53 protein-coding genes and 1 pseudogene (2 of these 54 only partly in view) are annotated in these 55,868 nt (G+C 69.6%); 23 read left to right on the top strand and 31 right to left on the bottom strand.

What is annotated here, in order from left to right; translation table 11 throughout:
• Positions 1–1,053, bottom strand: partial view of a sensor histidine kinase gene (locus tag ACYVLQ_RS16745; protein WP_460698405.1) — the 5' portion only. It extends 210 nt beyond the left edge of the window; only the first 1,053 of its 1,263 coding nucleotides appear in the window; it begins with the start codon at positions 1,051–1,053; its stop codon lies off the left edge, out of view.
• A 246-nt stretch (positions 1,054–1,299) separates the two neighbouring features.
• Here ACYVLQ_RS16745 and ACYVLQ_RS16740 point away from each other — a divergent pair, with 246 nt between their 5' ends.
• The 3 genes from ACYVLQ_RS16740 to ACYVLQ_RS16730 all read left to right on the top strand — a co-directional run bounded on the left by ACYVLQ_RS16740 (position 1,300) and on the right by ACYVLQ_RS16730 (position 4,489).
• Positions 1,300–2,091: a hypothetical protein gene (locus ACYVLQ_RS16740; protein ID WP_460698404.1), complete on the top strand. Its 792-nt coding sequence runs from the start codon at positions 1,300–1,302 to the stop codon at positions 2,089–2,091.
• A 281-nt stretch (positions 2,092–2,372) separates the two neighbouring features.
• Positions 2,373–3,815 carry an alpha/beta-hydrolase family protein gene (locus ACYVLQ_RS16735; protein WP_460698403.1) on the top strand — a complete coding sequence of 481 codons (1,443 nt, stop codon included), beginning with the start codon at positions 2,373–2,375 and terminating at the stop codon, positions 3,813–3,815.
• A gap of 224 nt (positions 3,816–4,039) precedes the next feature.
• Complete coding sequence (locus ACYVLQ_RS16730; RefSeq protein WP_460698402.1) at positions 4,040–4,489, top strand: MarR family winged helix-turn-helix transcriptional regulator; 450 nt, start codon at positions 4,040–4,042, stop codon at positions 4,487–4,489.
• A 175-nt stretch (positions 4,490–4,664) separates the two neighbouring features.
• On the opposite strand, the gene gatA is transcribed toward ACYVLQ_RS16730, so the two are convergent.
• Positions 4,665–6,134, bottom strand: coding sequence for an Asp-tRNA(Asn)/Glu-tRNA(Gln) amidotransferase subunit GatA (gene gatA / locus ACYVLQ_RS16725; RefSeq protein WP_460698401.1), 1,470 nt, complete (start codon positions 6,132–6,134; stop codon positions 4,665–4,667).
• Positions 6,131–6,427: an Asp-tRNA(Asn)/Glu-tRNA(Gln) amidotransferase subunit GatC gene (gene gatC / locus ACYVLQ_RS16720; protein WP_068014021.1), complete on the bottom strand. Its 297-nt coding sequence runs from the start codon at positions 6,425–6,427 to the stop codon at positions 6,131–6,133. Before gatC ends, gatA begins: the two co-directional genes overlap by 4 nt.
• A gap of 336 nt (positions 6,428–6,763) precedes the next feature.
• Here gatC and ACYVLQ_RS16715 point away from each other — a divergent pair, with 336 nt between their 5' ends.
• Entirely contained in the window at positions 6,764–7,414 is a 651-nt protein-coding gene (locus ACYVLQ_RS16715) for an ACT domain-containing protein (RefSeq protein WP_460698400.1), read from the top strand.
• Between the two features lies 1 nt (position 7,415).
• Here the strand turns inward: ACYVLQ_RS16715 and ACYVLQ_RS16710 are convergent, their stop codons facing one another.
• From ACYVLQ_RS16710 to ACYVLQ_RS16695, 4 genes are all read right to left on the bottom strand, one after another.
• On the bottom strand, positions 7,416–7,934 hold the full coding sequence (locus ACYVLQ_RS16710; RefSeq protein WP_460698573.1) for a GNAT family N-acetyltransferase: 519 nt from the start codon (positions 7,932–7,934) through the stop codon (positions 7,416–7,418).
• Between the two features lie 44 nt (positions 7,935–7,978).
• Positions 7,979–10,078: an NAD-dependent DNA ligase LigA gene (ligA, locus tag ACYVLQ_RS16705; protein WP_460698399.1), complete on the bottom strand. Its 2,100-nt coding sequence runs from the start codon at positions 10,076–10,078 to the stop codon at positions 7,979–7,981.
• Between the two features lie 79 nt (positions 10,079–10,157).
• Positions 10,158–11,567 carry a nucleobase:cation symporter-2 family protein gene (locus ACYVLQ_RS16700; protein ID WP_460698398.1) on the bottom strand — a complete coding sequence of 470 codons (1,410 nt, stop codon included), beginning with the start codon at positions 11,565–11,567 and terminating at the stop codon, positions 10,158–10,160.
• 485 nt (positions 11,568–12,052) lie between these two features.
• Positions 12,053–12,871 (bottom strand): ArsR/SmtB family transcription factor, encoded by an 819-nt coding sequence (locus ACYVLQ_RS16695; protein ID WP_460698397.1) that lies wholly within the window; start codon positions 12,869–12,871, stop codon positions 12,053–12,055.
• A gap of 146 nt (positions 12,872–13,017) precedes the next feature.
• Between ACYVLQ_RS16695 and ACYVLQ_RS16690 the strand changes: the two genes are divergently transcribed.
• The 3 genes from ACYVLQ_RS16690 (at position 13,018) to ACYVLQ_RS16680 (ending at position 17,242) form a co-directional block, all read left to right on the top strand.
• Positions 13,018–15,258, top strand: coding sequence for a GH92 family glycosyl hydrolase (locus tag ACYVLQ_RS16690; protein WP_460698396.1), 2,241 nt, complete (start codon positions 13,018–13,020; stop codon positions 15,256–15,258).
• Positions 15,259–15,358: 100 nt separating this feature from the next.
• On the top strand, positions 15,359–16,615 hold the full coding sequence (locus tag ACYVLQ_RS16685) for an AAA family ATPase (RefSeq protein WP_460698395.1): 1,257 nt from the start codon (positions 15,359–15,361) through the stop codon (positions 16,613–16,615).
• Positions 16,616–16,876: 261 nt separating this feature from the next.
• Entirely contained in the window at positions 16,877–17,242 is a 366-nt protein-coding gene (locus tag ACYVLQ_RS16680) for a hypothetical protein (protein ID WP_460698394.1), read from the top strand.
• A 155-nt stretch (positions 17,243–17,397) separates the two neighbouring features.
• On the opposite strand, the gene ACYVLQ_RS16675 is transcribed toward ACYVLQ_RS16680, so the two are convergent.
• The 3 genes from ACYVLQ_RS16675 to ACYVLQ_RS16665 all read right to left on the bottom strand — a co-directional run bounded on the left by ACYVLQ_RS16675 (position 17,398) and on the right by ACYVLQ_RS16665 (position 21,010).
• Positions 17,398–18,438, bottom strand: a complete 1,041-nt coding sequence (locus ACYVLQ_RS16675; protein ID WP_460698393.1) for a methionine synthase — start codon at positions 18,436–18,438, stop codon at positions 17,398–17,400.
• 224 nt (positions 18,439–18,662) lie between these two features.
• Positions 18,663–19,784 carry a tRNA 2-thiouridine(34) synthase MnmA gene (gene mnmA / locus ACYVLQ_RS16670; RefSeq protein WP_460698392.1) on the bottom strand — a complete coding sequence of 374 codons (1,122 nt, stop codon included), beginning with the start codon at positions 19,782–19,784 and terminating at the stop codon, positions 18,663–18,665.
• Positions 19,781–21,010, bottom strand: a complete 1,230-nt coding sequence (locus ACYVLQ_RS16665; RefSeq protein ID WP_460698391.1) for a cysteine desulfurase family protein — start codon at positions 21,008–21,010, stop codon at positions 19,781–19,783. The genes mnmA and ACYVLQ_RS16665 overlap by 4 nt, the downstream gene beginning before the upstream one ends.
• 382 nt (positions 21,011–21,392) lie before the next feature.
• Between ACYVLQ_RS16665 and ACYVLQ_RS16660 the strand changes: the two genes are divergently transcribed.
• Positions 21,393–21,614, top strand: coding sequence for a hypothetical protein (locus ACYVLQ_RS16660; protein WP_460698390.1), 222 nt, complete (start codon positions 21,393–21,395; stop codon positions 21,612–21,614).
• On the opposite strand, the gene ACYVLQ_RS16655 is transcribed toward ACYVLQ_RS16660, so the two are convergent.
• The 3 genes from ACYVLQ_RS16655 to ACYVLQ_RS16645 all read right to left on the bottom strand — a co-directional run bounded on the left by ACYVLQ_RS16655 (position 21,601) and on the right by ACYVLQ_RS16645 (position 24,058).
• On the bottom strand, positions 21,601–22,125 hold the full coding sequence (locus ACYVLQ_RS16655; protein ID WP_460698389.1) for a hypothetical protein: 525 nt from the start codon (positions 22,123–22,125) through the stop codon (positions 21,601–21,603). The two genes, ACYVLQ_RS16660 and ACYVLQ_RS16655, sit on opposite strands and share 14 nt — an antisense overlap.
• A 125-nt stretch (positions 22,126–22,250) precedes the next feature.
• On the bottom strand, positions 22,251–23,228 hold the full coding sequence (locus ACYVLQ_RS16650; RefSeq protein ID WP_460698388.1) for a lysophospholipid acyltransferase family protein: 978 nt from the start codon (positions 23,226–23,228) through the stop codon (positions 22,251–22,253).
• Positions 23,229–23,233: 5 nt separating this feature from the next.
• Positions 23,234–24,058, bottom strand: coding sequence for a GNAT family N-acetyltransferase (locus ACYVLQ_RS16645; RefSeq protein WP_460698387.1), 825 nt, complete (start codon positions 24,056–24,058; stop codon positions 23,234–23,236).
• Positions 24,059–24,372: 314 nt separating this feature from the next.
• Here ACYVLQ_RS16645 and ACYVLQ_RS16640 point away from each other — a divergent pair, with 314 nt between their 5' ends.
• Genes ACYVLQ_RS16640 through purD form a run of 4 tightly spaced genes read left to right on the top strand, consistent with a single transcriptional unit; the run spans position 24,373 to position 28,501 of the window.
• Positions 24,373–25,182 (top strand): hypothetical protein, encoded by an 810-nt coding sequence (locus ACYVLQ_RS16640; RefSeq protein WP_460698386.1) that lies wholly within the window; start codon positions 24,373–24,375, stop codon positions 25,180–25,182.
• Positions 25,166–25,645, top strand: coding sequence for a GNAT family N-acetyltransferase (locus tag ACYVLQ_RS16635; protein ID WP_460698385.1), 480 nt, complete (start codon positions 25,166–25,168; stop codon positions 25,643–25,645). The genes ACYVLQ_RS16640 and ACYVLQ_RS16635 overlap by 17 nt, the downstream gene beginning before the upstream one ends.
• Positions 25,646–25,676: 31 nt before the next feature.
• Positions 25,677–27,113, top strand: a complete 1,437-nt coding sequence (locus ACYVLQ_RS16630; RefSeq protein WP_460698384.1) for an NAD(P)/FAD-dependent oxidoreductase — start codon at positions 25,677–25,679, stop codon at positions 27,111–27,113.
• Positions 27,104–28,501, top strand: coding sequence for a phosphoribosylamine--glycine ligase (gene purD, locus ACYVLQ_RS16625; protein WP_460698383.1), 1,398 nt, complete (start codon positions 27,104–27,106; stop codon positions 28,499–28,501). The genes ACYVLQ_RS16630 and purD overlap by 10 nt, the downstream gene beginning before the upstream one ends.
• 28 nt (positions 28,502–28,529) lie before the next feature.
• Here purD and ACYVLQ_RS16620 read toward each other — a convergent pair whose 3' ends face one another.
• The 3 genes from ACYVLQ_RS16620 to ACYVLQ_RS16610 all read right to left on the bottom strand — a co-directional run bounded on the left by ACYVLQ_RS16620 (position 28,530) and on the right by ACYVLQ_RS16610 (position 32,409).
• Positions 28,530–29,792 carry a glycosyltransferase family 4 protein gene (locus ACYVLQ_RS16620; RefSeq protein ID WP_460698382.1) on the bottom strand — a complete coding sequence of 421 codons (1,263 nt, stop codon included), beginning with the start codon at positions 29,790–29,792 and terminating at the stop codon, positions 28,530–28,532.
• A complete protein-coding gene (locus ACYVLQ_RS16615) occupies positions 29,789–31,273 on the bottom strand; it encodes a 1,4-alpha-glucan branching protein domain-containing protein (RefSeq protein ID WP_460698381.1) in 1,485 nt (494 codons plus the stop codon). Before ACYVLQ_RS16615 ends, ACYVLQ_RS16620 begins: the two co-directional genes overlap by 4 nt.
• A gap of 326 nt (positions 31,274–31,599) precedes the next feature.
• Positions 31,600–32,409 (bottom strand): class I SAM-dependent methyltransferase, encoded by an 810-nt coding sequence (locus ACYVLQ_RS16610; RefSeq protein WP_460698380.1) that lies wholly within the window; start codon positions 32,407–32,409, stop codon positions 31,600–31,602.
• Between the two features lie 194 nt (positions 32,410–32,603).
• On the opposite strand from ACYVLQ_RS16610, the gene ACYVLQ_RS16605 reads away from it, so the two are divergent.
• A complete protein-coding gene (locus ACYVLQ_RS16605) occupies positions 32,604–33,389 on the top strand; it encodes an electron transfer flavoprotein subunit beta/FixA family protein (RefSeq protein ID WP_460698379.1) in 786 nt (261 codons plus the stop codon).
• Positions 33,390–33,426: 37 nt separating this feature from the next.
• Positions 33,427–34,386 (top strand): electron transfer flavoprotein subunit alpha/FixB family protein, encoded by a 960-nt coding sequence (locus ACYVLQ_RS16600; RefSeq protein WP_460698378.1) that lies wholly within the window; start codon positions 33,427–33,429, stop codon positions 34,384–34,386.
• A 249-nt stretch (positions 34,387–34,635) separates the two neighbouring features.
• Here ACYVLQ_RS16600 and ACYVLQ_RS16595 read toward each other — a convergent pair whose 3' ends face one another.
• Positions 34,636–34,953 carry a hypothetical protein gene (locus ACYVLQ_RS16595; protein WP_460698377.1) on the bottom strand — a complete coding sequence of 106 codons (318 nt, stop codon included), beginning with the start codon at positions 34,951–34,953 and terminating at the stop codon, positions 34,636–34,638.
• 19 nt (positions 34,954–34,972) lie between these two features.
• On the opposite strand from ACYVLQ_RS16595, the gene ACYVLQ_RS16590 reads away from it, so the two are divergent.
• From ACYVLQ_RS16590 to ACYVLQ_RS16565, 6 genes and pseudogenes are all read left to right on the top strand, one after another.
• Positions 34,973–35,917, top strand: coding sequence for an aminoglycoside phosphotransferase family protein (locus tag ACYVLQ_RS16590; RefSeq protein ID WP_460698376.1), 945 nt, complete (start codon positions 34,973–34,975; stop codon positions 35,915–35,917).
• 503 nt (positions 35,918–36,420) lie between these two features.
• Positions 36,421–38,148, top strand: coding sequence for an ATP-binding protein (locus ACYVLQ_RS16585; protein WP_460698375.1), 1,728 nt, complete (start codon positions 36,421–36,423; stop codon positions 38,146–38,148).
• Entirely contained in the window at positions 38,148–38,555 is a 408-nt protein-coding gene (locus ACYVLQ_RS16580; RefSeq protein ID WP_068014083.1) for a roadblock/LC7 domain-containing protein, read from the top strand. The genes ACYVLQ_RS16585 and ACYVLQ_RS16580 overlap by 1 nt, the downstream gene beginning before the upstream one ends.
• Positions 38,556–38,642: 87 nt before the next feature.
• On the top strand, positions 38,643–38,993 hold the full coding sequence (locus tag ACYVLQ_RS16575) for a DUF742 domain-containing protein (protein ID WP_460698374.1): 351 nt from the start codon (positions 38,643–38,645) through the stop codon (positions 38,991–38,993).
• The gene (locus ACYVLQ_RS16570; RefSeq protein ID WP_460698373.1) at positions 38,968–39,594 is read left to right on the top strand and encodes a GTP-binding protein; all 627 of its coding nucleotides are present in this window, start codon (positions 38,968–38,970) and stop codon (positions 39,592–39,594) included. The genes ACYVLQ_RS16575 and ACYVLQ_RS16570 overlap by 26 nt, the downstream gene beginning before the upstream one ends.
• An 83-nt stretch (positions 39,595–39,677) precedes the next feature.
• Positions 39,678–39,851 (top strand): annotated as a pseudogene (locus ACYVLQ_RS16565) (cytochrome P450); the annotation flags it as partial.
• Between the two features lie 204 nt (positions 39,852–40,055).
• On the opposite strand, the gene ACYVLQ_RS16560 reads toward ACYVLQ_RS16565, so the two are convergent.
• Complete coding sequence (locus tag ACYVLQ_RS16560; protein WP_460698372.1) at positions 40,056–40,913, bottom strand: LysR family transcriptional regulator; 858 nt, start codon at positions 40,911–40,913, stop codon at positions 40,056–40,058.
• Positions 40,914–41,024: 111 nt separating this feature from the next.
• On the opposite strand from ACYVLQ_RS16560, the gene ACYVLQ_RS16555 reads away from it, so the two are divergent.
• Together ACYVLQ_RS16555 and ACYVLQ_RS16550 are read left to right on the top strand one after the other, a co-directional pair.
• Positions 41,025–42,320 carry an NAD(P)/FAD-dependent oxidoreductase gene (locus ACYVLQ_RS16555; RefSeq protein ID WP_460698371.1) on the top strand — a complete coding sequence of 432 codons (1,296 nt, stop codon included), beginning with the start codon at positions 41,025–41,027 and terminating at the stop codon, positions 42,318–42,320.
• A 384-nt stretch (positions 42,321–42,704) separates the two neighbouring features.
• Positions 42,705–43,067: a hypothetical protein gene (locus tag ACYVLQ_RS16550; protein ID WP_460698370.1), complete on the top strand. Its 363-nt coding sequence runs from the start codon at positions 42,705–42,707 to the stop codon at positions 43,065–43,067.
• Positions 43,068–43,128: 61 nt separating this feature from the next.
• On the opposite strand, the gene ACYVLQ_RS16545 is transcribed toward ACYVLQ_RS16550, so the two are convergent.
• The 4 genes from ACYVLQ_RS16545 to ACYVLQ_RS16530 all read right to left on the bottom strand — a co-directional run bounded on the left by ACYVLQ_RS16545 (position 43,129) and on the right by ACYVLQ_RS16530 (position 46,526).
• Positions 43,129–43,272, bottom strand: a complete 144-nt coding sequence (locus tag ACYVLQ_RS16545; RefSeq protein ID WP_460698369.1) for a hypothetical protein — start codon at positions 43,270–43,272, stop codon at positions 43,129–43,131.
• 82 nt (positions 43,273–43,354) lie between these two features.
• Positions 43,355–44,986, bottom strand: coding sequence for a M4 family metallopeptidase (locus tag ACYVLQ_RS16540; protein WP_460698368.1), 1,632 nt, complete (start codon positions 44,984–44,986; stop codon positions 43,355–43,357).
• 202 nt (positions 44,987–45,188) lie between these two features.
• On the bottom strand, positions 45,189–45,728 hold the full coding sequence (locus ACYVLQ_RS16535; RefSeq protein WP_460698367.1) for a DUF1697 domain-containing protein: 540 nt from the start codon (positions 45,726–45,728) through the stop codon (positions 45,189–45,191).
• Positions 45,729–45,770: 42 nt separating this feature from the next.
• The gene (locus ACYVLQ_RS16530; RefSeq protein ID WP_460698366.1) at positions 45,771–46,526 is read right to left on the bottom strand and encodes an acyltransferase; all 756 of its coding nucleotides are present in this window, start codon (positions 46,524–46,526) and stop codon (positions 45,771–45,773) included.
• Between the two features lie 170 nt (positions 46,527–46,696).
• Here ACYVLQ_RS16530 and ACYVLQ_RS16525 point away from each other — a divergent pair, with 170 nt between their 5' ends.
• Positions 46,697–48,028, top strand: coding sequence for an outer membrane protein assembly factor BamB family protein (locus tag ACYVLQ_RS16525; protein WP_460698572.1), 1,332 nt, complete (start codon positions 46,697–46,699; stop codon positions 48,026–48,028).
• Positions 48,029–48,059: 31 nt separating this feature from the next.
• Here ACYVLQ_RS16525 and ACYVLQ_RS16520 read toward each other — a convergent pair whose 3' ends face one another.
• The 9 genes from ACYVLQ_RS16520 to serB all read right to left on the bottom strand — a co-directional run.
• Entirely contained in the window at positions 48,060–49,232 is a 1,173-nt protein-coding gene (locus ACYVLQ_RS16520; RefSeq protein WP_460698365.1) for a THUMP-like domain-containing protein, read from the bottom strand.
• An 88-nt stretch (positions 49,233–49,320) separates the two neighbouring features.
• Positions 49,321–50,298 carry a class I SAM-dependent methyltransferase gene (locus ACYVLQ_RS16515; RefSeq protein WP_460698364.1) on the bottom strand — a complete coding sequence of 326 codons (978 nt, stop codon included), beginning with the start codon at positions 50,296–50,298 and terminating at the stop codon, positions 49,321–49,323.
• Between the two features lie 37 nt (positions 50,299–50,335).
• A complete protein-coding gene (locus ACYVLQ_RS16510; RefSeq protein WP_460698363.1) occupies positions 50,336–51,100 on the bottom strand; it encodes an enoyl-CoA hydratase-related protein in 765 nt (254 codons plus the stop codon).
• Between the two features lie 9 nt (positions 51,101–51,109).
• On the bottom strand, positions 51,110–51,685 hold the full coding sequence (locus ACYVLQ_RS16505; protein WP_460698362.1) for a GNAT family N-acetyltransferase: 576 nt from the start codon (positions 51,683–51,685) through the stop codon (positions 51,110–51,112).
• Positions 51,686–51,739: 54 nt separating this feature from the next.
• Entirely contained in the window at positions 51,740–52,513 is a 774-nt protein-coding gene (locus ACYVLQ_RS16500) for an NUDIX hydrolase (protein WP_460698571.1), read from the bottom strand.
• 165 nt (positions 52,514–52,678) lie between these two features.
• On the bottom strand, positions 52,679–53,512 hold the full coding sequence (locus ACYVLQ_RS16495; protein ID WP_460698570.1) for an ABC transporter ATP-binding protein: 834 nt from the start codon (positions 53,510–53,512) through the stop codon (positions 52,679–52,681).
• Positions 53,513–53,812: 300 nt separating this feature from the next.
• Positions 53,813–54,592: an aminoacyl-tRNA hydrolase gene (locus tag ACYVLQ_RS16490; RefSeq protein WP_460698361.1), complete on the bottom strand. Its 780-nt coding sequence runs from the start codon at positions 54,590–54,592 to the stop codon at positions 53,813–53,815.
• Between the two features lie 146 nt (positions 54,593–54,738).
• Positions 54,739–55,536, bottom strand: a complete 798-nt coding sequence (locus ACYVLQ_RS16485; RefSeq protein ID WP_460698360.1) for a protease inhibitor I42 family protein — start codon at positions 55,534–55,536, stop codon at positions 54,739–54,741.
• 200 nt (positions 55,537–55,736) lie between these two features.
• Positions 55,737–55,868 carry the 3' end of a phosphoserine phosphatase SerB gene (serB, locus tag ACYVLQ_RS16480; RefSeq protein ID WP_460698359.1) on the bottom strand. 1,092 nt of this gene lie beyond the right edge of the window, so 132 of the gene's 1,224 nt are visible here — the last part of the coding sequence; the start codon falls outside the window, past its right edge; the stop codon is at positions 55,737–55,739.

The following is a 55,868-nucleotide window of genomic DNA, read 5'->3' as shown; positions in this document are numbered from 1 at the left end:
CGCGCCCGGAGCGTTGCCGACCACGGCCTCGACCGAGCCCGCGTGGACCGTCAGGGTGACACGCACCGCGGCGCCGGGCGCGTGCCGAGAGGCGTTGGACAGCGACTCCTGCACGATCCGGTACAGCGCCAGCCCCGCCGTATCGGGAACGGCCGCCAGTTCGCCGTCGATCGTCCAGGCGATCGACACCCCGGCCCGTCGGGCGCCGTCCAGCAGCGCCAGCACGTCGACGGCCGCGGGCTGGGGCGCGTGCTCGGGCAGTTGCCCGTCGCTGCGGAGCACGCCGAGCATGCCGCGGATCTCGTTGAGCGCCTCGCGCGCGGAGGCCCCGATCGACTCGAACTCCGCCTGCGCGGCCGGGGAGACGTCGTTCACCCGGTAGGGCGCGGTCTGCGCCTGCACCACCACCATCGACATGTGGTGGGCGACTACGTCGTGCAGGTCGCGGGCGATGCGGGCCTTCTCCTCCAGGATCGCCCGGCGCGCCCGCTCCAGCTCGTTCTGCTCCTCCTGCCGCACCAGCGCCTTGCGCGAGAGCACCAGCCAGCGCACCAGCAGGCCGAACACCACCAGCCCGGTCATCGCGATCGGCCAGCCCAGCCCGGCCTCGGCGAACGAGTCGCCGGTCTGCGCCATCGCCGTCGCGAACAGCAGCGCCGAGGCGATCCACGCCACCAGCACGATCTGCATCTGGGCGCGCACGGCCACCGCGAACAGAAGCGCGAAGCAGACCAGGATGTGCACCACCTGGAACGGCAGCGTGTTGTTCGGCTGGTTCGGGATGGCCAGCGCGATCAGCAGCGCCGAACTGGCCGAGATGGCCCAGCCGAGCGCCGGGTTCACCCGGATCAGCGCGAACGGGAAGGCGGCCAGTCCGGCGATGAACGGCTGCGCGGCCGCGGGCACCTGATGGGTCAGGTGCAGCGTCGGCCACGCCACCGCGAAGAAGATCGCCGTGACGAGCGCGGTGAACCCGTCGAAGGCCAGTCGCCGCCGACCGGGGTTTCGCACCGTCCGAGTCACCTGCCGCGCGGTCCGCGCAATCCGAGCCATGTATAAGACAGTAGAAATCCGCATGACCAGCGTCGTCATACCCCTGGGTGAAATCGCACCCCCTACCCCGGTACGAGCCGACAAGAACCCTCCCCCGGTACTGCAGGCGATAAATCGCACCCCGGCGTGACGCGGGGGTAGACACCGATTCATAACCTTGGTGGCCATGAGTGAGCGCAGCGAGCGAACGATCAACACAGCCGAGCCATCGCTCGTGCCGGAGCCGAGCGCCAGCGAGGCGGAGGCATGAGCGATGCAACGCAGGAGCACCCACCCCGCGCAGAGTCGATCAACGGCTCGTCATCTCGGCGGGTCGCGGACGCACGCCTACGGCGCGTGGCCGGCGCCGCCGCCGTGGTCGCGATGGTCACCGGGTCGACGGTCGCGCTGGCCCCCGCGGCGGCCGCGGTCGGTGTCGGCAGGCCGCCGGTCGAGAGCGCCCAGGCCCGGACCGCGGTCGCGGAGCTGACCGGCGCCACGCCCTGGGACGCCGCGATTCCCGACGACTTCCAGGCGCGACAGGGATATCGCCCGGTGGTGGCGGACGGACTGCTGGTGGATCCGCGCGGCGGCTGCTCGTCGCCGATCCCGCTGCCGCCGGAGTTCGACAACGCCTGCAAGGCACACGATCTCGGCTACGACATGCTCCGCTACGCCGAACGGGACCACCAGCCGCTGGGGTCCTGGGCGCGCCAGGCCGTCGACGCGGCCCTGGAGCAGCGCATGTACACCGCCTGCGCCGCGCACGCCGAGCCGCTCACCCGCACCCGGTGCGAGGTGCTCGCCAGCGTCGCGACGACGGCCGTGGACCTGAATTCGCGCCGCCAGAACTACGCCACCCCGCTGCCGGAGTACGTGTTCGGCACCGAGCTGTCGGGCAGCGCGATCGGCGACCAGGCGCTGCGGATGCTCGCCCCGGCGGGTTCGGCCGTGCTCGCGCTCGCGTTCCTGCTCATGGGAATCCGCCGGGCACGCCGCCGCGGGATCGATCCGACCTTCCTCTTCCGCAGGAGGCCGCGCATTGCCCTCCCGAACTGAACCGCCCCGGCGAACGGAATCGGAACGCCAACCGGATGACCCCGTTCGAGACACACCGGTAGCGCATCATTCTCCCCCCGCGCGTGTGCGGCCCGGCCGGACGCACACCACGCGGCACACACCCCGCGTGCGGCATCTGCCGCACCGGGCCCCTCACCCAGGCGACGCCCGTCGCCCGGCCCTGACCGCCGACCGGCGGCACGGCGTCCTCGCCCTGCCCGCGTCGGCGCACCACTTCGCATCGATCGTCACCGAATCGACTGACGCACCGAGGATTTGCCATGACCATGACCCTTGTCAGACCAGAGGACCACCGCGCCGAACCGGAGCGCCACCGCGGCGCGCCGCCGCACCACAGACCGGCCCCGCCGCGACGACGCGTCTTCGCGGCCCTCCGCACCCCGCCCCGCATCGGCACCACGCTGGCGCTCACCCTGGGCACCGCGGCCTCCTTGGCCCCCGGCCTGCTCCCGCGCACCGCTGCGGCCCAGGCGATCCTCACCGCACTGCTCGTCACCATCGCGCTCGCCGTCGCGGGGAGCGCGCGAATCATCGGACGGCGCTTGGGATTCGACGTAGATCGCGGCCTCGCGGCGTACCGGATTCCGTCGGCACTGGCCGGCGCTCTGCTGGTCTCCGGCGCGGTCGTCCTCGCACAGCACTGGCAGAACCGGCTGCGGGGTGCGATGGGCGTCGCGGCCGTCGGCGCCGACCACTGGCTGCGCTGCGGGATCGGCGCCGCGCTGATCGTGGGGGTTCTGGTCGGTGTCGTGCGCGGAATACGGTGGCTCGTCCGGCGATTGGGCCGAGTTCGGAGCGTCGGATTGACGGTGGCGGCGGCGCTGGCCACCCAGGCCGTGCTGCTCCCGACGGTCGCGGACTGGCGCCGCTCGGCCGACGCGACCGCTAACGCCTTCGTCGATTCCACACTCGTGCAACCGGTTTCGCTGACTCACTCGGGCAGCGCCGCCTCCGAGGTGAGCTGGGCCTCGCTCGGCGCGGAGGGCCGCAAGTTCGTCGCCGGTTCGCCCGCGCGCGCGGCGCGCGTCTATATCGGGCTGAACTCGGCTCCCGACCTGAATTCCCGTGTCGCCCTGGCGATTCGCGAGATCGAGCGTTCGGGTGCGCTGAATCGCGCCAATCTGGTCCTGATGATTCCCACCGGGTCGGGGTGGATCGACGCCAATGCCGCCCGCGGAATGGACGAGCGGTTCGACGGGGACGTCGCGCTGGTCGGCATGCAGTACTCGGAGGCGCCCAGCTGGGCCACCTTCGTCTTCGGCCGCGGCGCGGCGGAGGAGTCCACTCGCGCCCTGTTCACCGCCGTCGAACAGCGGATCGCCGCGCTACCGCACCCGCCCCGCCTGTACATCTACGGACAAAGCCTCGGGGCCGCCGCCGGTAGCGCCCTGTTCGCCGACGATGCCGATCAGCAGCGCCGGGTATGCGCCGCCCTGTGGTCGGGACCGCCCGCCGGACGCGTACACCACGGCGGCGCAACGATTCTCGCCAACTCCTCCGATCCGGTCGTGCAGTGGTCGCCCGAATTGCTCTGGCGCGCACCCGATCCCACCGGAACCCGCCCGGACGCCCCCCGCCCGCCCTGGATTCCACTACTCAGCTTCGTCCAGACCTCCGCCGACCTCCTCACCGCCCTCACCCCACCCCCGGGCCACGGCCACCGCTACGGCACCGACCAGGGCACGTCCATGGGAAGCTGCTGACCCAGCCCACTGGATTCCGGCCGAGAACGGGCCGGAATGACCGAGGGCTTGCCATCGCTGGTCTTCCGGGCGCGGCGACGGGAGCCGGGAGGCTCGTCCGCGCACGCTCCCCGGCAGGGCCGCAGGATATGCACGGCTCATACAATGTGTAGTGCGCACACGGGTCCGGGTGGCTGTGGTACCGGGCCCCATATGGCTGCGGCGCGAACCGGCGGAAGGACGGCATGGACAAGCCCACGCATCTGGTGGAGTTCGAGACCATGCTGCTCGGCCGCTACACCCTCAACCCGCGCTACCGCCGCGACGGCACCCGGCTGGAGCGCAGCGCGTACCTGCTGCTCAGTCGCCTGGCCATCGAGGGGCCGATGTCGATCGGTCAGCTCAGCGACGCCTTCGGCCTGGACGCCTCGACCCTCAACCGGCAGACCGCCGCCCTGCTGCGCGCCGGGCTCGTCGAACGCATCCCCGACCCGGAGGGCGGCATGGCCCGCAAGTTCCGGATCACCGCCGCGGGCGAACGGCGACTGGTCACCGAACGCGGCGCCAACATCGAGGGCCTGAACCGCGTCATGGAAGGCTGGCCCCCCGAAGACGTCGCCACCTTTGCCGACTACCTCCAACGCTTCAACACCGACATAGAACGCCTCGACGGCCGCCCCTGGCCCCGCCCCTGAACGAGACCTCCACCCCGCAGTACCCCCCACGTCTCCCCAGCACCGCGCAGCACCACCATGTCCCCCCAGCATGCCGCAGCACCACCACATCTCCCCAGCATGGCGCAGCGCCACCACCTCTCCCCAGCACCGCGCAGCGCCACCACGTCTCCCCGGCATGCTTTTGGCCGGGGTGCTAGGCGAGGGGGCCGCGGGCTGTCTCGTAGGCCGCGCCGACTCGGTAGAGGCGGTCGTCGGCGAGGGCTGGGGCCATGATCTGGAGGCCTACCGGCATGCCGTCGTCGCCGCTCAGGCCCGACGGGACCGACATGCCGCAGTAGCCCGCCAGGTTGCTGGGCAGCGTGCACAGGTCCGACAGGTACATCGACAGCGGGTCGCCGACCTTCTCCCCGAGCTTCCAGGCGGTGAACGGGCTGGTCGGCGAGACCAGCACGTCGACCTGCTCGTAGGCCTTGTCGAAGTCCTGGGCGATGAGCGTGCGCACCTTCAGCGCCTGCCCGTAGAAGGCGTCGTAGTACCCGGCCGACAGGGCGTAGGTGCCGATCATGATGCGGCGCTTGACCTCCGGGCCGAATCCGGCCTCGCGGGTAGCGGCCATCACCTGCTCGGCGCTGTGCTGCCCGTCGTCGCCGACGCGCAGGCCGTAGCGCATGGCGTCGAACCGGGCCAGGTTCGACGACACCTCGCTGGGCAGGATCAGGTAGTAGGCGGGCAGCGCGTACTCGAAGTGCGGACACGAGACCTCGACCACCTCGGCGCCGAGCTCCTTCAGCACCGCGACGGCCGCGTCGAAGGAGGCGATGACGCCGGGCTGATAGCTGTCGGAGTGCAACTCCTCGACCACGCCGACCTTCACACCGCTCAGATCGCCCCGCGCGCCCTGCCGCGCCGCCTCGACCACCGGCGCCACCGGCGCGTTGCGCGAGGTCGAGTCACGTGGGTCGTAGCCCGCGATGACCTCGTGCAGCAGCGCGGTGTCCAGCACGGTCCGCCCGCACGGGCCGCCCTGATCCAGCGATGAGGCGCAGGCGACCAGTCCGTAGCGCGATACGGTGCCGTAGGTCGGCTTGGTGCCCACGGTGCCGGTCATCGACGCGGGCTGGCGGATGGACCCGCCGGTGTCGGTGCCGATCGACAGCGGCGCCTGATACGACGCAAGCGCCGTCGCCGACCCGCCGCCCGAGCCGCCCGGGATCCGCTGCGGATCCCAGGGGTTGAGGGTCGGGCCGTAGGCGGAGTTCTCTGTCGACGAGCCCATCGCGAACTCGTCCATGTTGGTCTTGCCGAGGATCGGGATACCGGCCTCGCGCAGCTTGGCGGTCACCGTCGCGTCGTAGGGCGGGACCCAGCCCTCGAGCATCTTCGACCCACAGGTCGTCGGCATATCGGTGGTGGTGAAAACGTCCTTGAGCGCCAACGGAACTCCCGCCAGCGGCGAGGCCACGGTGCCCGCGGCGATCGCGCGGTCCACCGCGGCCGCCGTCTGCAGGGCCTGCTCCCCGGCGACGTGCAGGAACGCGTTGAGCTCGCCGTCGACCTCCGCGATGCGCCGCAGATGCGCCTCGGTGACCTCCACGGCGGACACCTCCCGGGCGTGGATCTTCTCGGCCAGCTCGGCGGCGGTGGCCCTGGTCAGATCGCTCATTCGCCCTCTCCCAGGATCTGCGGGACCATGAACCGCTGCTCCTCGACCGCCGGGGCGCCGGACAGCGCCTGCTCCGGCGTCAGGCCCTCGACGATGGTGTCGGGCCGGGTCACGTTCGTCGTCGGATTCGGCGACGCGGTGGCGGGGACGTCGGCGGCGACCTCCGAAATGACCCGCACGTGACTGAGGATCGAATCCAGCTGACCGGCATACAGGTCGAGCTCGTCATCGGTCAGGGCGAGCCGGGACAACCGGGCGAGGTGTGCGACCTCGTCGCGGGAGATGGCGGGCACCGCGGGACCCCTTTCGGCAGGTTCGAGCAGATCTCCCGCGCGCGGGTGCGCGCTGGGAGGGAACTAGCAGAGTTTAGTTTCCGGACTAGAGCCTAGTGAATCGGCCACGACCCGCCGAGTCGGCCCGGACGGCCGCGAGTGGGGGCGGTGCGCAACCCGTTACCGTGAAGTCGCCGGGATACCGCTGCACGACGAGCCGGTCCGTCCGACAATGACCAGTGGCATGCGTCACCACGCGCGCCACAGACCGCTCACCCGAGACCTCCGGGTGTAAGTATTGCGAGACGCGGGTATACGTCCGAAAGTCTCGGTCGCACAGGAAAGGAAGGGCCGCACGTGTCATTTCTGCTCCGCGTGCAACTTCCGGATCGCCCAGGAAGTCTTGGTTCACTAGCCGTCGCCTTGGGCTCCGTCGGCGCCGACATCCTCTCGCTGGATGTGGTCGAGCGCGGCGCCGGATACGCGATCGACGATCTCGTGGTGGAGGTGCCGCAGGGCGCGCTGCCCGACACGTTGATCACCGCGGCCGAGTCGCTGGCCGATGTGCGGGTGGATTCGCTACGCCCGTACTCCGGAATCCTCGACACCCACCGGGAGCTGGAACTGATCGATCAGGTGGCCGCGGCGCGCGACGACCGGCTGCAGGTCCTCGTCGACGGCGTGCCCCGGGTACTGCGCGTGGGGTGGAGCACCGTGATCGATATGGGCGCCCAGGGCGCCTACCGGGTGGTGGGGAGCACGAGCGCGCCTGAGACACAGGCGGGTTCGGCGCCGTGGATGCCGCTGGAGAAGCCCGCGGCGCTCGATCCCGAGGCCGACTGGGTCCCGCAGATCTGGAAGGATATGGACACCAAGCTGGCCGCGGCGCCGCTCGGCAACACCGGCAAGGTACTGCTGCTCGGCCGCCCGGGCGGGCCGGAGTTCCGGCCTTCGGAGGTGGCGCGGCTGGGGTACCTGACGGGAATCATCGCCACGGTGCTCGGCTGACCTACAGGGCCAACCTCAGCACCGTCAGTGGCTTACCCGTGTCGGTTTCCCAATCTCGTTGCGGCACATGGACGCATCCCATGCGTTCGTAGATCCGGCGGGCATCGCCCATCGTCGGCATGGTGGTCAGCACCACCCCTCCGAATCCCTCGGACCGGCCGGTGTCGACAACCGTGCGAACCAGCGCCGTGCCGACACCCGACCCACGCGCCCGCTTCCCCACCGCGAGCATCCGGAATTCCAACTCTCCGGAGCGGGCGATATCGGCCCAGGGCGTGCCGAACCGGGCCACGGTGAGCGACCCGAGCACCTCGCCGTCGCGCACGGCCACCAGCACATCGGCCGATGCCGATCGCGTCGCGGTATCGAAAAGCTCTGCCACGTAAGGGCTTTCGGGATCAACATGCCCTTCGCCGACGTACACCTCGACGGTCAGCGCACCGACCGTCGCGAACTCCTCGGTCCGCGCCTTCCGGATCTCGAATCCCGGCCCCGTCACACCCACCAGCCCGCCTTCCATCACGCGATCAACCACCAGGCAGGATAGCCGCCCCGCCGTCCCGCCTACTCCTGCGCCGGACCGCCTTCCTCGACCGCGGACGGCCCGCCCTCGAGCAAGCGCCGGAACCCGTCCTCGTCCAGGATGGGCACGCCGAGTTCCTCCGCCTTGGCCGCCTTGGTCCCGGGGGAATCGCCGATCACCACGTAGGCGGTCTTCTTCGATACCGAACCCGCCGCCTTGCCGCCGCGGACCAGGATCGACTCCTTGGCCTCGTCGCGGGAGAAGCCCTGCAGCGACCCGGTGACCACGATCGACAGGCCCTCGAGGGTGCGTTCGATGGATTCGTCGCGCTCGTCGGCCATGCGCACCCCGGCCGCGCCCCACTTCTCCACGATGGCCCGGTGCCAGTCGACGGTGAACCACTCCTTCACCGCCGCGGCGATGGTGGGGCCCACGCCGTCGACGGCGGCCAGTTCCTCCGCCGAGGCGTCCTCGATGCGCTCCATGGTCCCCAGCTCCGCGGCCAACGCGCGGGCCGCGGTCGGGCCCACGTGCCGGATCGACAGCGCGACCAGCACCCGCCACAGCGGCTGCTGCTTGGCCGCGTCCAGGTTCTGCAGCAGGCGCTTACCGTTGGCCGACAGACTGCCGTTCTTGTTGACGAAAAGCGTTGTGGTGAGCAGCTTTTCCTCGTCGAGGTCGAACAGGTCGCCCTCGTCGGCGATGACGCCGGACTTCAGCAGGTCGACCGCGGCCTCGTACCCGAGCGACTCGATGTCGAACGCGCCGCGCCCGGCCATGTGGAACACCCGCTCCCGCAGCTGCGCCGGGCAGTGTCGCTGGTTGGGGCAGCGGATATCGGCGTCGCTCTCCTTCTCCGGGGCGAGTTCGGTGCCGCACTCCGGACAGCGGGTGGGCATGACGAATGCGCGCTCGGACCCGTCGCGCACGTCGGCCACCGGGCCGAGCACCTCGGGAATGACATCGCCCGCCTTGCGGATGGTCACGGTGTCCCCGATAAGCACGCCCTTGCGCCGTACCTCGGAGGCGTTGTGCAGCGTCGCCATCGAGACCGTCGACCCCGCGACGGTGACCGGTTCCATCACCGCGAAGGGCGTGACCCGGCCGGTGCGCCCGACATTCACCTGGATGTCGAGCAGCTTGGTGGTGACCTCCTCCGGCGGGTACTTGTAGGCGATGGCCCAGCGCGGCGCGCGCGAGGTGGCGCCGAGGCGGCGCTGCAGCACCATCTCGTCCACCTTGACCACCTGGCCGTCGATCTCGTGCTCGATGTCGTGGCGGTGCTCGCCCCAGTAGCGGATGCGCTCGACCACCGCGTCGGCGCCCCGCACCCGCACGGTGTGCGCCGACACCGGCAACCCCCACGCCGCCAGCGCGCGATAGGCCTCGTACTGCGACGTCGGAGTGAAACCCTCCATGCGGCCGAACCCGTGGCAGATCATCCGCAGCCGGCGCCGCGAGGTCACCGCCGGATCCTTCTGCCGCAGCGAACCGGCGGCGGTGTTGCGCGGATTGGCGTAGGGCGGCTTGCCCTCGGCGACGATCGCCGCGTTGAGATTCTCGAAATCCTCGAGCCGGAAGTACACCTCGCCGCGCACCTCCAGCAGCTTCGGCACCGGGAACTCGTCGTTCGGGGACAGGCGCAGGGGGATGTCGTCGATGGTGCGCGCGTTGAGGGTGACGTCCTCGCCGGTGCGCCCGTCGCCGCGGGTCGCCGCGCGGGTCAGCCGCCCGTCCTCGTAGACCAGGTTGAGCGCGACGCCGTCGATCTTCACCTCGCACACGTAGTGGATGTCGGGGCCGGTCTCGGCCTCCACGCGGCTCACCCACACGCGCATCTCGTCCTCGTCGAAGACGTTGTCCAGCGAGAGCATTCGCTCGAGGTGGTCGACCGCGGTGAAGTCGGTCGCGAATCCGCCGCCGACCAGCTGCGTCGGCGAATCGGGGGTGCGCAGGTCGGGATGCGCCTCCTCCATCGCCAGCAGCCGCTGGAACAGCGCGTCGAACTCGCCGTCGGAGATGATCGGCGCGTCGCGCACGTAGTAGCGGAACTGATGCTCGCGAACCTGCTCCGCCAGCTCCTGCCACTGTGTCCGTTCGTCACCCGTCGCCGCGGTGATCTCGATATCGGATTCACTCACAAAACGCAGATTAGCCCAGCACCCCGACACCTCCGACGCACATTCGAGCACGTCGCGCGTGCCGAGCCCCGCCGCCGGGTCACGACCGGAGGTCGTCGTCGAGCCGATCCCCGAACCTGTCCTGACTGTCCTCCGCCGCCGCGAATACCGACGGGCCCGACCGCCTGCCGAACTTCAGCTCGTTGAACGCCAGGTTCAGTACGACGGCGACGAGGGCGGTGGCGCTGATCCCGGATTCCAGGACCATCGCGACCTTCTCCGGGAACGCTTCCCAAAACTTCGGCGCCGCAATGGGTATCACGCCGACACCGATGGACACCGCGACGATCACCATGTTGAGGTTGTCCTGGTAGTCGACCCGCGACAGCATCCGGATCCCGCTGGCGGCAACGGATCCGAACAGCACGAGCCCGGCCCCGCCCAGCACCGGGTACGGCACCCCGGCCACCACCGCACCGACGACCGGCAGCAGCCCCAGCAACAGCAGGATGAAACCGCCGGTCGCCACCACGAACCGGCTCGTGATGCCGGTCAGCGCCACCAGGCCGATGTTCTGGGCGAACGCGCTGCACGGGAAGGTGCCGAACAGCGGCGCCACCGCCGAGGAGGCCATATCCGCGCGCAGGCCGTCGGCGACCCGCCGGGTATCGACCTCGGTCCCCACCACCTCGCCGATCGCCAGGATGTCGGCGGTGGCCTCGGTCATGATCACCAGCATCACGATGGTCATCGCGACGATCGCGCCGATCTCGAAAGTCGGTGTGCCGAAATGGAACAGCTGCGGGGGCGCGATCAGGCGCGCCTCGCCGACCGCGCCGAAATCCGCCTTCCCGGCCAGCGCGGCGATGACGGTGCCGATCACCAGGCCGATCAGGATCGACAGCCGGGAGATCGCGCCCTGGAACAACCGGCTGATCAGCAGGATGATCAGCAGTGTCAGGCCCGCGAAGCCGATATTGGCCATCGAACCGTACCCGGGGTCCCCGGGGTCGTTGCCCATCGCCCACTGGAAGGCGACCGGCATCAGCGACAGGCCGATCACGGTGATGAGCGAGCCCGTCACCACCGCCGGGAACAATCGCACCAGTTGCGCGAAGAACGACGACAGCACCGGTCCGATCACCCCGGCCACGATGATGGCGCCGAACACCGGACGCAGCCCGTCCTCGCTGGCGATCGAGACCATCGTCGACACGCTCACGAACGAAATGCCCTGCACGATGGGCAATCTGCTGCCGAACGGCCCGATGCCCAGGGTCTGCACCAGCGTCGCCAGGCCCGAGATGAACAGCCCGGCCGTGACCAGCAGTCCCATCTCGACCGCGGACAGCCCGGCGGCCCCGCCGACGATCAGCGGCGGCGCGATCACCCCGCCGTACATGGTCAGGATGTGCTGGGTCCCGTAGGCGACCAGCTGCCCTGCCGGATATTTGGTGTCCTCCGGACCGCTCGTACGCGTCCGGCCGCCGAGCCATGCCAACGCCCTCATCGGCCACTCCCTTTCCGATAACGGAACAACTCTTCCGCCACACGGAAGTGTGGCATGGCTGCTGCGGCCCCGTCTCCGGTTTCGGGAAGTCGATCGAGACCGCCGGAACAACCGCCCGATCACCCACTCGTTTCCGGCACACGGTCCCACACATCCGCGGCACGCCAGCCCCACTCGTTTCCACCCTGACCGCCCCATGGCAGCCCCGGGATCTCGCGGTCGCCAACGACGCCGTGATCCGCATCGCGCGCTTCCACGACGCCTTTCCTGGCACCACCACGACGAGGACGAGCTGTTCCTGTGCTGGGACGGCGCCTTCCGCCTGGAGATGCGCGACCGCGATCACCCTGCATCCCGGCGAGATCTTTGTCGTCCCGAGGGGGGTCGAACACCGCCCGGTCGCCGACGAACCGGCGCACGGCCTGATGATCGAGCGCCCGGAGACCAAGCCGTACGGCGATGCTCTCCGGGCACCTGAACCACAGTTACGACGACGCGGGTTCCCACGCCTCCGGGGCGAGTTCCGGCAGCGTCTCCCCGGTCTCCAGCAGGGCCTTGAGGTTGGTGATGATGCTCGGCCAGCCGCCGCTGACGCCCTCGAGCAGGGCGCTGCCCGGTGCGAAACCGTCGTGGACGACGGTGAGCTTCACCAGATCCCCGACCGGCTCCAGTTCGAAGGTGACCTTGGAGCGCGGCTCGCTCATCCACTTGCGCGCCGTGTCGTGGTCGATGCCGAACGCGTCGGCGTGTTCGATGCTCAAGGTGTGCCAAGTGTAGGACAGCCGGTTGTAGGGGTCGGCCTCCAGCACCTTCTGTTCCGAATCGGTACTCTTCCAATCCCTTTCGTGCCATGTCATGACCGATCCCGGCTGCCAGTCGGTGTCGAAGTGGGCGCCCCAGTAGCGCTTGGTGAACGCGGGCTGCGTCAGCGCCTCCCACAACTTCTCCCGGGTGGTCTTGATGTAGGTGGTGTAGACGAATTCGGTAGTGCTCATGGTCGTGGTCTCCAATGCGGTCTTGAGGTCGGCGAGCGCGTGCACCCGCCCGCGGTCGTAGCGGTTGATCCAGCGGTCGGCGATGGCGTTGATGGGCTCGGCGTTCAGGTAGTGCAGCTTCTCCCGGCCGCGGCGGCGGGTGGCCACCAGATTCGCCGCCTCCAGCACGGCCAGGTGCTTGCTCACCGCCTGGCGGGACATGTCCAGCCCCGCGCACAGCTCGCGCAGCGTCTGCCCGTTGTCGGCGTTCAGGCTGTCGAGCAGCAGGCGCCGGCTCGGATCGGCCAGCGCCTTGAACACCTCGTCCATATCGTCACCTCCATAGGCAACCTTTCGGATGCCTATTCAATATAGGCATCCGTTTGGTTGCATGTCAACGTCGTCGCGGCGGACCGAGGCGGGCCGTTCTCGCCGTTCCGCTGTGGCGGTCGCCCTTCATCACCGAATCTGAGAACATGACCGATCCCACCGCGTATGTGAATCCCTTCGTCGGAACTCAGGACGGCGGCCCCGACTACGGTCACGGTGGTGGCGCGGGCATGACCTTCCCCGGCGCCGTCGCACCGTTCGGAATGCTGCAATGGAGTCCCGATACCGTGCGCACGGCGGGCGGCGGCTACAAATACGAGGACAATCGCCTGAACGGATTCTCGCTGACCCATATCTCCGGCCCGGGATGCACTGGCGCACAGGATATTCCGATCCTGCCGATCTCCGGCGTCATCGGTTCCTCACCCGCCGAGTCCAGCTATCACCAGACCTTCGATCACCGCGACGAGGAGGCCGAACCGGGGTACTACCGGGTCACCACCAACGCGGGCGTGACGACCGAACTGACCACCTCGACGCGGTCCGGTTCGGCCCGATTCACCTTTCCGCCAGGCAAACCCGGCACGGTGCTCATCGACGTCACCGGCTCGGTGAACGGAGTCGACGACGCCGAGGCGACCATCAGCGGCAACACGGTCTCGGGCTGGGCGCACACCGGCGGATTCTGCGCGGCGCCGAGCCGCTATCGGGTGTACTTCCACATCGTCTTCGACCGCGAACACACCAAATCCGGTGTGTGGCAGGACAACACCGTGCGCCACGACACCGCGGTGCGCGGCTCGGCGCCGACCCGTCGCACCGACTCCGGTGAACTGGCGGTGCACGGCAAGGGTTGCGGCGTATATCTGCAGTTCGACGCGGATCGGCCGGTCCACATGCGGGTGGGACTGTCGTTCGTGAGCATCGAGGGCGCCCGGAGGAATCTCGAAACCGAGATCGGCACAATGGATCTGGAGACCGTCCGGGCGGAGACTCGGAGTCGGTGGCGGGAACAACTCGAGCGGATCCGCGTCGGCGCGGGCGATCCGGAACGGCTGCGCACCTTCTACACGGCGCTGTATCACTGTCTGCTGCAGCCCTATATCTTCGAGGACGCCGACGGGTCCTACACCGGATTCGACGGACAGGTGCACCGGGTCCGGTCGGGCCGCCACCACTACGCGACCTTCTCCGGCTGGGATACCTACCGCGGCGAGGCCCAGTTGCTGGCGCTACTCGTCCCCGACGTGGCCGCCGATATCGCCCAGTCGATGGTCGACGACGCGCGGGCGCTAGACGACGTGTGGGATCGCTGGTCGCATCAGAACACGATCACCGGCGTCATGAACGGCGACCCGTACCACTCGATCATCGCCAGCACCTACGCGTTCGGCGCGTGCGATTTCGACGCCGCCGGGGCGCTCTCGTCGATGATCGCCGGTGCCGATCGAATCGGCGAGAAGTCCGGCTACACCGAACGGCCCGGCAACGAGGAGTACCTGCGACTCGGCTATGTGCCCGGCAAGGCGTCCGACACACTCGAATACTGTCTCGCCGACTTCGGCATCGCGCAACTGGCCGAGCGGCTCGGCGACGCCGACACCCATCGGCGGTTCATGCGCCGGGCGCACGGCTGGCAGCGGCTGTTCAACCCGCGCACCGGCTGGATCCAACCGCGTGACGCGGACGGTTCGTTCTCCGAGCCGTTCGATCCGGCCGCCACCGCTGGATACGTGGAAGGCAATGGCGCGCAATATCATTGGATGGTCTTCTCGGATGTCGGCGCGCTGGTCGAGCTGATGGGCGGCCGCGACCGCACGACCGCCCGGCTCGACGACCTCTTCACCGAGCTCAACGCGGGCGCGGACAGGCCATACGCCTATCTCGGCAACGAGCCGTCCCTGCAGACCCCGTGGCTCTACGCCTGGGCCGGGCGGCCCGACCGCACGCAGGATGTCGTCCACCGGGTGCGCACCGAGCTGTACCGCCCCACCCCCGACGGCCTTGCCGGTAACGACGACCTCGGCGCGCTGTCGGCTTGGTACGTTTGGTCCGCTCTGGGCTTCTATCCGGTCATTCCCGGTCGGGCGGAACTGTTGGTGAACCAGCCCGCCTTCCCCGAGATCGAGGTGACCCGCTCGTCCGGGCAGCAGATCACCGTCTCCGCGCCCGGACTGTCCGATTCGCTGCGGTTCATCCGCTCCCTGCGCGTCGATGGCGCGGCCACCACCAGGGCCTGGTTGCCGGAATCGTTCGCGCGCGACGGCGGGCGGCTCGATTTCGGTCTGGGGCCGACGGGCGATCTCGCCTACGGCACAGCCGAATCCGACGCGCCGCCCTCCTTCGATTCCGGGCGGCTGCCGCTGCCGGAGCCGACGAACGACTGACTGACTGTCGCCGCCTCCATCGTCCCGGCGTCCGCGAAACGACGGGCGGCGAACCACTTCGACCGGCCCGCTGTCGCGGCATGCCGCCGCGGACGGCAGGATGGCACGGGTGTTGCGCAGTTTTCAGGTGACGAACCACAGATCGCTGGCCGAGACGCAGGAGCTGCGGCTGGTCGGCAGCCGGGCGGGCGCGCTGCCCGCGCCCGTGACCGCGGTGCACGGCACGGCCGCCAGCGGCAAGTCCAGCCTCGTCGACGCGCTGGGTCATATGCGCGACGCGGTGCTGAACTCCGTCACCGGATGGGATCCCTATGCCGGGCCGGTGCGCGCCCCGCACCTCGGATTCGCCGACCGCCCTTCCGAATTCGTCGCCACCTTCGTCGCCGAGGAGGTGCCCTACACCTACGGCTTCCGGCTCGACAACGCCGACGTCACCGCCGAGTGGCTGCACAGCCACCCGCGCAACCGCAAACGCATCGTGTTCGAGCGCGAGGACGACCGCGTGCGCATCGGCCCGATGTTCGAACCGGTCCGCTTCGGCATCGGGGCGCTGGTGCCGCTGGTGCGCCCGAATGCGTTGCTGCTCAGCCTGACCGGGCAGATGTACGCCGAGGCCCTGGTCCCCGCCTACCGCTGGTTCGCCGCGCAACTGGAGGTGCAACGCGGGCAACCGGACCCGCAGCGCATCGCGCACAGCCTGGGCAGCCACATCTCCCGGTCCGCGGGCAATGCCGCCCGGCTGCTCACCCTGCTGCGCTCGGCCGACCTGGGCATCGAGGATCTGCTGATCGCGGAGAACGATCCCATGTACGCCGACTACCTGCGCGACCTGGACAACGATATCGCCGGGGCGGCAACCGAACTCGACGCCTGCACCGCCTCGCCCGTCCGCGCCGAACAGCTGCAGCGCACCCGCGGACTCACACCGGTAGCACTGGAACGCGAGCTGAGCAACCTGCGCGCCGCCCGCGACACCCTGTACTCGCGCATGGTGGCCCGCCGTGGGGTCGGCCTCGGGCTGGTGCACGAGGGCATCACCGCCGCCTTCGACATCGCCGACGAATCCACCGCGACGCTGGCGCTGCTGCGGTTGCTGCCGCCGATGCTGGACGCGCTCGACACCGGGCGGGTGCTGGCCGTCGACGATATCGACACCCACCTCACCGGCGACGCGACCGACCGGCTGATCCAGCTGTTCCAGAACCCGGAAACCAACTCCCGCGGCGCCCAGCTGATCTTCACCACCCGCAACCGCACTCTCGTGGACCGCGGCAACGGCCGCTCCCCGCACCGCCGCACCACCGTCTGGCAGCTACGCCGCACCCCCGAGGGCGCCACAGAACTCACCGCCCACTGACCACGGCGAGGGCTCCCGGCCAAGAACACGCCGGGAAGTAGGAGGAAGCTCCGCAGGCACCGGATACGAGCAAAACTCCACGGGAACCGGGAGACGAGCAAGACCCCACGAGAACCGGGACACGAACAAGACCCCACGAGAACCGGGACACGAGCAAGACTCCGCGGGGAACGGGAGTGGGAGGAAGGCCGGCGCAGGCCGAATGACTGCGCGGACCGTCGACCTGCGGGTGCATCATGTCCGGCGCATAGCATGGTGGGCATGCTGGAGATCGCGTTCCTGGTCATGGTCGTCGTGGTGCTCGGGGTGCTGGTCATGTCCTTTCGGCGTGGGCGGGGGAAGGCGGGATCCGCGCCGGGCGCGGGGTGGAACCGTCCGGAGCCCGAGACCGGGACCCTGCACGTCACCGGGGTGAGCCCGCGCCCGGCCGCGCAGGGCAGCCAGTACGTCACCATCACCGGCACCCTCTCCGGGCCGTCGGTCGTCGGGGAGAGCGTCTACGGCCGCTTCGCCTGGGACGTCAACCAGTGGCCCTCCCCCGGCGATCAGATCCCGGTCGTCTACCCACCGGGAAAACCCCAGCACTGGCAACTCGGCCACCCAGGCGCCCGCCCACCGTTCGGCTGACCGCCGCGACAACTCCCCCGCTCATCATCCCGGCGCACTCCCACCCCGTCATCCCAGCGCACTCCCGCCCGTCATCCCGGCGTGTTTGTGGCCGGGAGCCGCGTTGGGTCGGGGGATCCCGGCCCAAGACGTGCCGGAAATGCGGGTGGGTTGCCTTATTCGAAGGTGATCGAGTCTGGTTCGTCGGCGAAGACGTGGGCGGTTTCGGCGGCCAGTTCGAGGGCGCGGCGGGCCCAGGGGGAGGTGGCGCCCGCCAGGCCGCAGGCGGGGGTGACGATCACCCGGTCGGCGAGCAGGCGGCGCGGGAAGCCGAGGCGGTCGAGCAGCCGCACGCCGGGCTCGGCGACATCGCGCCAGGTGACGCGACCGCCGGGAGCGACGGTCGGCACCAGCCCGAGCGCCAGCTGCTTTCCCGAATCCAGGAGTTCGCCGATATCGTCCAGATCGCGCGTGCCGATCGCGGTGATATCGAATCCGACCGCGGCGGCCGAACTTCCGCGCAGCAACCCGAGCGCGGGCGGCTCGGCGCAGGTGTGCACCAGCACCGGAGCAGCCGAAGCGGTCACCACCGATTCGAGCACCGCCAGCGCCTCGGGCTCCGGCATCGCGCGCACCGTGTGCATGGTGCTCGGCCCGCGAATGGACCCGTCGAGAACGGCGGTGAGCGACGGTTCGTCCAGCTGCACCACGACATTCGCGCCCAGCCGCTTGCCGACCTCGGCGATATGCTGCGACAACCCTTCCGCGAGGGATTCCGAAAGATCGCGCACCGCACCGGAATCGGTGAGAACGCGATGCCCGCTCATCAGCTCGACCTGCGCCGCCAGCGTCAGCGGCCCCGCGACCTGAACCTTCACCGTGTGGTCGCGTCCGGCCGTACCGGCTGTCTCCCAGGCCTCCTCGAGCGCATCGAGGTCGACCCGCAGCAGATCGAAGGCGCGCCGCGAGACCGCACCGGGCCGCGGGGCCATCCGATAGCCGCGCGGCGTCGTGTCGAACTGCAGGTCCACCAGCAGCCCCGACATCCGGCCGATCATGTCCGAACCCGTACCGCGCCCGGGCAATTCGACCAGATGCGGCAGTTCGCCGAGTTCGCCGACGATGGTCGCCGCCGCCTCGCGCGGATCGGTCCCCGGCCAAGAGCCGACGCCGCTGGCGACCCCGCCGCGCAGCACTACGTCCTTACCCGACGTCATCGTGCACCATCCATCTCGTTCGGCCACGCTGTTCCTCGCACGCGACCGCGCGGCCATTTCGGAAGTCCCGCGCGCGAATCCGGGTCCGGATCACCATCCGGACGACAGACCTCGACGTCCCGGACGCATGGGTGCGATATCCACAGCCTACGACGCGTCATGGAGTGATCACGACCCACCGCGAACGGCGGCGGCGAGACGCGTGGCAGCGGGTAGACCGCAGTTCACCAAGACGCGTCCGAGACCGACCCGGCCCGCTCCACCGCCCGCTCGCGCCCGGTCCCGGTGATCGTCCCGCTGCCGATCACCTCGTCGCCCTGCGCATCCGGCCGGTACAGCACCACCGCCTGACCACGAGCGACGCCGGTCAGCGGCGCGCGCAGGCGCACCTCGAGCCCGCGGTCCACCGCCTCGGCCACCGCCGGGGCGGTGCCGCCGTGGGCACGCACCTGGGCCACGCAGTCGATCGGCCCGGACGGCGCGGCGCCGGACGTCCAGACGGCCCGGTCCGCACGCACCGTCCACACCTCCAGGTCCTCGGCGGCGCCCACATGGACGGTGCCGGAATCCGGATCGATCTCGGTGACATAGCGGGGACGGCCGTCGGGCGCGGGACCCGGCAGGCCCAGCCCCTTGCGCTGACCGATCGTGAACCCGTGCACGCCTTCGTGATCGCCGAGCTTGTGCCCGTCGGAATCGACGATGGCGCCCGGCCGGACACCGATCTTCGCGCCGAGGAAGGCGCGGGTGTCGCCGGAGGGAATGAAGCAGATGTCGTGCGAGTCGGGCTTGTTCGCCACCGACAGGCCGCGCTCGGCGGCCTCGGCGCGGATCTGCGGCTTCGGAGTGTCGCCCACCGGGAACATCGCCCGCGTCAGCTGCTCGGCGGTCAGCACGGCCAGCACGTAGGACTGGTCCTTGTCGGCGTCGACCGCCCGGCGCAGCACGCCGTCGTCCAGCCGCGCGTAGTGGCCGGTGACCACGGCGTCGAAGCCGAGCGCCACCGCGCGGTCCGCGAGGGCGGAGAACTTGATCTTCTCGTTGCAGCGCAGGCACGGGTTCGGCGTCTCCCCCGCCGCGTAGGCGGCGACGAAGTCGTCGATCACGTCCTCCTTGAAGCGGTCGGCGAAATCCCAGACGTAGAAAGGGATTCCGAGCACGTCCGCGGCGCGGCGGGCGTCACCGGCGTCCTCCTTGGAGCAGCAGCCCCGCGCACCGGTACGCAGCGTCCCGGGGTTCGCCGACAGCGCCAGATGCACCCCGACCACCTCGTGACCGGCATCCACCGCGCGGGCGGCCGCCACGGCGGAATCGACGCCGCCGCTCATCGCGGCGAGCACTCTCATCGCGTACCTCCTTTCGCACCGGCCAGCCCGGCCGCCTTCGCTCGCTCCACCACCGGCGGCAGCGCCTCCAGCAGTCTGTCTATGTCGTATCCGGTTGTGGTGTGCCCCAACGAGAATCGCAGCGAACCGCGGGCCTGCCGGGCCTCGACACCCATGGCCAGCAGCACGTGGCTGGGCGCGGCGACCCCGGCGTTGCACGCCGATCCCGTGGAGCATTCGATCCCCGCGGCGTCCAACAGCATCAGCAGCGAATCACCCTCGCAGCCGGGGAAGGTGAAGTGGGCGTTGCCGGGCAGGCGTCGCCCATCGGCCGGGCCGTTGAACACCGCGTCCGGGACCGTATCGCGCACACCGGCGATCAGGTCATCCCGCAGTCGGTTCAATTCGACTGTGCGCGTGGGCAACCCGCGCACGGTCTCGCGTATCGCGGCCGCCAGGCCCAGCGCGGCGGGCACATCCGAGGTGCCCGACCGCAGGTCGCGCTCGTGACCGCCGCCGTGCACCAGCGGGACGCACGACACCTGCCGCCCCAGCAGCAGCACGCCGACGCCGTGCGGACCGCCGACCTTGTGCCCGGCGAAACTGGCCGCCGACAGCCCCGAGGCGGCGAAGTCGATGGGCAGCTGCGCCCCGGCCTGCACCGCGTCGCTGTGCATCGGGACGTCGAATTCCTGTGCCACGGCGGCCAGTTCGCCGATCGGCTCGATAGTGCCGACCTCGTTGTTGGCCCACATGACGGTCACCAGCGCGGTGTCTTCGGCATGCTCGGCCAGCGCCGCGCGCAGCGTGCGCGGCGATACCGTGCCCACCGTGTCGACGTCGAGCAGCGTCACCTGTGCGCCCTCGTGCTGCTCCAGCCACTCCACGGCGTCGAGTACCGCGTGGTGTTCGACCGCGCTCACCAGGATCCTGGTCCGCCGCGGATCGGCGGCGCGGCGCGCCCAGTAGATCCCCTTGACGGCGAGATTGTCGCTCTCGGTGCCACCGGAGGTGAAGATGACCTCCGACGGCCGCGCCCCCAGATCGGCGGCGATCGACTCGCGCGCCTCCTCCAGCATGCGCCGGGCCGCGCGCCCCGAACCGTGCAACGACGACGCGTTACCCGCCGTGCGCAGCGCAGCCGCCATCGCCTCGATCGCGACCGGGAACATAGGGGTCGTCGCCGCGTGATCGAGGTAGACAGTCTGGGGTGCCGCACCGACCGGACCCGGGATAGCCGATTTCATGACCGATAAAGCCTATCCCACAGTTGACCTGCACATCTTGGGGGTATCACTCCGCCCTCTCCGACTTTTCCACGAACTCACCCACGATCCCCAACCCGCCGGAGCCCGTCCGGTATTCCCCGGCCCGGGTTGGCCCACTACCCCGTACGCGGTTGCGCTCGTACCCGCGCCATCCGGTGTGATCGGCGACCAGCGCCGCACACATCGAGTTGGCCAGCAGCGTCATAGACCGCGACGGGTGCGCCGGAGAACGCTCCAGTACGCGGGGATGTGGGTGGGCGCCACCGGACCACTCCCCTGGTAGGCGGCGGCAACCCCAGACTCGGTGCAGTATATTTTTCACTCTATGACGGTATGCAATTCTGATTGCACCGTGTCCGGGGTGGGCTCCGCACCGTCCAAGTACGCCCACTCCGACGACGGCGGCTGGACCGGCGGCGACAGCACCTATGTGCGGCGGCTACCGGACGGCCGCCACGTGATGATGTTCTCCGACACATTCCTGGGGCAAGTGCGGGCCGACGGCGCGCGGACGCGCGAAATACCGCCCGAACGCGGTCAACGTCGAACTCGAACTCGATTGGGGCGGCCTACGGCACGGTGACTTCGATCGAGGCCGGGATGTTGGCCTTGTCCGTTCGTAGGGTCAGCTGGACTCGGCCCGGGCCGGTTTCGGCGAGGACGATGGCCGGGGACAGGCGTTGGCCCGCCGGGACGAAGCGGCTCACGCTGCCCGCCTGCCCGGTGTCGAGGTTGCGCCAGTCGACGATCGCGGTCACGTCGCAGGCCAGCAGTTGCGGACCCCACTCGCCCACCGGCGAGAAGCCCTGCGTGATGCGCAAGACGACCGAATGCGCGGCCCCGGGCGCCTCGGAGTACTGGTAGAGCGGGCCGTCGAAGGCGGTGCCGCCCGCCGACATCATGCCCGCGCACACGCCGTTGCCGAGGGTGAAGACCGGGCTGAGGTTGAAGTCGGTCTTGACGCACGTCCGCGGTCCGACATTGGACCAGCCGAGTTGGCACGGCTCGCCGTTGTCGGCGGTGGCGGGTGCGGCAACGGCCAGACCCGCGCCGAGGAAGGCGGCGGTGGCCGCGCCCAGGAACGTGCGTTTCATTCGTCGTACTCCCTTGTCCAGGCCAGTAGTTCACGAAAAGCATTGCCATACTAGCGATGCCGACGCCGCCCGCGGCCGGTTCCGCCGAGCTGTCTCGCTATCTATTGGCAAATCGCACGGTTCCGTTACAACGATGCCGGCTCCGGCCTGTCCGCGGGCTCGAGGATCGAGTCCGGCACGATGGCACGGGTCGGACCCGTGCCGACCGCGGTGGCGTGCGCGTCGATATCCACGACCTCCGCGCCCCGGATCGCCCGCTCGCAGCGGCGCGCCAAGTCGTGACGGTCGGGACCGGGACGTTCGACGGGCAGCAGCACCACCTCGGCGACAACCCCCTTCGAGCGCAGCACGCGACGGGCGGAGTCGGCGAAGGTGTCCAGTCCGACGAAGCCCGGCACCGTCGACAACCCGCCGTCGCGGTCGAGGTAGCGCACCCGGATCGGCTGCACCGGCGTCGCGGTGTCGACGGCGGCCTGGAACAGGGCCGGACGCAACCGGCCGTGCGCTCGGCCGCACCAGGTGGTGCCCTCGGGGAACAGGCCGACCCGCTCCCCCGCGGCCAGCCGCGCCGACATCGTGGCGACCACCTCGGGCAGTTGCCGGAGCCGTTCACGATCGATCGGGATCACCCGCATCGACCGGGCGAGGGCGCCCAGCACCGGCCACTCGATCAAGTCACCGCGGGCGACGAAACCCATGGGCTGCACGGCCGCCAGTGCGAGCACATCGGTCCAGCCCACGTGACCCGCCACCACGAGCAGCCCCGCACCGGCTGCGCGCGGCGGCGCGCCGTCCGTATCCGGTCGCGCAGGCTCTCGCTCGTCGATGATCCGCAAACGTATTCCGCAGCAACGCAATGCGGCGCGGGCGTAGCGCCGGTGCAGGCGGGTGCGCCGCCCGCGCGGGGTGGCCAGGTTGACCACCGGGAAGCTGGCGAGCAGCGCGACCACACCCAGCACCCGCGCGGTCGCGCGCGCGGTCCCGGCCGCGGCGGATACGTCGACGCAACTGGGCCCGCACGGGCTCGACGGCATCCAGTCGTGGACCGGCGCGGCCGGTGGGCACGACAGTGCGGAGGAACCGGGTGCTACCAAGGCGGGCATGGTGATCACCGTCCGTCGAAGGTATTCGCGGCGCTCCGCAACCGATCAAGGTAGCGCCGGTTGATGGTCTCCAGGCCGAGCAGCGCGACGAAGTCCGCGACGCCGAAGTCCGGGTCGTGCGCGGGCTCGCCGCAGATCTCCGCGCCCAGGCGCAGGTACCCGCGCAGCAGCGGCGGAAGTTTCGGCCGCGCGGGGGCTTCCAGTTCGTCGAGGGCGCGGCCGTCGACGACCACCGGGTTGTAGGGCCGTACCCGCCGGGCCGGATCGCCACTGTGCTTGGCCAGCAACAGATCTCGCACGCCACGCACGTTGACGCCGACCGGGTCGGCCGGACCGTCCCGCATCGGCACCGAGACGCAGCCCATCACCCAGTCGTAGCCGGTGAGCTGGATGTAGTGCAGGATGCCCGCCCACATCAGCGTCAGGGTGGAGCCGTTGCGGTGGTCGGGCGCCACGCAGGCCCGGCCCATCTCCACGATCCGCTGGCCCTCGGGATCCATTGCGGTCAAATCGAATTCGGTGGCGGTGTAGTACCCGCCCGCCGCGGCCACCTTGTCCGGTGGCAGCATCCGGTAGCAGCCGACGAACTGATCGGTCAGCTCATCCCGCACGAGCAGGTGGTCGCAGTGCTCGTCGAAGCGGTCGACGTCCAGTCCGTCGGCGCTGTCGGGAATGGTGAATCCGGGCTCGGACGCGAACACCTGGTAGCGCAGCCGCTGCGCCGCGCGGCGGTGCTCCGGGTCGGAGGACACGACCAGCGAATACCGCGGCCGCTCCACCCCTGTGTCCGTCGTGCGGCCGGGCGCTGTCAACACGGACATTGTTGTCATGTCCCGATGAAGCCAGGCGGAATCGGCCTCGGGGCTACCGCCGAGTGTCCTGCCGATGCCAGTCCGGTGAACGAGACGACGATCACACCCGGCGTTCACCGCCTCGCTACGCCGGGTTAGCCCAGTTTGCGTGCCGCACACCCGCACCTGCCCGGCGCGCCCCACGCCCGTTCCCGGCCAGCCCAGTCCATCATCGGTCAGGTTTCATCGTTTGCCGATACGGTCGGCGGCCGGAAGATTATCGTATTTCCGGAAGGGCCAAAGACCTTGGCGAGCTGGGGAATACAATGGTAGCGAGGATTCGCACCCGATCTTTGCGGGCACTGGACCCGGTGCTCGTCGTCGGCGCGCTGATCTCGGTCACGGTCGCCGTGATCTTCTACGTGCGCCCCGACACCAAGAGCGCGTTCGGAGTCTTCGCGGGCCTGTTATGCGCGGCGCTGACCCTGCAGATCCAGACGATCACGATGGAGCGCAGGCATATGGTGGCCGACGCTCGCCGCCAGCGCACTCTGGACGCCATCGACAGCATCTCGTGGCTTCCGGACGTGCTGGACAGCATTCTGGAATCGGCCACGCGCGTCGAGCGGCAGTTCGGCGCCACACCGGCGGCCGAAGCCTTCCGCAACAGCTTTCAAAGCTGCCTCGCTGCGCTGGCAGACCTGGAGCGCGGGCATTTCACCATGCCCTACGGAGACCTCTCCATGACCTACAGTTTGACACGGAACTGCCGGAAAACCTTGTGGGCCACCAGTGTTCAGGATATCGATCTGAGCTGGTGGACGTCTCCGAAAAGTCAGACATACTGGACCCTGCAGCAAGACGCCCTGCGCCGCGGAGTCAGCATCACCCGCGTGTTCATCTACACCACGCTGACCGACGAACTCGAGCGGCTGGCCGGTGTCCAGCGCGATGCCGGGCTGAACATTCTGCTCGTGGACGGCAAACAGCTGCCACCACAATTGAAGACGGACATCGTGATCTGGGACGAATCATGCGCCTACGAGACACGCAGCAATGCCAGCGGCGAACCGATCCTGAATTTCTATACGGTTTCCCAGCAAGACGTGCAGAACATGGTCCATCAATTTCAAAGGATCCTGTCGAATGCCAAGAACTCATGAACGTGCCGGATCACCGACGCAGGTCGAGGTTCGTCAGGCCACGTCGAACGACCTCGACGCCTTGACCTCGCTCAGCCGGGAGATCTTCGGCGCCGAGGCCCGGGATGCCTTCACCTTCCGGCAACTGCTCGACATCGCCGACCCGCTGGTTTTCGTCGCCGACCTGCGCGGTCGGCCCGTCGGCTACGCTTTCGTCGCCCCGACCTGGGACGCCCGCAGTGCCTGGCTGATCACGCTCGCGGTCGCCCCGGACTGTCGCAGACGGGGGATCGGCCGCACGCTCATGGAGGCCGTCATCCGGGATTCCATCGCCTTACGGGTCAGCGAGATCAAGCTGACCGTGGAACACGACAACCGCGATGCCAAACGGTTGTATTCGAACCTCGGATTCACCGCCGAAGCCAACCGTGCGGACTATTTCGGCCCGGGTGAGGATCGACTTGTGATGCGCCTCTCGCTCTGAAAATCTGTCGAACACCGAGAGGCACATATTGATGTCCGAAAACACAACCGGCCGAATAGCCGTCATCGGTACCGGAATCATCGGACTGGCCACCGCGTGGGAACTCCTCCGGCGCGGATGGTCGGTCACCGTCATCGGCCCGCGCGGACTGTGTGGCAAGGGGCAGGCCACGGTAGCGGCCGGGGCCATGCTGTCGGTGTTCTCCGAGATCGAGGCGGGACACAGCCCCGATCGGATCGCCCTGGAAACCGGCGAACGGGTCGAGGCCCACGCACTCTGGCCCGAGTTGCTCGGTCAACTGGCCGAGGCCGGTCACCGACCGCCCGTGCCGACGCCGGGGACCTGGGTCGTCGGCACGGCGGACGAACATTCCGTGCTCACGTCGATCACGACCACGGCCCGGCAGTACGGACATCCCGCGGAACATCACATCGCGCCGACAGTCCCCGGGCTGCATCGGCGCACCAAGCCCGCGGGGGCCGTATTTCTGCCTACCGAGCAGTCACTGGATGTGGGCGTGCTCATGACCGTTCTGGGCCAGGCCATCGACGATCACCCCGCCGCCGAGTGGGAGCACGACTGGGCCGCGGAGTTGAGCGGCGATGACTCCGGACACCCGACGGTTGTGTGCGACGGAACTCGGGTCGTCGCGGACCGCGTCGTGCTGGCCGCCGGCACCGGGATACCGGAGCTGCTGGCCCGAAGCTCGTTGCGCGTACCGGCTCCCACGATTCTCACCGGCCGCGGCACCGGTTTGGTGGTGCGGACAGCACATCCTCCGGCACAGACGATCCGGACACCGAACCGGGACTTCTCGTGCGGCACACATATGCTGCCGCTCACCCACGGTTTGACCTATGTGGGCGGTACCAATCGCTTCCAGCCGACAACCGCGCAGATCACCGATGCCACGCTCGACGAGCTGGCCTCGCTGATCTACGACTCCACCACGGAATTCGACTCCCGGCTGGAGGACGCGCAGCTGGTCGAGGTGAGACTCGGCTACCGCCCCTACACCCTGGACCGGCTCCCGGTCGTGGGACCCGCTGCCGATCCTCGCATTCTGTTCGCGACAGCCACCTACCGCTCCGGCATCCTGCTCGCCCCCCGCATCGCCCAGCTCATCGCCGACGACACTGTCGACCCGGGCTGTCATCACGACCATCCCTACCGGCCGAACCGGCCCACCGCCCCGGTCGACACCACGTCGCTGATCCACACCGCCGCACCAGATCTCGTGGACGTCCTCTGTGGCCCCGGCGGACATATCGCGCCGTGGTCCACCGACCGGCTCACGGCGTTCATCCGACTCGCCCTCGAGGCCGTCATCACCGGAGAACTCGACAATCCGGCAGTCGACGCGATCCGCGCACTGTGGCAGCACGCGCCTGTCGCCGAGGTGATGCCCACTGTCCAGCGGATGATCGCGCAGCAGGCGCCCCGGCACGAAACCGAGCCATGCCCATAGTCGTCGGCGATCACGAACAGGGGCACGCCCGCGTCGGTGCGGACCCGAGGCCGGATAGCGACCGGCGGCGGACCGACGTTCTGGTCATCGACGGGACCGGTCGTGGCCATGCGCTGTGCGATCTGTTCGTGCGTACCGATCCACGAGTGCACGTCTACTACGGCCCGGGTTGCCCGCTGCTCGACCACCGCCGGATCCGGGTCGTTCCGGAGATATCCTTGACCGATTGCGCCACCGTGCTCGCCTTCCTGCGGGACCACCCCGTCGATTTCGTCTTCGTCTCCCATATCGACGCGCTGACACGCGGGTACGTGGATCGACTGGCCGACGCGGGATATCGCGTTATCGGCCCGGGTGCCGCGGCTAGCCGGTTGGAGGCGAGCAAGATTCGCGGTAAGGCGTTCTGCGCCGACCACGGAGTGCCGACCGCGGAGTATCGATCGTTCACCTCCCCGCGCGACGCGCGACATCATGTGCGGACTGTGACCTTCCCCTGCGTCGTGAAGGCTGACGGGCTCACCAGAAACGGAGACGGTTCCGTAGTGTGCCGCACTACCGAGGACGCGGTACGGGCCATCGACGAATTCGCACGACGGGATATGTTCCCGATCGTCGTCGAGCGTCGGCTGAACGGAATCGAGATCTCGGTGTTCGCCCTGGTGGACGGCTCGACATACCTCATGTTTCCGTCCGCCTTCGACTACAAGCGCCTTCGGGACGGTGACGCCGGACCGAATTGCGACGGAATGGGATCGACGGCCCCTCATCCCCACGACCACGCCGAAAACCGCAGGCGCATCCGTGCGACCGTCCTCGATCCCATCGTCGCGGGACTCCGGGCAGAACGGCTGCCATACACCGGATTCCTCTATGTGGGAGTCATGTTGACCGAATCCGGCCCGAAGGTGCTGGAGATCAACACCCGCTTCGGCGATTCGGAGGCACAGGTCGTCCTTCCCGGCATCCGGACGAATTTCACAGCGCTCTGCCTGGCGGTCCTGGCGGGCGGGCTCGAGGGTCAGCGACTCGCCGCCGACGGATTGTCCCGTTGTTCGGTGGCCGTGGTGCAAGGACATCCGGACGATGCCGGTGGCGAGCCCGGCTGGCCGATCGCCGAGGTCGCGGACCCTCGACCGGTACGTGGTCTCGACCAACTCGATTCACCCGGAACCGCCGCCTTTTATGCCAATCTGAGCCGCGACATCACGGGTCGGCCCGTCACGCGCGGTGGCCGTGTGCTCCATGTCGTCGGTTCGGGACCTCATCCGGCAGACGCGCGCGCCAAAGCCTATGACGGTGTGCGCCGGATATCGTTCCCGGGAATGCGGTACCGCACCGACATCGGTGCGATTCCCGACCTCGAACCGCCGCGGGGCGAACGACCGTGAGGTGAGAGCCGGTGCGGCCGAGACGGTTTCAGAGGGGGTTGTTCGGGTCTCGTTCGGGGAGGGGGCGTTCCACGACGACCGGGCGGCCGAGCGGGTTGCGGACGCGGCGCTTAGCGGCCTGGTAGACCTGGATGGTTTCGGCGGCGACGACGTCCCACGCGAAATCGGCGGTCAGATATTCGCGGGCGGCCCGGGCGCGCTGCTGGGCGGCGGGCCGATCGTCGAGGACCGCGCACACCGCGTCGACGAGGCCGTTCACATCGGCCGGTTCGAACGAGGCGCCGGTGATGCCGTCGATGACCAGCTCACCCAGACCGCCCGCGGTGGAGGTCACCAGCGGCGTTCCGGCCGCGGCGGCCTCGAGGGCGACGATGCCGAACGGCTCGTAGCGGCTGGGCAGCACGATCGCGTCGGCGCCGTGCAGCCAGCCCAGCAGTTCCGCATGGTCCAGGCGCCCGGTGAAATTCACGGCCCGCATCACCCGATGGGTCCGGGCGCGCTCGCGCAGCCATTCGAATTGTGTGCCCACACCGGCGACGGTCAGCGTCGTCCCCGGATGGGCCCGGCGGATGCGCGGCAGCGCGGCGATCGCGTCCTGCACGCCCTTCTCGTATTCGAGCCGCCCGACATACAGCAGCCGCGGCGGGCCCGGACGCGGGGCGCGTTCGCGAAAGGCCCACGCGCCCACGTCGATTCCGTTGCGGATCACGGTCACCGGCACCAGTTCGGGACCGTAGAGCCGCTCCACCTCGTCCTGCATCGAGGTGGAACAGGTGATCAGCGCGTCGGACTCGCGCGCCAGCCACCACTCCACCGAATGCACCTGCTTGTTGACCCGCCCCGAAACCCAGCCGCTGTGCCGCCCGGCCTCCGTGGCGTGGATGGTCGACACCAGCGGCACGTCGTAGTGTTCGGCCAGCGCGATCGCCGGATGCGCGACCAGCCAGTCGTGGGCGTGCACCACGTCCGGGGTCCAGCCGTCGGCGATGCCCGGCTTGCTCAGCGCGATGCCCGCGCGCACCATCGCGTGCCCCATCGCCAGGGTCCAGGCGAGCATGTCCTCGCCGAAGTCGAAACACGGCGGATCCTCGGCCACGGCGACCACGAGGACCCGGTCCTCGATGAAGTTGTAGGTCGGATGGGTCGAGGAGTCGGTCCCCATCGGGCGGCGCGCCAGCACTACGACCTCGTGCCCGGCAGCGGCCAGCTCGGTGGCCAGGTGGTGTACGTGCCGACCCAGCCCGCCGACCACCACCGGTGGGTACTCCCACGACACCATCAGAATCTTCATGGACGTCCTTCTGTCACTGCGCGGCGTGCGTCCAGCGCCGGAAACAGCCCGTCGGCCGCGTACCATCCTGCCGCCAACTGCCGGGCTTTGGCGAGTTGGCCCGCGCTGACGGCCCCGGAAATCTCCCGGACTGCGTGCGCGTGCTGATGCGCGCGGTCGCGGGCGTACCCCGCGGCGGAGTCCTTGCTGACCATGAACGCCCAGTCGCTGGACACGGTCAACACCGCCTCGCGCAGCAATTGGTCGGCCACCGGGTCGCGCAGCCCGTCGCTGTGCGCCCCCATCTTGTCCAACGTGTCGAGGGCGAGCCGGACGATGTCGGCATTGAGATCCACCAGGTCCCGCACCTGGTCCCCGGCCCACACCCGCCAGTCCTTGCCCGACCCCCACGAGGAGTCCGCCAGCCGCACCGGTTCCCCGACGAATCCGTTCGCGCGGGCGTCGGCGAGCGTACCGACGGTGATCCCGGCCTCGGGCAGCGCGCGCAGCACCTGCTCGAGCCACTGCGGTCCCTCGTGCCACCAGTGCCCGAACAGTTCCGTATCGAAGGCCGCGACCACCAGTGCGGGCCGCCCGATCCGTGCGGACTCGTCGATCAGCCTGCGCCGCACCGTCTCCACGAAGTCCTCGACATCGCGGCGCACGGCCGTGGCGGCCAGGTCGGGGTCGTAGGGCGCCTTGTCCGGTCCGGCGACGTGCTTGCCGGTGACCCGGGCCGGTTTGAGCCCGGTGTCGTGGTCGTAGTGGTGGAAGTCGCGGTAGGCGCCTTGGCCGGGATAGCCGGACTTGGGCGACCACACCCGGTAGCTCACCTGCAGATCCCGCCCGAAGGCGACGACATCGGAATCCCACACCGGCCGCCCGAGCGTGGTGTCGCCGCGCAGGGCCGGTCCGTCGACCATGAAATGCGTCACACCCGCCGCCGCGTAGCCGGTCTCCATCCCTGGCGTGAAGCCGCATTCCGGCGCCCAGATCCCCGACGGCGTATGTCCCCACCGGTGCCGCGCGTCGGCGAGCCCCTCGCCGAGTTCGAACCCGCGCAGTCGCGGATCCAGCAGCGGCTGGAACGGATGCGCCAGCGGACCGCCGAGCAACTCGATCGCCTCGGCATCGATCAGCTCCCGCCACACCGGCGACCCGCCGTGCCGCCAGTGCCGCTCGAAATCGGCCAGGGCGGCCGTGGCGAGCCGGTGCTCGTGCCGCCCGAGCGCGATATTGCCCGCCATCGCGGCCTCGTCGGCGCGCAGTCGCCAGTTGCCCAGCCAGTGATGCATGCCCGACAGGCAGTGCGGATCATCGAGCTGGGCGGCCAGCACCGGCGTGATACCGAAACTCAGCAGATGCGAACGCCCTTCCGTGGCAAGGGTTCTCAGCACCTTAGCGACGGGAATATAAGAGGCGGCCCACGATTGATACAGCCACTCCTCCCCCACCGGCCACCGCCCATGATGCGCCAGCCAGGGCAAATGAGAGTGCAACACCAGGGCGAACTGCCCAGGTACACCTCCAGATGCCCCACCTGAGTTCCCGACCCCAGATACCTCACCTGCGTTCCCGACCCTGGACGCTCCACCTGCGTTCCCGACCCCAGACGCTCCACCTGCGTTCCCGACCCCGGACGCTCCACCTGCGTTCCCGACCCCAGACGCCCCACCTGCGTTCCCAACCCCGGACGCCCCACCTGCGTTCCCAACCCCGGACGCCCCACCTGCGTTCCCGGTCCCGGACGCGCCACTTTCATTCCCGGCCCTGGGCGCCCCATTTTTTCCATTCCCGGCGTGCTTTTGGCCGGGACCTTCTCCTGTACTCAAGGCTTCACCGCGATGGCGACCAGGTCGAGGCTCGCGTCGATGTCCGGGTCCCACGCACCACTCGTCGCACCGCTCCACAGCACGAAATCCTCGGTGCGGACCGCGGCGACGTCGGCGGCCAGGTCCTCCGGCCACGGCTCACCGGCCAGCGCGCGCTCGATCTGGGCGTCGATCAGCGATCCACCCCACTTGGCGTCCAGCGCGGCGAGCGCGGGGCCGTGATGCACACCCGCCATCAGATCGACCCGGAAACCGGCCTCCACCAACAGTTCCGAGAGTTCCGCACCGTTCAGCTCGCGCGTGTGGAAGGGGTTCAGCGGGGTGTCGCGCCCCGGCGAGAACGTGATCCGGTTCGGCGTGCTGATCAGCAGTTCCCCGCCCGGCCGCAGCACCCGCAGGCATTCGCGCAGGAACTGCGCCTGATCCCAGAGATGCTCGATGACCTGGAAGTTCACCACGACATCGACCGACGCGTCGTCGAACGGCAGGGCGGCCAGGTTGCCCTGCACCATCTCCACGCGCGGATACGCGGCACGCACGTGCTCGACCGCGCTCGCGTCGTAGTCCAGCCCGACCACCGTGGCCGCCACCCCCGCGATCATGTTGGCGCCGTAGCCTTCTCCCGATCCGGCCTCCAGCACGGCCTTGCCCGCACAGCGCCGCAGCAGCCGGGCGTAGACGATCTCGTGGCGGCGGAACCAGTAGTTCTCCTCCGCGATGCCCGGCACCGTCCGCTCGCCGGTCAGGGGCAGCGGGTCCACCGCGCTGGACTCCCCCGCGACGGGGGAGAAAACGGCCTCACTCATTCACCCGACGTTAGCGGTTGCCCCTATCACACCCGCGCTCGGAGTGGTGATGCAGAACATCACACCCCAAGTTACCCACGAGTAACTTAACGTAGGGTAATGTCCCGAGCTGAGCTATTTCGTGGACGTACGGCCACCCGATCGTGCGACCCCATCCTCACGTGCCATCCAGAACAGGAGGTCGACGAAGACCAATGCCGAACATCGTCGTACTGATCAAGCAGGTTCCCGACACCTGGTCCGAGCGCAAGCTGACCGATGGTGACTACACGCTCGACCGCGAGGCCGCCGACGCGATCCTGGACGAGATCAACGAACGCGCCGTCGAGGAGGCCCTGCTGATCAAGGAAGCGCAGGGCGGCGAGGTCACCGTCCTGGCCATGGGGCCGGAACGCGCGACCGAGGCCATCCGCAAGGCGCTGTCCATGGGGGCCGACAAGGCCATCCACGTCAAGGACGACGCCATCCACGGCTCCGACGCCGTGCAGACCGCGTGGGTCCTGGCCGGTGCGCTGGGCCAGATCGAGGGTGTCGAGCTGGTCATCGCCGGTAACGAGTCCACCGACGGCCGCGCGGGCGCGGTCCCGGCCATCATCGCCGAGTACCTGGGCATCCCGCAGCTGACGCACCTGCGCAAGCTGGCCGTCGACGGCGAGAAGATCTCCGGCGAGCGCGAGACCGACGAGGGCGTGTTCAAGCTGGAGGCCGCGCTCCCGGCCATCGTCTCGGTCACCGAGAAGATCAACGAGCCGCGCTTCCCCTCCTTCAAGGGCATCATGGCCGCGAAGAAGAAGGAAGTGCAGACCTTCACCCTCGCCGACCTGGGCATCGACCCGTCGACGGTCGGCGTGGGCAACGCGGGTTCCGCGGTCACAGGCGTCACCCCGAAGCCGCCGCGCACGGCGGGCGAGAAGATCGTCGACGAGGGCGAGGGCGGCCAGCAGATCGCCACCTACCTCGTCGGTCAGAAGATCATCTGAAGCCCACCGAGCCCAACGAACTTCAGGAGAAAGAGCAATGGCAGAAGTACTTGTGCTCGTGGAGCACGCCGAGGGTGCGACCAAGAAGGTCACCACCGAACTCCTCACCGCCGCCCGCGCGCTGGGCACCCCGGCCGCGGTCGTGCTCGGCCCGGCGGGCACCGGTGACAAGCTGGCCGACGCGCTGTCCGCCGCGGGCGCCGAGAAGATCTACGTCGCCGAGTCCGACGATGTCGACGGCTTCCTGGTGACCCCGAAGGTGGACGTGCTGGCCGGTCTGGCCGAATCCGCCTCCCCCGCCGCGATTCTCGTGGCCGCCTCCGCCGAGGGCAAGGAGGTGTCGGGTCGCCTGGCCGCCCGCATCGGCTCCGGCCTGCTGGTCGACGTCATCGGCGTCAACGGCGACGGCTCGGTGACCGGCTCCATCTTCGGTGGCGCGTTCACCGTCGATTACAAGGCCACCGGCGACGTGCCGGTGATCTCGGTGCGCCCGGGCGCCGTCGAGGCGGCCCCGCAGGCCGCCGCGGGCGAGAAGGTGACCGTGGAGGTGCCCGCGCAGGAAGAGGGCGTCACCAAGGTGACCTCCCGCGAGCCCGTGGCCGGCGGCGACCGGCCGGAACTCACCGAGGCCACCATCGTGGTGTCCGGTGGCCGCGGCGTGGGCAGCGAGGACAACTTCCACAAGGTGGTCGAGCCGCTCGCCGACGCGCTCGGTGCCGCGGTCGGCGCCTCGCGTGCCGCCGTCGACTCCGGCTACTACCCGGGCCAGTTCCAGGTCGGCCAGACCGGTAAGACGGTCTCCCCGCAGCTGTACGTCGCCCTGGGCATCTCGGGCGCCATCCAGCACCGTGCGGGCATGCAGACCTCGAAGACCATCGTCGCCGTCAACAAGGACGAAGAGGCGCCGATCTTCGAGATCTCCGACTACGGCATCGTCGGCGACCTGTTCAACGTCGCCCCGCAGCTGACCGAAGCGGTCAAGACCCACAAGGGCTAGGCTCCCCGCCTTCCCGCGATTCTTGCGAGCCGTCGAGCGCGTGCTGCGCCGCGGACCTGCGGAGATCGCGGGGCTGGGATAGCCCGTACCCGACCAGAGTTACCTTCGACTCGCCAAATCCGGGGTTGCGTTGCGCAGCCTCGGGTTTGGCGAGTTTCGGCTTTTGCGAGGGGTTTCAGCGGCGCGCTCGGGAGAGTGAAGCTTCGCGGCATGTGTGCGCTTCCTTTCCGGCATGCTTTTGACCGGAAACTAGCGCCGGTTGGTGAGGACGCCGATGGCGGTGGGGATGCACAGGGCCAGGCCCCAGGGGACCTCGACCCAGAACGGCCAGAAGTAGCCCATGCCGGTGGCGAGCCAGATCAGGATGCACAGCAGGTTGACGAATACCCAGGGCGTCCACATGATCAGCACCCAGGTGGGGACCGCGCCCTTCGGACGCTCCGGGCGGGCCGAAACCCGCTGGGTGGGAAGGTCCGACAGCAGCGGGGCCAGTTCGCCGTAGGTCCGGGGGCGTAGACCCGCTGCCCGATCGGCGCGCGACGCCAATTGGCTTGCGGTTCCCACCACAGGCCGCAAGGCTGTTCGAATGTCGATCACGCTGCCCCCGGAGGTAGAGCAGACCATTCGCACCGTCTTCCAGGACCGGGGCGAGGACTGGCTGGCCGCGCTGCCCACGGTGGTGGAGAAGCTCTGCGGCGCCTGGGAACTGGAGCTGATCGGCGACTCGCTCACCGGCGGCACGCATTCGTTCGTGGCCCCGGTGCGGCGCGCCGACGGATCGGTCGCGGTGCTGAAGGCGCCGGTGGTCGACGAGGAGAACGTCGGCGAGCCCACCGGGCTGTTCTGCTACGACGGCGACGGCGCCGTGCGGCTGCACCGCTTCGACCCCGGCACCGGGGCCATGCTGCTGGAGTGGGCGCGACCCGGCACACCGCTGCTGCGCCAGCCCGGCTTTCCGAGCCTGGAGGGGCGGCCCGAGCACGCGGACAAGATCGAGTCGGCGTGCCGCCTGTATCGACGGTTGCGGCGCGAGCCGACCGCGGCGCCGCCCGGATTTCCCGCGCTGCCCGAGGCCGCCACCATGGTGGCCGACTGGACCCAGATGTTCACGGATCCGGAACCCGAAGTCGCCCAGGAGATCCCGGGCGAGCTGCTGCGGCAGGCCGTCTCCTGGTGCCGCAGGCTCGCCGCCCCCGACGGCCCGTTGCTGATCGTCAATCGCGACACCCACCTGGGCAACGTCATCGCCGCCGAACGAGAGCCGTGGCTGCTCATCGATCCCAAGCCCTACCTGGGCGAGGCGGCCTTCGACGCGGGCTTCCTGATCATGATCCAAACCCAGTGCGACCCCACGGCCGCGCATGCCCGCCGGGCCGTCGACCGCACCGCGCGGGCGCTGGAGGTGGACGCGGACCGTTCCCGTGGCTGGGCATACCTGCGCGCGCTCGAGGAGATCGTCTGGGCCGTGGAGGATGAGGAGCCCGAGTTGCTGCGGTTGCACCGCGCCGTCGCGCAGGCGCTCAGCGAGTAAGCGGCTAACGCCCGCGGGCGCGGGAAATTCAGAGAGACCGGTCGGTCTGCCACCGGAATTGATGAGTTCCGGTATCCGGAGCGACCATCCGATGTGCGAACCAGCGAATCTCCAGTTGCCCCTCGATTCGACCCCCCTCCCGGGCGAGTGCTGCGAGAATGCCGTGATCGGCTACCCGGCAAGACATTTGCAACCTTCGCATCGCCAACCACGGATCGCAATGTTGATAACGATTCGGTCGCTGCCACTCAAAATTGCTGATAATGTTTGCCGTCGTCGGGTGCTGGGGCCGGTAGGCCCCCGCCGGGCGGGCAAGGTTCGTACTGAAATCGCCTGTCCGGGAAGCAACTTCGAGGTCCGCCGGGTGGTTCTGACAACCCGGCGCTGCTCCGGCGCCGACGCAAGCGTCATCCGACCCTGGTGTCTGGTGGTCGGCGAGTTGAGGAAGGACAAGGCGGCCGGGCAGCCGGCGACGAGGGAACCTGATGAATCAATCTACCGCCGTGACGATTTCGTGGATCCTCGCCGCAGTTCTCATATTGGCCGTCGCGGCGGCCGTGTATGCGGCGTACTACGCGCTCCACCAACGGTCCCGTGCCGAGGCAGCCGAACAGGCGCTGCACGGCACCGAGGACGAGCTAGAGCACTTCACTGCCAGCACAATGCCTTTCGTGGCCGATTCGGTGCGCAGATCCGACGTCACGGTGGACATTCCGGTGGCCGGTGGGCATTCGCGCTTCTCGCAGGCGCTACGCGCGGTCGCCGAGCGCTACGCCGGTGATCTGCGCCTGGTGCAGGCCGAGACCCGCGAGCGCATCCGCCGGGAGGCCGAGTACGAGGCGCAGCAGGCGATCGCCCGCGCCGAGGCGGCCGTGCGCGCCGAAACCGAGAACGCCTCGCGCGAGGCGACCAGCGCGGCGGTGCGCGCGTTCGGAACCTCGGTGGTCAGCCTGGGCACCGACGTCAGCCAGGTGGTGAGCACCGCGCTGCGCGAGCACCGCGGCGACGAGGTCTACGAGACGCTCACCCGCATCGACCACAGTGTCCAGCAGATGATCCGCCAGGCGCAGTCCTATGTGATCGTCTGTGGCGGTCTCCCCGGGCGGCGCTGGCCGCAGCAGTCGCTGACCGATGTTGTCGGTGGCTCCGTCGGACGCGTGCGCGACTTCACCCGCGTGCGACCGCATCAGCTCGACCGCACCGTCATCAGCCGCGCGGTGGAGCCGCTGGTCCACACGCTGGCCACGCTGCTCGACAACGCGCTGCGGTATTCGCCGCCCACCTCGTTCGTCGACGTGTCCTTCCAGGAGGGTCACCACGGCGTCACCGTGATCGTCGACGACGCCGGCGTGCGGATGAACTCCGAGCAGATGGAGGAGGCCCGCCAGGTGCTCGCCGGCGAGCGGGTCGTCGACATCCACCAGCTCGGACCGGCGCCGCGCGTGGGCTTCCCGGGCATCGCCTCGCTGGCCCGCCGCTACGGCTTCACCGTCTACATCGACGGCCCCAACGCCTACGGCGGCATGCGGGCGATGGTGTACGTCCCGGAGCAGCTGCTGTCGCCGCGGGAGCGCACGCCGCAGATGGCCGCTCCCACGGTGATTTCCGCGGTCGCCGAATCGGAGGCCACCACGGCGTCGACCCATCGCGCCTTCGGCGGCGAGCCGGTGGACTCCGGCCTGCAGCACGCCGGGACGACGGGCACATCGCAGACCGGAACGACCGGGCCGGGACAGGCCGGAACGACGGGGGCAACACACGCCGCAATGACGGGGACGACACAGGGTGGCGCGGCGGGTTCCGCGCGCGCCGAGACGACGGAATCCGTATACGCCGCACCGACGACACCCGCACGCCCCGGATCGCGGGCCGACGCCGTCGAGGGCGCCCACGCCGCGTGGGCGGACAACGCCCGCGGCGCCGCCGGGGCGCACGCCGCACCGGCGGAGAGCACGCGGCCGCTGACCTCCGGGGGCGCGCACGCCGCCGATCCGGCCGAATCCGACGACGACACCGGCGAATCCGACTCCATGTCGACCGTCCACGAACTCACCCCGGGCGGATTACCCCGACGCCGCCGTCGCACCGTGGCGGTGTCCACGGTGTCGCGTGGAGGCCCGGACACCGACACCGCACTGCCACGACCCGACGTTGCCGCCGCGTGGCACAGCGGAACCCAGAGCGGCCGCACCACCGCCGCAAACGAAAACACCGAAGGGATGACATCCTGATGAGCACACCCGGTATAGCCGTCTCCGACGGCAACAAGCTGGCTTGGATGCTCGAGGACCTCAATGTCGCCGGCGTACGGTTCGCCGTCCTCCTCTCCGACGACGGGCTGCGCATCGCACAGGTCGGAGAGATCAGCGTCGACGACGCCGAGCGCTTCGCCGCCGCGTCCTCCGGACTCCGATCGCTCGGCAAGGCGCTAGGCGAATTCTGCGGGGCAGCGAATACGGTGCGGCAGAACATGACCGAGTACGACGACGGCATGATCTTCATCACCGCCGCCGGCGAGGGCGCGCTCATCGGCGTCTCCACGACCACGCAGGTCGACGTCAGCCTGATCGCGCACCGGATGAACGAACTGGCGTTGCGCGTCGGCCGCGAACTCGGCAGCCTGCCGCGCCAGCGGTAACGGCCGCCATGAGTGAGCGCAGCGAGCGAACACATGGCACGGCTGGGCGCCTGCACGTGACGCCGCCGAGCGCTGACGAGGTGGCGCATGAGTAGACATCGACGCGACCCCGATCTCGTCCGGGCATACGTGCGTACGGGCGGGCGTTCGCGCGCCACCCGGGAGGTCGATCTCGTGACCCTTGTTGTGGCAGCACAGGATCCGGCCCCGGGCGTGAGCCCGGACGGGCGCCGGGTGATGGGCGTGTGCAGCCGCCGCGGGGCCCTGTCGATCGCCGAGATCGCCGCCTATCTCGATCTGCCGCCCTCGGTGGTCAAGATCGTCGCGTCCGACCTGCTGGACAGCGGTCAGCTGGTGAATCCGACTCCGGTGGACCAGGTTCCGCAACTCGCCCTGCTCGAGGAGGTACTGAATGGGCTCCGCGCTCTCGCCGTCTGAGCGCTCGTCTGCCCTCACCGAACGCACCGTCGACTATGTGCCCGAGACCGTCACCCGGTCCGTGAAGCTGTTGGTGGCGGGCAATTTCGGCGTCGGCAAGACCACGTTCGTCAGCAGTGTGTCGGAGATCCGGCCGCTGCGCACCGAGGAAACCATCACCGAGGCCAGCGTCGGCATCGACGATATGGCGGGCCTCCCGGGCAAGGTGACCACCACGGTCGCCATGGATTTCGGCCGCATCACGCTGAATCCGCAACTGGCGCTGTATCTTTTCGGCACTCCCGGGCAGCGCCGGTTCCTCCCGCTGTGGGAGGAGCTGGCCCGCGGCGCCCTCGGCGCGCTGGTGCTCGTCGACACCCGGCGCATCGACAAGGCCGACGAGGTGCTGGCGATCCTCGAGGAACGCGGCGTGCCGTACTCGGTGGCGGTCAACGAGTTCGAGGGCTCGCAACGCTTTCCGCTGCACGAGATACGCGAGGCGCTCGACCTCGAGCCCAGCACCCCGCTCACCGCCTTGGACGCGCGCGATCGCGGGCCCTGTCTGCGGTCGCTGATCACGCTCGTCGAATTCCTGTTCCAGCGTCTGGATTCCCATTCTTGACCCGGCCCCCGGTTCATCCCGAGTCCTGCCCGGCCCCGCACGGATCGCCGATCGACACCGACGGGCCGCGAGTGCCGCTGCATACATCGGTCGCGTACATGATCGCGCAGGATGCCATCGACCAGCTGCTGGACGCGCTGCCGGATCTGTCGCTCGCCGTGGACGCCGCCGAATTGACCTGGCGTCCAGGACCTTTCCATCGTGCACTGACGGGCCTGCCGGTCCGATTCCCGAAATCTCCACCGTTGCACGTGTAATGAGGCGACCACGATGGAGCACAACTCCTTGGTCCTGGACCCCACTGGTCGGTGACCGACGCCGCCCTGATGCGGTCGCTGCTGACCGATCCGCGGGTGTCGAAGGACGCGCGCCAGCACTGGCCGAAGTTTGGCCGGAATCTACTCACACACAGTGAATTCCGGCCAAGAGTGTGCCGGAGACAACGAAAGGTGGAGGGCGGCTCACGCGCTGTGCAAGGCGGCAAGCAAGGTCGTCAGGATGGGGGACGTGCGGGCGTCGCTGCGCAGCACGGCGGAGACCGGGATGCGCAGCGGGCGGCCCGGCACGTTCAGGGCCGCGATCCCGTCGGCGGGAGTGTCGGCGTACAGGATGGTCCACGCGTCGGGCCGGTTGATCAGTTCCATGGTGGCGGTGTGGTCCGGCGGAATGGGCGGCCCGTAGGTCGCGCGGGTGGGCAGATCCGCGAAGGCGCGCCGGACCACGGTGTGCAGCAGCACCTGTTCCTGTTCCGGGGGCAACAGCAACGGGTAGTTGCCCAACTCGGCGAGCGTCACATTCTCCCGCCCCGCCAACGGGTGGGCCGTCGAGACGGCGATGACGAGGTCCTCCACCCACAGCTCCTCGACCGTCAGACCGGGCTGATCGACGCTGCCCCGAATGAGGGCAAGATCACAATCGCCGTCCGCCACCGCGGCGATGCGCTGCCGGAACGGCTTGATCACGAACTCGATCTCCGCGCCCGGATGCGCCTCGCGCGCACCCGCGATGGCCGACAGTGATCTTGTTGCGAAAGACATGTTCGCGGCCAGGCGAATTCGCGGCCCGGAGGCCCGCACAGCTGCGCGAATGGCCGATTCGAGGCTTAGCATTTGCTTCGCAAGGGGAAGTAGCCGAGTCGTTGCGTCGGTCGGGACGACCGATCGCGTCGAGCGCTCGAACAGCTGCACACCAAGATCATGTTCGAGCCTGGCGATCTGATGACTGATAGCGGATTGCGATATGAAGCACCGCTGCGCGGCGCGACTGAAGCTCAGCTCCTCGCAGACCGCGACGAAATAGGAGAGCTGCCGCAGTTCCATCAAGATCTCCATTCATGAGCAATCGGGATAAGATTCATCAATATTATGCGCCCAGGCAGCTGGAACGTTTGCATTCCGGATCGCGTTTACTAATGACAGAAGGAGGCTGTCATGCAAAACGTGGATGCGGGGATCGAAACCGCTGAGGTAGTCATCGTCGGATCGGGCTTCGGCGGACTCGCCGCCGCGAAGCAGCTGAACAAGTCGGGGGTCAACTACGTTCTCATCTCGAGCACGCCGGAACATCTGTTCCAGCCCCTGCTGTATCAGGTAGCGACGGGTGTGCTCCCCGCCACAGACATCGCCCCGCCGATCGCGGGAATCCTGCACCGGCATCGGAACGCCGACGTGCGCCTGGGCAAGGTCACCGATATCGACGCCGATGCCGCGGAGCTCACCTACGAGACGCCGGAGGGCACGCGCCGGATCCGCTACGGCTCACTGATCGCCGCCACCGGCGCCAACCAGTCGTATTTCGGCCGTGCCGATTTCGCCCGGAAGACGTTCTCGCTCAAGACCATCGACGACGCCGAGCGACTGCGCGGGCAGATCGAGCGGGTCTTCGCCGAGGCGGAGACCGCCGACCCGGATTCGCGGGCGCGGCTGCTGAGCTTCGTGGTCGTCGGTGCGGGCCCGACCGGTGTCGAGGTCGCCGGTCAGCTCGAGGAGCTCGCGAAAAGGCATTATCACCAGGAGATTTCGGTCTCGCTGGTGGAGGGCGCGGGCGCGGTGCTGCCGCCGTTCGGCGGGAGTCTGTCGGAGTATGCCCGAGAGTCGTTGCAGCGCAACGGCGTCGAGGTGTTGCTGGACACCTTCGTGACCGATATCGAGTCGGGCAAGGTGACCGTGAAGACCAAGGACGGCGTGGAACGCCGCATCGGCGCCGAGACCGTGGTGTGGTCGGCGGGCGTCGCGGCGGGCGGCTTCGCGCAGCTGCTGGCCGAGGCCACCGGCTGCGAGACCGACCGCGCCGGGCGGCTGCTCATCAATCCGGACTGCACGGTCGGCGGCCATGCCGATATCTATGCCATCGGCGATATGACCTCGCTCAACGGCTACCCCGGACAGTCGCCGACCGCGATGCAGGAGGGCCGCCACGTCGCCGACATCATCCGCCGCAAGAAGCAGCCCGGCACCCCGTTCGTCTACTGGGACAAGGGGTCGATGGCGGTGATCAGCCGCTTCAGCGCGGTCACCAAGGTCAACGACAAGATCAAGTTCACTGGGACCATCGCCTGGGCCGCGTGGCTCGCGGTGCACCTGTTCTACCTGGTCGGCTTCCGCAACCGGCTCGTGGCGGTGGTGTCGTGGCTGGTGGCGTTCATCGGCACCGGGCGACCCGGGTTCACCGAGGACGAGAAGGGCGCGGCCGCACCGATTCCCGAAGCGCCGCACCGGGCGGCCTAGCGCGCACCCGGCGGAACAAGCTCTCCGGTGCCACGGGGCATCGGAGAGCTTCGTATTCCACGGCCCGCGCCTCGCGTCGCACCTCCGGTTCGTCGCCATCTTCTCCCACAGCACATTCGGGCCATTCGCGACGCGGCGTCCGGCTCGATTCGAGGCGAGCGGTTCGCCGGGCGTCCATCCTCGCGTTCTCGCCGATCCAGCACACTACCCATAGGTGGGCATCCGTCCGCCGGGCGACGTGGCGCAATTGCGCCGGGTTCGGGGCCGCCCTCCGATTCGGATGCCTCCGCGACCGCGGGGTAACTTCGCTACACCGTGCCGCCGAGTGCGGTTTCGTGATAGACGTACGTGTCGGAAAGCCCGCCTCCCGAGAGGAACAGCCTGATGATGAAACGCACCGTCGCCGCGGCAACGGCAGCAGTTGCGGCCTCACTCTTCACGTTCGGCCAGTCCTGGGCGCAGGAGTCGGAGAGCCAGTTCCAGGTCTCCGAAAACGTCACCGTCGTCGCCAATGTCGCCGATCCAGCCGACAACACCTGCTACCCGGCCGTGATCACCGCCGAAGGCCCGCGAACGGTGTACTGGAACAACGCCACCCCCTTCTACGCCACGATCTACGCCCGCGGCGGCGACGGCCCGGAATGCGGCGGACAGGTCTACGAGCGGCTGCGCCCCGGCCAGGTGTCAGGCGTGCCGAACACGCTCCACGGTGCGGTCATCGACGTCAGGTTCTCGTCGTTCCAATAGGACTGGACGGGTAGCCGCACCGATACAGCTCCGGGTCGCCTACGGTCCGGAGCAGGTCGCCTCACTCGCCGTCGACGATCACATCCGCGTGCGCACGCGTCCGGTCGACGGCGAAGTGTGCGTCCTCGGCAGCCATCCATCGCTGCCACAGCGGCGGCGTCGCCAAGGACAGCCGGTCACCGACGGCGGCGCGTCCGGAGGACACGCCTTCCAGAATCACTGCACATCACGCTGATCGTTCCTCGGTGGCGGGAGATGCTAACAATCGGTGCCCGCCGGGGCCGGGCTCAAGACTTGGTGTGTAGTAAGGGGATTCGGACTGCCTCGATCGCCTGCCGGATGCGGGTGCAGTCGGTAGGGGTGAATCCGGCGATCTTGTCATCGATGTTGTTGCGACACACCGTGATCAGAGTGCTGGCCAGGGCGGGATAGTCAGCGCTGGGGAACAGGTGGGTCTGGGTCGTCCAGTAGAGAGCGGCGGCCTTGTCGAGGCCGATGCCGTCGACCTCGCGGTCGCCCAGGGTGCCGCCGTCGGTGATCAGGGCGGCGAGCCGATTGCCCACGCCGCTGTTGGTGTGGACGCCGCCGTTGTCGGGTGCGCGGTTGCGGTCGGAGTGGGTCGCGGGGACCCAGCCCGGCCCCTTGTACGTCTCCGGCTGCGGGTCGGGGGCCGAACGCGGCGACCTCATGTCCCGGATGACGCCGGCATCGGTGCCGTTGCCGATCTTCCAGCGGTCGGCCTTCCTGCCGCGTTTTCCGGCCAGTTCGGTGAACTCGCCGAACACGTCCGACATGGATTCGTTGATCGCGCCGGACTCGTTGAGGTAGTTCAGGCCGCTGGTGCGCTCGGTGACGCCGTGGGTCAACTCGTGGGCGACGACGTCGAGACCGAGTACCGCGCTGCCGATCACGAAGCCCTGCTCGTCGGTCCAGTAGGCGTTCGCGTACGGACACTCCTCGGCGCAGACGCGCACGGTGGCGCGCAAGGCCTTACCGCTGCCCGCGACCTCGATGCCGATCAGATCCGTCAGGCTGCCCAGTTCGGTGTGGCGGCGGTAGAAGTCCTCGGTGTCGCCCATCCAGTCGTAGACCTTGTCGGCGTCCTCGTTCCCGGCGGCCCGGGGGCCGCCCTCCGTGCGCACCACGGGATAGCTGCCCGCCGCACCGCACGGCACGGCGAGCGTCGGCTCCGCGCCCTGGGAGTCGGCATCGCAGACAACACGCTCGAGCGCGCGCTCCGCGGGCAGGGCGTCGAGCACCGCACCGCCGACGGCGGCCACGAACACCCGCCACACCGTGCCTCCCGCGCGAATGTCGTATCGGTAGGCCGGGACCGCGACGCGGTCGGGGCGGTCGCCGTCGACCAGGCTCGGGTCGTACCACGCGGCCGACTCGGCGCGCACCCGCAGGGTGTCGGCGGCGAGCCCGGACAGCTCGGCCACCTTGCCCATGGCGGCGCGCCGCGCCGACTCGGTCGGCTCGGCGCCGCCGGGCGGATAGCCGCCTTCGACGCGTTCGGACAGCGCGCCCGTCACCGAACGCAGCGCGCCGTCCGGTCGCAGTGCCAGCGCGACACCGGCGCCGTGCACCGGGATCGCGCCGACCCGCTGGCCGAGCCGGACCGTGCTGCCGCCCGCCCGCGCGGCCACCGTCGTCACGACGAGATCGGCTGCGGCGCCGAAGAGCTGCTTGATATCGGCCGCGTGCGCGACGGCCGCCGCGGCCGGATCGGCGGAGCCCCAGCCGCCCGGCACCGCGATCGGCCGATCCGGCACGATCTGACGGACCGCACCCCGGGAACTCTCGTGCACCTGCTTCGATGCGGTCGCCAGTGACGGCGCGACGGGCGGCTGCGCCGCCGACGGCGCCGACAGCAGCACGAGCACGGCGACCCACAGGCCGCACAGACAGGTCCTCATCATGTCTTCCCCCCGCGATCTTCCGATGGACGTGAACAACCGCTGTACGCGATCGACATCCGATCGCGCTCCCCCGAGGCAGCACTCCTCGGCAATCACCGATAACACGGCGGCACGGCCGTGCTCCCTTCGGACCGTCCGGCGCGGCCGATGTGCACTCCCCCGAATCGCCTTGCCGGAGGGGATGTCTCGCGGCGGAACCCTAGAGCTTCGCCAGCACCCGCCGCACCGTGAGGAAGGTGCGCGTGGTGATGTCCTTGCCGTACACCGACTCCAGCCAGCCCATGTAGTCGGGCGTGGACGGACTGGAATTGTCGACGACCGACAGCAGTGCCCGAGCGGGCTCGTCGTACCGCACGACTCGAACCGCCTGCCGGAGGCGTTCCGGGGGCGGCCCGGGCGGCCCCTGCGCGCCGTCCTTCACGAACGTCACCGTCAGGTACGTCTCGCGGCCGTGGGTCAGGCCCGGGAACGGATCTGAGTCGACCAGCGCCCGCAACTCGTCGCGGCTGCGGATGACGGTGCCGCCGCCGATGCCGAGCTCGGCATTGAGTGCCCGCTGGATGCGTGTCTCCAACTCGGGGACATCGGTTGCGGCGCAGCCGAATACGATATTGCCGCTACTCAGGACCGACCCGACCGCATCGAACCCCAGCCCCTCGAACACCCCGCGCAGCTTCTCGTTGCGCATGTTCGGGTTGCTGGGCATGATCCCGCGTAGCAGGGCGGCGTACCGGTTCATGTGCCGAAGGTACCGCCCGGCGCCGACAAGTTCGGCCGCGCCTCAACCCGCCTGCGGCGTACCCACCCCGTTCTTCTTGCGCTCGATGTCCTCCAGCGCCGCGATGTACTCGGCGCGCTTCTCGGCCCCCGCCTCCCACGCTTCCTTGCGGTTCTTGACCACCTTCGCGGGCGCGCCGACGGCGATCCCGTAGTCCGGGATGTCGCCCTTGACCACGGCGTGCGCACCCAGGACGCAGCCGCGGCCGACCCGGGTCTCGCGCAGCACGGTCACCTTGGCGGCGATCCAGGTGTCCGGCCCGATGCGCACCGGGCTCTTCACGATGCCCTGGTCCTTGATCGGCAGGGTGATGTCGTCCATCTTGTGGTCGAAGTCGCAGATGTAGCACCAGTCGGCGACCAGCGTGGACTCACCGATCTCGATATCGAGGTAGGTGTTCACGACGTTGTCCTTGCCGAACACCACCTTGTCGCCGATGCGCAGCGAGCCCTCGTGGCAGCGCAGGGCGTTGCCGTCGCCGATGTGCACCCACTTGCCGATCTCCATGCGGCTCAGCTCGGGCGTCGCGTGGATCTCCACCCCGCGGCCCAGGAATACCATGCCGCGCAGCACGATGTGCGGATTGGCCAGGCGGAACTTGAACAGCCGGTAGTACCGCACCAGGTACCAGGGCGTGTACGCCCGGTTGGCGAGCACCCAGCGCAGCGACGCCATGGTCAGAAACCGCGCCTGCTCCGGGTCGCGGCGGCGCGACCCCCGCCATCGCGAGCGCAGCGGCGCGCCCCACATGCTCGTCACGAACTTGCTCCCTAGAGTCCAGCGGGCGACTGCGTCGTCCAGCGGTGTCGTCGTCGAGGTACCAGGGTACTTTCGCGGCGCGCCACGGCTCACCCACCCCGGTGACAGCGGCGCCGATGTTCTAGTCTCGTGCAGGCCCGTACAAGCAGATGGGAGTCCAGCAGGTGCGTATGCGTATCGGCACGGCTCGCCGCGCCACCGCGGCCCTCGGCGCTCTCGGCATGCTCGCGCTGAGCGGGTGCGGCAGCACCACATTGGACGATATCAAGGTGGGCCCCGGCAAGGGCTGGCCCGCCGCGTACCACGACGCCCGCAACAGTGGCGCCAGCCCGGTCACCGGTTCGCGGCACCTGGTCCCGAGCTGGACCCGGCCGCTGGGCGGGCCCGCGGCCGCCGCCACCCTCATCGGCCCGGGCGGGCAACTGTTCGTCACCACCCGCATGCCGAGCGACTGCGTCGGCACCCCGGGCGCCGTCGGCGCGATATTCGCCTTCCAGATGCCGACCGGGCGCAAACGGTTCTGTAATGCCATGGGGCCGGACGCGATCGCCGCCGGTTCGGCGGTGGACGGGCTGGACAATGTCTACGTCGGTGACAACGGCGCCCTGACCTCCTTCAACGCGCTCGGACAGCCGCGCTGGCGCACACCCGTGGCGGGCGTGCCGGTATCGGTGCAGTTCACCAGCGACGGCGACGTGCTGTCGGTGACGCAGTCCGGCCAGGTCGACGTCGTTGATCGGCAGACCGGAGACCTGCGCTCGGCCACCTTCCAGGCGCTGGGCGAACCAGACTTCCTGACCCAGGCCGGACTGCCGCGGCCGCCGGACGGCGAGGGTATCGGCGACTGCGTGACCGGCGGGCCGCAGTGCCCGGTGGCGAACGTGTCGGCCATCGAGAAGAACTCCGGCCGCTTCTACCTCACCGTCCGGCGGCCGGGCGAGCCCATGGCGTCGCTGGTCGCGCTTCGCTTCGCGGACAAGCAGATTCGGCAGGAGTGGAGTGCCGACATCCTCGCCGAGGGCAGCGCGACCGCACCCACGCTGGCAGCGGACGGCAAGACCGTGTACGTCGGCGACAACAGCGGTCGGCTGCTGGCCGTCGACGCCGCCGACGGTCGCACGAAATGGACTCAGCCGCTGGGGTTCGCGCCGCGCGGCGCGGTCTCGGAGCAGGACGGGCTGCTGATTCCGGGCGGCGACGACGGGCACCTGCTGGCGCTGCGCGACGAGGGCGACTCCGCCCGAATCGCCTGGGAGCGCAAGGATCTGCACCTGCGCGGGCGGCCGGTGCAGACCGCGGGCGACACCGGGTACGTGGTGGCCCCCATGGGAGACACGCTGAGCCTGGTCACCTTCCAGCCCAGCGACGGCACCACGGTCGCCTCCGCCGAGTTGCCGGGCGCGCAGGGCTCCGCCGTCGGCACCGCGGTGAGCGCCAAGGGCCATGTGGTCGTGACGACCCGCATCGGCGAACTGTTCGCCTTCGAGCCGGACGAGTCCTGAGTCCGGGACACCGGACGGACCCGGCGGTCGCTCAGCGCACCGGTGGCGTCTCGCAGAGGAAAACCGTTGGGGTGCGGCCGATTCGGGTGATCACCAGGGTGTGGGGCTGCGCGCCTGCGGATTTGAGCCTGGCCCGCAGGGCGTCGGGGTCGATATCGACTCCCCGGGCGAGGATTTCGAGCGGGCCGCAGCCGCGGCGCCGCAGTTCGGCGCGCAGCGGCTTCTCGCGGAGGTCGAGGCGGTCGAGGACGCGAAAGCCGCGCACCCCGTCGGGAACGCGATCGCCGGTCAGGTAGGCGATGCGTGGATCCAGTTGCCAGAGTCCGTGTCTCGCGGCGTAGTGGCGGACCAGCCCGGCCCGCACCACCGCGCCGTCCGGGTCGATGATCCACTCGCCCGGCTCTCGATCCGGGATGTCGTCCGGCTCGGCGTCCGTGACGCTCCAGGAGCGGCCGCCGGAGGTCAATACGGTGGCGCGCCGGGATATCCCCGGATCGGCGAGGCCCGCCGACCACAGGCACGCCTCCCGCACCGCGCCGTCGAGCGAGACGACCTCCACCTCGCCGTCTCGTGCTAAACCATCGAAATCCAGTCCGGGAGCGCACTTCACGACCAGGTCGCGGCCGCGGTAGGCGTCGAGCAGGTCCGGTAGCGGCGGTTGCAGCTTCGCCGGATCGTGGGTGCGGCGGCCGTCGGACCGCCGGGCCGGATCGGCGACCACGACCGTGCCGGAACTGCACGGCGCCAGCGCGTCCGCCTTGGCCAGCAACACATTTCGCGCATCGGACAGGTTGTGCGCGGCCATGGCCAGCCGCACCTCGTCGAGGTCGCTGCCCAGCACGGCGGGGCAGACCTCGTGCAGCGCCGCCAGTTCCGCGCCGATCGAACAGGTCACGTCGTGCACGGCGCGCCCCGCCAGCCGCCGGGCCCGATGGCGCGCCACCGCACTCGGCGTCGCCTGCTGCAGGGCGTCGTCGGTGTACAGCCACTCCCCCGCGCCGTCGAGCTTGGCCACCGCCCGGCGGCGCAGCCGCACCGTTTCCACCAGCGCGGGCGCCCGCTTTCCGTACTCGCGCCGCACCCGCTCCAGGTCCCCCACCAGAGACGCCGTCGTCAGTGCCGACCGAGCGACCTCGGCCAGCGCCGACGACCCGGCGGCACCGGACAGGTACTCGACGTCCTCGCGAGAAATCCGATAACCCATTACCGATCCACCCGGCGCGGTGGCCGCACCGTCGACCTCATCGCCACAGTCCACCCGCGATGGTCACGCCGCCGATCGCCGCGGCGCACTACTTTCCGGCGGCCAGCGGCTTCACGCCGGTGATCATGGCGTTGTAGAAGAACCGGCGGGGAACCACATGTTTGAGCACGCGCTCGTCCAGCTTGCTCAGGCCCAGCCAGGCCCGGTACTGGGCGATGCGGTAGCGCCAGGTGAGCTTCTCGGCGGGGACCGCGGCCTCGAAGGTGCGCACCGGCCAGCCCCACAGCGCGGCGGCGAACTCCTCGGTCTCCGCGTGCGCCTCGACCGCACCGGCCGACCGGGCGATGGCCTCCAGATCCGACGGATCGAACGTGTGCAGGTCGACCACGGCCTCCAGCGCGGCCGCGCGCGAGGACTCGTCCAGTTCCTCCTGCGGACGCCGCCACTCCCGCAGGAACGGCAGCTTGGTGACCTCGGTGGTGGCCTTCCAGGTGATCTGGCCCAGCTTGCGGGCGTAGAAGTTGCCCACGGTGGTCGGCTCACCGGCGAAGACGAAGCGCCCGCCCGGCTTCAGCACGCGCAGGCATTCCTTCAGCGCCAGCTCGACATCCGGGATGTGGTGCAGCACAGCGTGTCCCACGACGAGGTCGAAGGTGTCGTCCTCGTACGGGATGGTCTCGGCATCGGCCACCCGGCCGTCCACGTCCAGGCCGAGGTGCTCGGCGTTGCGCAGCGCCACCTTCACCATGCCGGGCGACAGGTCGGTGACCGAACCCTGCTCCGCCACCCCCGCCTGCATCAGGTTGAGCAGGAAGAAGCCGGTGCCGCAGCCCAGCTCGAGGGCACGTCCGTAGGGCAGCGGGGCGTTCGGGACAACGGCGTCGAAGCGGCCCTTGGCGTACTCGATACAGCGCTCGTCGTAGGAGATCGACCACTTGTCGTCGTAGGTCTCCGCCTCCCAGTCGTGGTACAGCACCTGGGCGAGCTTGTTATCGGTGCGCGCGGCCTCGACCTCCGCCTCGGTGGCGTGCGGGTTCGGCGCGGGGTCGTCAGGACGTGCGGTCATGGTCCGCTAGCGTACTCGAGCGGCCGGCACGGCGAGATCAGCGGCCCACGAATTCGGCGGACCCCGGGCCCGCCGCCAAATAGGAACGTGTTCCTATGCTGCGGTCTTCGGTCGTGAACAGCTCCGCCCACTCGGTGCGGGCGCGGTCGTGGCCGTGCGTACCGGCCTCGAAGACGCGTTTGGCTGCGGCCAGGGCGCGGGTTGGTCCGCCGATGAACTGCCGGGCCCAGCGCAGGGCGGCGGTATAGACGTCGTCGGGGGCGACCACCTCGTCGGCGAGGCCGATCTGCGCGGCCTCGTCAGGCTCGACGAAGCGCCCGGAATACACCAGATCCTTGGCGCGGGACGGTCCGATCAGCAGGCTCAGGCGGCGGATCCCGGCCAGCGGGATCAGGCCCGTCCGGATCTGCGGCAGCCCGAGTTTCGCGTTGTCCCCGATGATCCGCCGGTCGGCGCCCAGCGCCAGTTCCAGCCCGGCGCCGAGCGCGTATCCGCTGATGGCGGCGACCGTCGGCTGCGGCACCCGGGCCAGGCAGCCCAGTGCGCGCTGCAGGTCGCCGACCATCGCCTCCGCCTGCTCCGCCGACAGGCGCGCCAGCTCGGGCAGCTCGTCGCCCGCGCAGAACACGCGCTCGTCGCCGTAGACGACCACCGCCGCGATCTCGGCGTCCCCGGCGATCCGCTCGGCGGCGTCCGCCAGCTCGAGTGCCAGTTGCACATCGATGAGGTTCATCGGCGGCCGCGCGAAACGCAGCACGGCAATTCCCGCCTCGGCGCGGTCCACGGTCACGAATTCGGCCACAGCGGGAGCCTACTGGGCCGCGGGCTCCCTATCGGAGGCGGTCGGCGGGCGGTACGACATCGGGAACACGGTCGGCCCGCGCCCGATGGCGATCTCACCGTCTCGCCGGAAGCCGAGGCCCTCGTAGAACGGCACCGTGTCCACCGTGTTCGATACCAGGAAGCCGTCGGCCCGGAATTCGGCCAGGCGGCGCCGGATCAGTGCCGTGGCGTATCCCCGGCCCTGATACTCCGGGAGCGTGCCGACCGCACCCAGATACAGATGTGGCGTCTGCGGCCGGGCGGCGTCGATCAGCCTGATGGCGCGCACCGCCCGCGGGACCGCCGTGCCGAGCGTGCGCAACAGCGCCACCGGCTCCACAAGCGGCGCAACGACATTCGGAGGCTCCCAGAGCGCCACGGCCACGACGTCCTCGCCGTCCCGGGAGATATCCACGAGCCCGCGCCGACGGCGCGCCTCGATCCGGGTCTCCCAGAAATCGGCCAGCACGCGGTGCCTGCGCGCGGACCGGGGCCAGATGTGGGCCATCAGCGGATCGTCGGCGAAAGCGGCGGCCAGCACGCGCGCTTCGGGACTCGGGGCCATGAGGCCAGTGAAACACGAGACCCGCGCCGCGGCGAACGGTCGGGCTGCCCGGACCTAGCTGGGCCGCTGGGACCCCCGCAGGCGGGAACCGTCGGGCAGGTCGGCGAAGTAGCGGGTGTTGTCCGGGAACTGGAGCATGGGTGTGCCGTCGACGGTCGACAACACCGGCTGGATCGGCTCGATCACCCGGGTGGCCGCGAGAATTTCCGCGGTGGAGGCGAATTCGCCGAGTGCGTCCAGCTGCGACCAGGTGGGCGGGAGCAGCACGTCCATGCCCGCCCGCCAGCGATCCAGGGATTCGGCGGGCGTGCGCCACGCGACCTCGTGCGCCTCGGAGGTGGCGCCGTCGGCGCGCTGTCCGTCCGGCAGGATCGCGACGAAGAAGTGCGTGTCGTAGCGGCGCTCCTCGACGACCGGCGTGACCCAGTTCGCCCACGGGCGCAGCAGATCCGCGCGGAGCACCAGGTTCTCGCGGGCCAGGAACGAACCCAGGGACAGCTCGCGGCGCTCGAGCTGGCCGCGCGCCTCCCGGTAGGTCGCGGTGTCGGAGACCACGCTGTCGGCGGTCGGGCCCGCCAGCAGCACGCCGCATTCCTCGAACGTCTCGCGCACCGCGGCACAGACCAGCGCTTGCGCCCGCGCCGGATCGGTGCCGAACCGCTCGCCCCACCACGCCGGATCGGGTCCCGCCCAGGCGATTTCGGCCTGCGCGTCGGAGGCGTCCACGCCGCCGCCCGGGAAAACCGTCATCCCCGCGGCGAAGGCCATGGCCTGCGCCCGCCGCTGCATGAACACCTCGGGCCCGTTCTCGCCGTCCCGCACCAGCATCACCGTGGACGCGTCCTTGGGCGCCGCGGGCGTCGAATCGGACTCGGCAACAAGCTCGCTCACACTTCGCACCCTAGCGCCTGCTTGGTCGCCCCACCGAGGGGGTGTCCGGCAGCCGAAGGTTCCGGCACGCCACCGGGCACATCGATAGGCGCGGCGTACCCCTCAGGCGCGGCGGTGGCGGCCCAGACGGTGCGAGCGGCGGGCGAAGTAGCGGCCGCCGATGCGGTCCAGCGTGATCGACTGGCGGAATGCCTCGCTGAGCTTCTCCGCCGTGACCACCTCCTCCAGCAGACCCTGGGCGACCACGCTGCCCTCGTTCAGCAGCAGGGCGTGGGTGAAGCCGGGCGGGATCTCCTCGACGTGATGGGTGACCAGGACGGTGGCAGGGGCATCGGGATCGGCGGCCAGATCGCCCAGCTTCTCCACCAGCTCCTCGCGACCGCCCAGGTCCAGCCCGGCGGCGGGCTCGTCCAGCAGCAGCAGTTCCGGATCCGTCATCAGCGCCCGCGCGATCAGCACCCGCTTGCGCTCGCCTTCGGACAGGGTGCCGTAGGCGCGGTCGGAAAGGTGTTCGGCACCGAGGCTTTCCAGCATGTCGATGGCGCGGTCGGTGTCGACGTCGTCGTACTCCTCGCGCCAGCGGCCCATCACCGCGTAGCCCGCCGACACCACCAGATCGCCGACCTTCTCGTCCAGCGGCACCCGGGCGGCCACCGCCGCGGACGACAGGCCGATGCGCGGGCGGAGCTCGGTGACGTCGGTGCGGCCCAGCACCTCGCCCAGCAGGTTCGCGATGCCCGACGTCGGATGCACCTCGGCCGCGGCCATGCGCAGCAGCGAGGTCTTACCGGCGCCGTTGGGGCCGAGCACGACCCAGCGTTCGTCGAGTTCGACCTGCCAGGTGACGGGACCCACCAGCGTGTGGCCCGAGCGCCGGACGGTCACCTCGTTGAAGTCGATGAGCAGATCGGGATCCGGTTGCGGCACGGGCTCCATCTTGGCCCACGCACGCGAATCGTTCTCAACGTGGTCGGTTTGCACGGTATGTGTCATAGTCGGCCGCGCTGCCGGCCGGGTGCGAATTCGTTGTTGCGGCGGTGTGATTCGGGACTCCTGCCGGGGCGGGGGCGCGGGGAGCGGAACAGTCGGCCCAGTACCAGCGCCACCGGTATCGAGCATACGACCCAAATGCCGAGCGCTATCCACAGTGTCGTCATAGCCGTGGTACCGCTCCGACATTCGTGCACCGATCCTGCCGCATTCCGGCCGCCGCGTCGACCGCTGGGCGCGGACGCGTCAGCTCGTCGGCGCGTCGCCGTCCGGCGGAACCGCGATCACGGTGATCGACCCGGGCGCCACCTCGGTGAATCCGGCATCGCGGACCGCGGTCGCCCGGCCCCGCCGGACCCGATCGCACAGCCCCGGCCACCGCCGCGGTTCCGCATCGCGGACCGAGCACCGGAAACCGCGCAGCGACCACGCGTACGCCTGTTCCACCGGTAGCGCACCGGCCAGCAGCATGCTCGCGTGCCCGGCCTGTGCGGCGGCCTTGCCGACAGTCATACCCAATTTCGAATTCACCCATAGCACAGGAAGTTCCGGATCGGCCGGGCCCGGCTCGTCGTGTTCCAGGTCGGTGCCGCCGATCTGCAGTTTCCGGATGCGCGGGTCGATGGCGCCGACCGGCCCGGGCACCAGCGCCCGGGCCTGGGCGCCGTCGAGGTCCACGGTGACGCCGTCGACCTCGTTCGCCGCCAGCCATTGCGCGCCCCGGGCCCGCCGCGCCACCTTGCGGATACGCGAGCGCTTCCAAGCCAGATACCGCTGCTCCCACTCCCCCTCCGGGCCGACTCGTGGATCCAGGCACAGGGCCACCGCCGCCGCGGCGGCCGCGGCGAGCAGGGCGCTGCGCGGTGGCGGGTCGGCCTTCGGAATGTGCAGCACCATCTGCATCGCCTGCACCAGTGCGGGGTCGTCCGGGTCGCCGCTGCCGCCGTAACCGCCCGCCAATTCCGCGTGGCGCGCGGCGAAACCTTCGTCCAGCCCCGGTGTCACGGCGCCGATCGATTCGGTCATCCGCGGGCCCCGCGGATGACGACCGTGGCGATACCCGTTGCAGACAAACATCTCTCCGATCACGCGCCGACAACCAGCTCCCAGCCTATCGCCGATCGGCGAACAGCCCGCTACTACGGCCAGCGCACCGGTGCCGTGCCGGATGCTCAGTGGCCGACGGCCACCTTCAGCGTGAAGCCCTCGGCCGGTTCGCTGCCCTGCTCCCAGGGGCGCGCGTACCCCATCCGCAGTTCGGTGCCGCCGGGCGCCTCGGCGACGAAGCGCCAGATCGAGTTGCCGCCCGCGCCCACGACATTGCCGGACTCGGCGGCGGGACGGAACTCCGGCTCCCCGACCTGCGCGAGGATGGTCTGATCGAGCGCGACCAGCTCCCACTGGTATCCGGTGGTCGGATTGGCCGCGAGCGAGACCTCGAGCGTCTGCCCCGGCACCAGCGACACCTCCTTGCCGTCGAAGTCTCCAGTGACGGTCATGGTTCCCGGCTGCCCTGGGGCCGAGCCGCCAGGTATCGGGTAGACCCCCCGCGGTTCCACCCGGATGGCGTTCCCGCTGCCCGCGGGGATCTTCGACTCGGGGTCCTGGCAACCGACCTCGAGATTCGAGGTCGGCCCGGCCGAGATCGCCCATACCGCCACCCATGCGGAATCGACCTGCGGCGCAGCGGATTCCGATGCCGGGCGCAGCGCGATCTGCACTCCGGTCGTGGTGTCGACGACCGTGCACCGCAACGCGGAGGCGGTGTCCCGCCACGCCGCCGGGACCAGGATCACCATCTCGGCGTCGGCGGGGACCGGAACGCGGGCGGTCTGCCCGAGCGGAATGGTGCCGTACGACACCGGTTCCGGCGCGGCCGAACTCGTGGCCGCGCCGCCGGAATCATCGTTCCCGCAGGCGGCGAGCGCCAGTCCGAGCACAAGCATCAGCAGTGGTACGCGCACACGCATGCCGTCCTCCGGGGGTCGACGCCGACTGGCAAATTCCAAGCAGACCTTACCGGCACGTCCGTGCGGGACGCGTCGACCGCGCCGAGCAACCACTCGGCTCACGTCCGCATCCGGCGCCAGGGCGCCGGATGCGGGGATAAGGGACTACCAGGCGGGAAATAGGGAGCTGACCCACCTGTAGAGGGTTGCTGCCCTGTGGGTCAGGTCAGGGGGACTCGGCGGAGGAGGCCGTCGCGGGCGTCGGCGGCTTCTACCTCGTCTCGGGTGACGCCGAGGATGAACAGGACGGCGTCGAGGTAGGGGTGGGAGAGGGCGGCGTCGGCGATCTCGCG

It is taken from the genome of Nocardia thraciensis (assembly GCF_054782435.1).
Note: the sequence above shows the minus strand (reverse complement) of the source record. Positions and strands in the feature narration are given on the sequence as shown.

Excerpts from the sequence above, each read along its gene's own strand:
- ACYVLQ_RS16740 (WP_460698404.1), top strand. The coding sequence starts at position 1,300 with ATGAGCGATGCAACGCAGGAGCACCCACCCCGCGCAGAGTCGATCAAC.
- ACYVLQ_RS16735 (WP_460698403.1), top strand. The coding sequence starts at position 2,373 with ATGACCATGACCCTTGTCAGACCAGAGGACCACCGCGCCGAACCGGAG.
- ACYVLQ_RS16730 (WP_460698402.1), top strand. The coding sequence starts at position 4,040 with ATGGACAAGCCCACGCATCTGGTGGAGTTCGAGACCATGCTGCTCGGC.
- gatA (WP_460698401.1), bottom strand. The coding sequence starts at position 6,134 with ATGAGCGATCTGACCAGGGCCACCGCCGCCGAGCTGGCCGAGAAGATC.
- ACYVLQ_RS16710 (WP_460698573.1), bottom strand. The coding sequence starts at position 7,934 with ATGGAAGGCGGGCTGGTGGGTGTGACGGGGCCGGGATTCGAGATCCGG.
- ACYVLQ_RS16700 (WP_460698398.1), bottom strand. The coding sequence starts at position 11,567 with ATGAGGGCGTTGGCATGGCTCGGCGGCCGGACGCGTACGAGCGGTCCG.
- ACYVLQ_RS16695 (WP_460698397.1), bottom strand. The coding sequence starts at position 12,871 with ATGGACGAGGTGTTCAAGGCGCTGGCCGATCCGAGCCGGCGCCTGCTG.
- ACYVLQ_RS16690 (WP_460698396.1), top strand. The coding sequence starts at position 13,018 with ATGACCGATCCCACCGCGTATGTGAATCCCTTCGTCGGAACTCAGGAC.
- ACYVLQ_RS16685 (WP_460698395.1), top strand. The coding sequence starts at position 15,359 with ATGGCACGGGTGTTGCGCAGTTTTCAGGTGACGAACCACAGATCGCTG.
- ACYVLQ_RS16680 (WP_460698394.1), top strand. The coding sequence starts at position 16,877 with ATGCTGGAGATCGCGTTCCTGGTCATGGTCGTCGTGGTGCTCGGGGTG.
- ACYVLQ_RS16675 (WP_460698393.1), bottom strand. The coding sequence starts at position 18,438 with ATGACGTCGGGTAAGGACGTAGTGCTGCGCGGCGGGGTCGCCAGCGGC.
- mnmA (WP_460698392.1), bottom strand. The coding sequence starts at position 19,784 with ATGAGAGTGCTCGCCGCGATGAGCGGCGGCGTCGATTCCGCCGTGGCG.
- ACYVLQ_RS16665 (WP_460698391.1), bottom strand. The coding sequence starts at position 21,010 with ATGAAATCGGCTATCCCGGGTCCGGTCGGTGCGGCACCCCAGACTGTC.
- ACYVLQ_RS16655 (WP_460698389.1), bottom strand. The coding sequence starts at position 22,125 with ATGAAACGCACGTTCCTGGGCGCGGCCACCGCCGCCTTCCTCGGCGCG.
- ACYVLQ_RS16650 (WP_460698388.1), bottom strand. The coding sequence starts at position 23,228 with ATGCCCGCCTTGGTAGCACCCGGTTCCTCCGCACTGTCGTGCCCACCG.
- ACYVLQ_RS16645 (WP_460698387.1), bottom strand. The coding sequence starts at position 24,058 with ATGACAACAATGTCCGTGTTGACAGCGCCCGGCCGCACGACGGACACA.
- ACYVLQ_RS16635 (WP_460698385.1), top strand. The coding sequence starts at position 25,166 with ATGCCAAGAACTCATGAACGTGCCGGATCACCGACGCAGGTCGAGGTT.
- ACYVLQ_RS16630 (WP_460698384.1), top strand. The coding sequence starts at position 25,677 with ATGTCCGAAAACACAACCGGCCGAATAGCCGTCATCGGTACCGGAATC.
- purD (WP_460698383.1), top strand. The coding sequence starts at position 27,104 with ATGCCCATAGTCGTCGGCGATCACGAACAGGGGCACGCCCGCGTCGGT.
- ACYVLQ_RS16620 (WP_460698382.1), bottom strand. The coding sequence starts at position 29,792 with ATGAAGATTCTGATGGTGTCGTGGGAGTACCCACCGGTGGTGGTCGGC.
- ACYVLQ_RS16610 (WP_460698380.1), bottom strand. The coding sequence starts at position 32,409 with ATGAGTGAGGCCGTTTTCTCCCCCGTCGCGGGGGAGTCCAGCGCGGTG.
- ACYVLQ_RS16605 (WP_460698379.1), top strand. The coding sequence starts at position 32,604 with ATGCCGAACATCGTCGTACTGATCAAGCAGGTTCCCGACACCTGGTCC.
- ACYVLQ_RS16600 (WP_460698378.1), top strand. The coding sequence starts at position 33,427 with ATGGCAGAAGTACTTGTGCTCGTGGAGCACGCCGAGGGTGCGACCAAG.
- ACYVLQ_RS16590 (WP_460698376.1), top strand. The coding sequence starts at position 34,973 with ATGTCGATCACGCTGCCCCCGGAGGTAGAGCAGACCATTCGCACCGTC.
- ACYVLQ_RS16580 (WP_068014083.1), top strand. The coding sequence starts at position 38,148 with ATGAGCACACCCGGTATAGCCGTCTCCGACGGCAACAAGCTGGCTTGG.
- ACYVLQ_RS16575 (WP_460698374.1), top strand. The coding sequence starts at position 38,643 with ATGAGTAGACATCGACGCGACCCCGATCTCGTCCGGGCATACGTGCGT.
- ACYVLQ_RS16570 (WP_460698373.1), top strand. The coding sequence starts at position 38,968 with ATGGGCTCCGCGCTCTCGCCGTCTGAGCGCTCGTCTGCCCTCACCGAA.
- ACYVLQ_RS16560 (WP_460698372.1), bottom strand. The coding sequence starts at position 40,913 with ATGGAACTGCGGCAGCTCTCCTATTTCGTCGCGGTCTGCGAGGAGCTG.
- ACYVLQ_RS16555 (WP_460698371.1), top strand. The coding sequence starts at position 41,025 with ATGCAAAACGTGGATGCGGGGATCGAAACCGCTGAGGTAGTCATCGTC.
- ACYVLQ_RS16550 (WP_460698370.1), top strand. The coding sequence starts at position 42,705 with ATGATGAAACGCACCGTCGCCGCGGCAACGGCAGCAGTTGCGGCCTCA.
- ACYVLQ_RS16540 (WP_460698368.1), bottom strand. The coding sequence starts at position 44,986 with ATGAGGACCTGTCTGTGCGGCCTGTGGGTCGCCGTGCTCGTGCTGCTG.
- ACYVLQ_RS16535 (WP_460698367.1), bottom strand. The coding sequence starts at position 45,728 with ATGAACCGGTACGCCGCCCTGCTACGCGGGATCATGCCCAGCAACCCG.
- ACYVLQ_RS16525 (WP_460698572.1), top strand. The coding sequence starts at position 46,697 with ATGCGTATCGGCACGGCTCGCCGCGCCACCGCGGCCCTCGGCGCTCTC.
- ACYVLQ_RS16520 (WP_460698365.1), bottom strand. The coding sequence starts at position 49,232 with ATGGGTTATCGGATTTCTCGCGAGGACGTCGAGTACCTGTCCGGTGCC.
- ACYVLQ_RS16515 (WP_460698364.1), bottom strand. The coding sequence starts at position 50,298 with ATGACCGCACGTCCTGACGACCCCGCGCCGAACCCGCACGCCACCGAG.
- ACYVLQ_RS16505 (WP_460698362.1), bottom strand. The coding sequence starts at position 51,685 with ATGGCCCCGAGTCCCGAAGCGCGCGTGCTGGCCGCCGCTTTCGCCGAC.
- ACYVLQ_RS16500 (WP_460698571.1), bottom strand. The coding sequence starts at position 52,513 with ATGCTGGTGCGGGACGGCGAGAACGGGCCCGAGGTGTTCATGCAGCGG.
- ACYVLQ_RS16495 (WP_460698570.1), bottom strand. The coding sequence starts at position 53,512 with ATGGAGCCCGTGCCGCAACCGGATCCCGATCTGCTCATCGACTTCAAC.
- ACYVLQ_RS16490 (WP_460698361.1), bottom strand. The coding sequence starts at position 54,592 with ATGACCGAATCGATCGGCGCCGTGACACCGGGGCTGGACGAAGGTTTC.
- ACYVLQ_RS16485 (WP_460698360.1), bottom strand. The coding sequence starts at position 55,536 with ATGCGTGTGCGCGTACCACTGCTGATGCTTGTGCTCGGACTGGCGCTC.